The 56,639-nt window shown below is 70.6% G+C and carries 51 protein-coding genes and 1 tRNA gene (2 of these 52 running past the window's edge); 32 read left to right on the forward strand and 20 right to left on the reverse strand.

Annotated elements, in window-relative coordinates:
• The 4 genes from H9Y04_RS16950 to H9Y04_RS16965 form a co-directional block, all read right to left on the reverse strand.
• A protein-coding gene (locus H9Y04_RS16950) for an FtsW/RodA/SpoVE family cell cycle protein (RefSeq protein ID WP_187814713.1) crosses the window boundary here: on the reverse strand, positions 1–1,011 show its 5' portion. Its footprint begins 411 nt before the window's first position; only the first 1,011 of its 1,422 coding nucleotides appear in the window; its start codon is at positions 1,009–1,011; its stop codon lies beyond the left edge, outside the window.
• 24 nt (positions 1,012–1,035) lie between these two features.
• Positions 1,036–2,514 (reverse strand): PP2C family protein-serine/threonine phosphatase, encoded by a 1,479-nt coding sequence (locus tag H9Y04_RS16955; RefSeq protein ID WP_187814714.1) that lies wholly within the window; start codon positions 2,512–2,514, stop codon positions 1,036–1,038.
• Positions 2,515–2,640: 126 nt separating this feature from the next.
• Positions 2,641–3,156, reverse strand: a complete 516-nt coding sequence (locus tag H9Y04_RS16960) for an FHA domain-containing protein FhaB/FipA (RefSeq protein ID WP_165333757.1) — start codon at positions 3,154–3,156, stop codon at positions 2,641–2,643.
• 10 nt (positions 3,157–3,166) lie between these two features.
• Positions 3,167–4,018: an FHA domain-containing protein gene (locus tag H9Y04_RS16965; RefSeq protein ID WP_187814715.1), complete on the reverse strand. Its 852-nt coding sequence runs from the start codon at positions 4,016–4,018 to the stop codon at positions 3,167–3,169.
• A 453-nt stretch (positions 4,019–4,471) separates the two neighbouring features.
• Between H9Y04_RS16965 and H9Y04_RS16970 the strand changes: the two genes are divergently transcribed.
• The 5 genes from H9Y04_RS16970 to H9Y04_RS16990 all read left to right on the forward strand — a co-directional run bounded on the left by H9Y04_RS16970 (position 4,472) and on the right by H9Y04_RS16990 (position 9,679).
• Positions 4,472–4,555 (forward strand) — tRNA-Leu (locus H9Y04_RS16970).
• Between the two features lie 192 nt (positions 4,556–4,747).
• A complete protein-coding gene (gene aspT, locus H9Y04_RS16975) occupies positions 4,748–6,427 on the forward strand; it encodes an aspartate-alanine antiporter (protein ID WP_187814716.1) in 1,680 nt (559 codons plus the stop codon).
• A gap of 238 nt (positions 6,428–6,665) precedes the next feature.
• On the forward strand, positions 6,666–8,099 hold the full coding sequence (locus H9Y04_RS16980) for a DUF2252 domain-containing protein (RefSeq protein ID WP_308801025.1): 1,434 nt from the start codon (positions 6,666–6,668) through the stop codon (positions 8,097–8,099).
• A gap of 97 nt (positions 8,100–8,196) precedes the next feature.
• Positions 8,197–9,093, forward strand: a complete 897-nt coding sequence (locus H9Y04_RS16985; RefSeq protein WP_438818115.1) for a J domain-containing protein — start codon at positions 8,197–8,199, stop codon at positions 9,091–9,093.
• Positions 9,094–9,331: 238 nt separating this feature from the next.
• Positions 9,332–9,679 carry a rhodanese-like domain-containing protein gene (locus H9Y04_RS16990; protein WP_187814718.1) on the forward strand — a complete coding sequence of 116 codons (348 nt, stop codon included), beginning with the start codon at positions 9,332–9,334 and terminating at the stop codon, positions 9,677–9,679.
• A 172-nt stretch (positions 9,680–9,851) separates the two neighbouring features.
• Here the strand turns inward: H9Y04_RS16990 and H9Y04_RS16995 are convergent, their stop codons facing one another.
• The 6 genes from H9Y04_RS16995 to paaA form a co-directional block, all read right to left on the reverse strand.
• A complete protein-coding gene (locus H9Y04_RS16995) occupies positions 9,852–10,985 on the reverse strand; it encodes an acyl-CoA dehydrogenase family protein (RefSeq protein ID WP_187814719.1) in 1,134 nt (377 codons plus the stop codon).
• 194 nt (positions 10,986–11,179) lie between these two features.
• Positions 11,180–12,256, reverse strand: coding sequence for a 1,2-phenylacetyl-CoA epoxidase subunit PaaE (paaE, locus tag H9Y04_RS17000; RefSeq protein ID WP_187814720.1), 1,077 nt, complete (start codon positions 12,254–12,256; stop codon positions 11,180–11,182).
• The gene (gene paaD / locus H9Y04_RS17005) at positions 12,256–12,768 is read right to left on the reverse strand and encodes a 1,2-phenylacetyl-CoA epoxidase subunit PaaD (protein ID WP_308801005.1); all 513 of its coding nucleotides are present in this window, start codon (positions 12,766–12,768) and stop codon (positions 12,256–12,258) included. Before paaD ends, paaE begins: the two co-directional genes overlap by 1 nt.
• Positions 12,765–13,481 (reverse strand): 1,2-phenylacetyl-CoA epoxidase subunit PaaC, encoded by a 717-nt coding sequence (paaC, locus tag H9Y04_RS17010; RefSeq protein WP_187814721.1) that lies wholly within the window; start codon positions 13,479–13,481, stop codon positions 12,765–12,767. Before paaC ends, paaD begins: the two co-directional genes overlap by 4 nt.
• Positions 13,478–13,762, reverse strand: coding sequence for a 1,2-phenylacetyl-CoA epoxidase subunit PaaB (gene paaB / locus H9Y04_RS17015; protein ID WP_187814722.1), 285 nt, complete (start codon positions 13,760–13,762; stop codon positions 13,478–13,480). The genes paaC and paaB overlap by 4 nt, the downstream gene beginning before the upstream one ends.
• Positions 13,759–14,748, reverse strand: a complete 990-nt coding sequence (paaA, locus tag H9Y04_RS17020; protein ID WP_236070916.1) for a 1,2-phenylacetyl-CoA epoxidase subunit PaaA — start codon at positions 14,746–14,748, stop codon at positions 13,759–13,761. Before paaA ends, paaB begins: the two co-directional genes overlap by 4 nt.
• A 558-nt stretch (positions 14,749–15,306) precedes the next feature.
• Here paaA and H9Y04_RS17025 point away from each other — a divergent pair.
• The 3 genes from H9Y04_RS17025 (at position 15,307) to H9Y04_RS17035 (ending at position 18,027) form a co-directional block, all read left to right on the forward strand.
• Positions 15,307–15,837 carry a DUF5819 family protein gene (locus H9Y04_RS17025; RefSeq protein WP_187814723.1) on the forward strand — a complete coding sequence of 177 codons (531 nt, stop codon included), beginning with the start codon at positions 15,307–15,309 and terminating at the stop codon, positions 15,835–15,837.
• 125 nt (positions 15,838–15,962) lie between these two features.
• Positions 15,963–17,180 carry an HTTM domain-containing protein gene (locus H9Y04_RS17030; RefSeq protein WP_187815090.1) on the forward strand — a complete coding sequence of 406 codons (1,218 nt, stop codon included), beginning with the start codon at positions 15,963–15,965 and terminating at the stop codon, positions 17,178–17,180.
• Positions 17,181–17,253: 73 nt separating this feature from the next.
• Positions 17,254–18,027 (forward strand): TrmH family RNA methyltransferase, encoded by a 774-nt coding sequence (locus H9Y04_RS17035; RefSeq protein WP_187814724.1) that lies wholly within the window; start codon positions 17,254–17,256, stop codon positions 18,025–18,027.
• A 294-nt stretch (positions 18,028–18,321) separates the two neighbouring features.
• Here H9Y04_RS17035 and paaN read toward each other — a convergent pair whose 3' ends face one another.
• Complete coding sequence (gene paaN, locus H9Y04_RS17040) at positions 18,322–20,025, reverse strand: phenylacetic acid degradation protein PaaN (protein ID WP_187814725.1); 1,704 nt, start codon at positions 20,023–20,025, stop codon at positions 18,322–18,324.
• A gap of 224 nt (positions 20,026–20,249) precedes the next feature.
• Between paaN and H9Y04_RS17045 the strand changes: the two genes are divergently transcribed.
• From H9Y04_RS17045 to H9Y04_RS17065, 5 genes are all read left to right on the forward strand, one after another.
• On the forward strand, positions 20,250–21,851 hold the full coding sequence (locus tag H9Y04_RS17045) for a 3-hydroxyacyl-CoA dehydrogenase (RefSeq protein WP_187814726.1): 1,602 nt from the start codon (positions 20,250–20,252) through the stop codon (positions 21,849–21,851).
• Positions 21,848–22,438, forward strand: coding sequence for a TetR/AcrR family transcriptional regulator (locus H9Y04_RS17050; protein WP_187814727.1), 591 nt, complete (start codon positions 21,848–21,850; stop codon positions 22,436–22,438). Before H9Y04_RS17045 ends, H9Y04_RS17050 begins: the two co-directional genes overlap by 4 nt.
• 139 nt (positions 22,439–22,577) lie before the next feature.
• Positions 22,578–23,351, forward strand: coding sequence for an alpha/beta hydrolase family protein (locus H9Y04_RS17055; protein WP_187814728.1), 774 nt, complete (start codon positions 22,578–22,580; stop codon positions 23,349–23,351).
• Between the two features lie 43 nt (positions 23,352–23,394).
• Complete coding sequence (locus H9Y04_RS17060) at positions 23,395–23,880, forward strand: hypothetical protein (protein WP_187814729.1); 486 nt, start codon at positions 23,395–23,397, stop codon at positions 23,878–23,880.
• 326 nt (positions 23,881–24,206) lie between these two features.
• Positions 24,207–24,995, forward strand: coding sequence for a class I SAM-dependent methyltransferase (locus tag H9Y04_RS17065; RefSeq protein ID WP_187814730.1), 789 nt, complete (start codon positions 24,207–24,209; stop codon positions 24,993–24,995).
• Between the two features lie 6 nt (positions 24,996–25,001).
• On the opposite strand, the gene H9Y04_RS17070 is transcribed toward H9Y04_RS17065, so the two are convergent.
• Entirely contained in the window at positions 25,002–25,544 is a 543-nt protein-coding gene (locus H9Y04_RS17070; protein ID WP_214661297.1) for an Lrp/AsnC family transcriptional regulator, read from the reverse strand.
• 279 nt (positions 25,545–25,823) lie between these two features.
• Between H9Y04_RS17070 and pdhA (H9Y04_RS17075) the strand changes: the two genes are divergently transcribed.
• The 9 genes from pdhA (H9Y04_RS17075) to H9Y04_RS17110 all read left to right on the forward strand — a co-directional run bounded on the left by pdhA (H9Y04_RS17075) (position 25,824) and on the right by H9Y04_RS17110 (position 35,799).
• Positions 25,824–26,948: a pyruvate dehydrogenase (acetyl-transferring) E1 component subunit alpha gene (pdhA, locus tag H9Y04_RS17075; protein WP_187815092.1), complete on the forward strand. Its 1,125-nt coding sequence runs from the start codon at positions 25,824–25,826 to the stop codon at positions 26,946–26,948.
• The gene (locus H9Y04_RS17080) at positions 26,945–27,982 is read left to right on the forward strand and encodes an alpha-ketoacid dehydrogenase subunit beta (RefSeq protein WP_187814731.1); all 1,038 of its coding nucleotides are present in this window, start codon (positions 26,945–26,947) and stop codon (positions 27,980–27,982) included. The genes pdhA (H9Y04_RS17075) and H9Y04_RS17080 overlap by 4 nt, the downstream gene beginning before the upstream one ends.
• Positions 27,982–29,424 carry a dihydrolipoamide acetyltransferase family protein gene (locus H9Y04_RS17085; protein ID WP_187814732.1) on the forward strand — a complete coding sequence of 481 codons (1,443 nt, stop codon included), beginning with the start codon at positions 27,982–27,984 and terminating at the stop codon, positions 29,422–29,424. The genes H9Y04_RS17080 and H9Y04_RS17085 overlap by 1 nt, the downstream gene beginning before the upstream one ends.
• Positions 29,425–29,586: 162 nt before the next feature.
• On the forward strand, positions 29,587–30,495 hold the full coding sequence (locus H9Y04_RS46760) for a DUF6457 domain-containing protein (protein WP_236070922.1): 909 nt from the start codon (positions 29,587–29,589) through the stop codon (positions 30,493–30,495).
• A gap of 131 nt (positions 30,496–30,626) precedes the next feature.
• Positions 30,627–32,000, forward strand: a complete 1,374-nt coding sequence (locus tag H9Y04_RS17090; protein ID WP_236071003.1) for a molybdopterin molybdotransferase MoeA — start codon at positions 30,627–30,629, stop codon at positions 31,998–32,000.
• 20 nt (positions 32,001–32,020) lie between these two features.
• On the forward strand, positions 32,021–33,094 hold the full coding sequence (locus H9Y04_RS17095; protein ID WP_187815093.1) for a potassium channel family protein: 1,074 nt from the start codon (positions 32,021–32,023) through the stop codon (positions 33,092–33,094).
• Between the two features lie 101 nt (positions 33,095–33,195).
• Positions 33,196–34,173, forward strand: a complete 978-nt coding sequence (locus H9Y04_RS17100) for an NAD(P)H-quinone oxidoreductase (protein WP_187814734.1) — start codon at positions 33,196–33,198, stop codon at positions 34,171–34,173.
• Between the two features lie 236 nt (positions 34,174–34,409).
• Positions 34,410–35,042 carry a hypothetical protein gene (locus H9Y04_RS17105; RefSeq protein ID WP_187814735.1) on the forward strand — a complete coding sequence of 211 codons (633 nt, stop codon included), beginning with the start codon at positions 34,410–34,412 and terminating at the stop codon, positions 35,040–35,042.
• Positions 35,043–35,256: 214 nt separating this feature from the next.
• Positions 35,257–35,799, forward strand: a complete 543-nt coding sequence (locus tag H9Y04_RS17110) for a bacterial proteasome activator family protein (RefSeq protein ID WP_187814736.1) — start codon at positions 35,257–35,259, stop codon at positions 35,797–35,799.
• 77 nt (positions 35,800–35,876) lie between these two features.
• Here H9Y04_RS17110 and H9Y04_RS17115 read toward each other — a convergent pair whose 3' ends face one another.
• Both H9Y04_RS17115 and H9Y04_RS17120 read right to left on the reverse strand, forming a co-directional pair.
• A complete protein-coding gene (locus H9Y04_RS17115) occupies positions 35,877–36,293 on the reverse strand; it encodes a hypothetical protein (protein WP_187814737.1) in 417 nt (138 codons plus the stop codon).
• Between the two features lie 107 nt (positions 36,294–36,400).
• On the reverse strand, positions 36,401–38,017 hold the full coding sequence (locus H9Y04_RS17120) for a protein kinase domain-containing protein (RefSeq protein WP_187814738.1): 1,617 nt from the start codon (positions 38,015–38,017) through the stop codon (positions 36,401–36,403).
• Positions 38,018–38,395: 378 nt separating this feature from the next.
• Here H9Y04_RS17120 and H9Y04_RS17125 point away from each other — a divergent pair, with 378 nt between their 5' ends.
• Positions 38,396–39,925: a protein kinase domain-containing protein gene (locus tag H9Y04_RS17125; RefSeq protein ID WP_187815094.1), complete on the forward strand. Its 1,530-nt coding sequence runs from the start codon at positions 38,396–38,398 to the stop codon at positions 39,923–39,925.
• A 70-nt stretch (positions 39,926–39,995) separates the two neighbouring features.
• On the opposite strand, the gene H9Y04_RS17130 is transcribed toward H9Y04_RS17125, so the two are convergent.
• Positions 39,996–40,412: a pyridoxamine 5'-phosphate oxidase family protein gene (locus H9Y04_RS17130; RefSeq protein WP_187814739.1), complete on the reverse strand. Its 417-nt coding sequence runs from the start codon at positions 40,410–40,412 to the stop codon at positions 39,996–39,998.
• A gap of 128 nt (positions 40,413–40,540) precedes the next feature.
• Complete coding sequence (locus tag H9Y04_RS17135; protein WP_308801006.1) at positions 40,541–41,200, reverse strand: response regulator; 660 nt, start codon at positions 41,198–41,200, stop codon at positions 40,541–40,543.
• A gap of 326 nt (positions 41,201–41,526) precedes the next feature.
• Between H9Y04_RS17135 and pdhA (H9Y04_RS17140) the strand changes: the two genes are divergently transcribed.
• The 5 genes from pdhA (H9Y04_RS17140) (at position 41,527) to H9Y04_RS17160 (ending at position 47,934) form a co-directional block, all read left to right on the forward strand.
• Positions 41,527–42,708, forward strand: a complete 1,182-nt coding sequence (gene pdhA / locus H9Y04_RS17140) for a pyruvate dehydrogenase (acetyl-transferring) E1 component subunit alpha (protein ID WP_187814741.1) — start codon at positions 41,527–41,529, stop codon at positions 42,706–42,708.
• A gap of 2 nt (positions 42,709–42,710) precedes the next feature.
• Positions 42,711–43,691 carry an alpha-ketoacid dehydrogenase subunit beta gene (locus H9Y04_RS17145; protein ID WP_187814742.1) on the forward strand — a complete coding sequence of 327 codons (981 nt, stop codon included), beginning with the start codon at positions 42,711–42,713 and terminating at the stop codon, positions 43,689–43,691.
• A gap of 10 nt (positions 43,692–43,701) precedes the next feature.
• Positions 43,702–45,186 (forward strand): dihydrolipoamide acetyltransferase family protein, encoded by a 1,485-nt coding sequence (locus H9Y04_RS17150; protein WP_187814743.1) that lies wholly within the window; start codon positions 43,702–43,704, stop codon positions 45,184–45,186.
• Between the two features lie 299 nt (positions 45,187–45,485).
• Positions 45,486–46,481, forward strand: a complete 996-nt coding sequence (locus H9Y04_RS17155) for a DMT family transporter (protein WP_187814744.1) — start codon at positions 45,486–45,488, stop codon at positions 46,479–46,481.
• A gap of 7 nt (positions 46,482–46,488) precedes the next feature.
• On the forward strand, positions 46,489–47,934 hold the full coding sequence (locus tag H9Y04_RS17160) for a M1 family metallopeptidase (protein WP_187814745.1): 1,446 nt from the start codon (positions 46,489–46,491) through the stop codon (positions 47,932–47,934).
• Positions 47,935–48,030: 96 nt separating this feature from the next.
• Here H9Y04_RS17160 and H9Y04_RS17165 read toward each other — a convergent pair whose 3' ends face one another.
• Positions 48,031–48,861, reverse strand: coding sequence for a D-alanyl-D-alanine carboxypeptidase family protein (locus H9Y04_RS17165; protein ID WP_187815095.1), 831 nt, complete (start codon positions 48,859–48,861; stop codon positions 48,031–48,033).
• 254 nt (positions 48,862–49,115) lie between these two features.
• Here H9Y04_RS17165 and H9Y04_RS17170 point away from each other — a divergent pair, with 254 nt between their 5' ends.
• Both H9Y04_RS17170 and H9Y04_RS17175 read left to right on the forward strand, forming a co-directional pair.
• Positions 49,116–49,787 (forward strand): GntR family transcriptional regulator, encoded by a 672-nt coding sequence (locus tag H9Y04_RS17170; RefSeq protein ID WP_187814746.1) that lies wholly within the window; start codon positions 49,116–49,118, stop codon positions 49,785–49,787.
• On the forward strand, positions 49,784–51,091 hold the full coding sequence (locus H9Y04_RS17175) for an MFS transporter (RefSeq protein ID WP_187814747.1): 1,308 nt from the start codon (positions 49,784–49,786) through the stop codon (positions 51,089–51,091). The genes H9Y04_RS17170 and H9Y04_RS17175 overlap by 4 nt, the downstream gene beginning before the upstream one ends.
• Before the next feature lie 35 nt (positions 51,092–51,126).
• On the opposite strand, the gene H9Y04_RS17180 is transcribed toward H9Y04_RS17175, so the two are convergent.
• A complete protein-coding gene (locus H9Y04_RS17180; protein WP_187814748.1) occupies positions 51,127–51,951 on the reverse strand; it encodes a maleylpyruvate isomerase family mycothiol-dependent enzyme in 825 nt (274 codons plus the stop codon).
• Between the two features lie 173 nt (positions 51,952–52,124).
• On the opposite strand from H9Y04_RS17180, the gene H9Y04_RS17185 reads away from it, so the two are divergent.
• Together H9Y04_RS17185 and H9Y04_RS17190 are read left to right on the forward strand one after the other, a co-directional pair.
• Positions 52,125–52,925, forward strand: coding sequence for a carbon-nitrogen family hydrolase (locus tag H9Y04_RS17185; protein WP_187814749.1), 801 nt, complete (start codon positions 52,125–52,127; stop codon positions 52,923–52,925).
• A gap of 215 nt (positions 52,926–53,140) precedes the next feature.
• Complete coding sequence (locus H9Y04_RS17190) at positions 53,141–55,318, forward strand: L-type lectin family protein (protein ID WP_187814750.1); 2,178 nt, start codon at positions 53,141–53,143, stop codon at positions 55,316–55,318.
• Positions 55,319–55,423: 105 nt separating this feature from the next.
• On the opposite strand, the gene H9Y04_RS17195 is transcribed toward H9Y04_RS17190, so the two are convergent.
• The gene (locus tag H9Y04_RS17195) at positions 55,424–56,371 is read right to left on the reverse strand and encodes an FKBP-type peptidyl-prolyl cis-trans isomerase (RefSeq protein WP_187814751.1); all 948 of its coding nucleotides are present in this window, start codon (positions 56,369–56,371) and stop codon (positions 55,424–55,426) included.
• A 181-nt stretch (positions 56,372–56,552) separates the two neighbouring features.
• Positions 56,553–56,639, reverse strand: the end of a protein-coding gene (locus tag H9Y04_RS17200) for a hypothetical protein (RefSeq protein ID WP_187814752.1). The gene runs 930 nt beyond the window's last position; only the last 87 of its 1,017 coding nucleotides appear in the window; the start codon falls outside the window, past its right edge; the stop codon is at positions 56,553–56,555.

The raw sequence follows: 56,639 nt of genomic DNA on the forward strand, positions 1-56,639 counted from the left end.
GCCGAGGCCCGTGCCGAGCACGCCGCCGGAGCCGAAGGCCATGATCGACTGGCCGATCTGCTCACAGGCGCCGGAGGTCGCGTAGCAGCCGAAGGGGTCGAGCCAGGCGTCCACACGGGCCTTCACATGGCCCGCGGTCGAGGCCACACCGACCGCGCCCGCCGCCGACATCAGCAGACCGATCACGATCCAGCTGGTGCGCTCCGTGGCCACGTACAGCATCACGACGAACATGCCGAAGAACAGCAGCGATGTACCGAGGTCGTTCTCGAAGACCAGGATGAGCAGGGAGACCGCCCAGATCACCAGGATCGGGCCGAGGTCGCGGCCACGCGGCAGGTACAGGCCCATGAAGCGGCGGCTGGCGAGCGCGAGGGCGTCGCGCTTGACCATCAGATAGCCGGCGAAGAAGACGGCGATGACGATCTTCGCGAACTCACCGGGCTGGATGGAGAATCCGCCGAGCCGGATCCAGATCTTCGCGCCGAACACGTCGGTGCCGAGGCCGGGGACCAGGGGGAGCAGCAGCAGGATCATCGCCGCGACCATGGAGATGTACGTGAAGCGCTGCAGGATCCTGTGGTCCTTGAGCAGCAGCAGCACACCGACGAACAGCGCGATGCCGACCGCCGAGTACATCAGCTGGTTGGGGGCCGCCGGGTTGAAGGCGCCGAAGCTGCGCTCCTGCAGCTGTTGCAGGCGCTCCGACTGGTCCAGGCGCCAGATGAGGACCAGGCCCAGGCCGTTGAGCAGCGTGGCGAGCGGCAGCAGCAGCGGGTCGGCGTACGGCGCGAACTTGCGCACCACGAGGTGCCCGACGGCGGCGAGCAGACCGAGGCCGAGGCCGTAGCCGATCATCCCCGTGGGCATCGTGCCGTCGATCGCGAGACCGACATTGGCGTACGCGAAGATCGGGATGAGCACGGCGAAGACGAGCAGGCCCAACTCGGTGTTGCGCCTGCTCGGAGCGCCGATCGCGCCGATGGTCGAAGTGTGTGTCGTACTGCTCATGAGTAGGCGGGGCCCCCAGTGCCCCTAGTTCTTGTCGCAGTTGCCGACCAGCTGCTGCTCCTCCTCGGAGAGGCTGGGGCCGGGCGTGGGTGAGGGCGCCTTGTTCGCGCTCTGCTTGGTGGCGCCGCCGTCGGTACCGCCGGCTTCGCCCTCGCCGGTGCGCGCGTTGTTCTCGTCCTCGGCCTTGCGCTGCGCTGCCTGCTTCTCGCAGGCGGACGCCTGGGTGCCGAGATCCTTGATCTTCTCGTTGGCCTCGGTCAGACCGCCCGCGGCGATCGTCGCCTCGACCTGCTTGCGCTGGTACGGCGGCAGGTACTTGAGCTCGATGTCCGGGTGGTCCTTCTCGACCTTGGACAGGCTGACCCAGGCCAGGTCCTGGCTGATACCGCGGTACAGCGCGACATGACCGTCGTTGGCCCCGACGTAGTACTGCGTCTGGGTCCAGCGGTAGCCCGCGTACAGACCGCCGCCGATGACGGCGAGCGCGAGCGTCAGGTAGAGCGATCTCTTGATCCACTTGCCGCGGCCGCCCCGCTTGACGAAGTCCTCGTCGCTGTACGCGCCGAAGCCGTCCTCGGGGGCGTACGCGTCCGGCTCACCGGATCCGGGCGGTCCGAAGCCGCCGCCCGAAGGCTGGGGCGGAACGGGGCGGCCCAGGCCCGCGGCGCGGCCGGCCGGGGTCTGCATGGCCCCGTTGTCCTGCATCTGCTGCTGGTTCTCGGCCACGGCGCCCACGACGACCGGGGTGTCCGTGATGTGACCGGCAAGGGTGTCGTTGCCGTCGATGTCGAGGACGTCGGCCACGATGCACGTGATGTTGTCCGGGCCGCCGCCGCGCAGCGCGAGCTGGATCAGCTCCTGCACGGTGGCCTGCGGGCCTTGGTAGCTCGCGAGGGTCTCCTCCATGGTCTGGTGCGAGACCACACCGGAGAGACCGTCGGAGCAGATCAAGTAGCGGTCGCCGGCGCGCACTTCACGGATCGACAGGTCGGGCTCGACGTGGTCGCCGCTGCCGAGCGCGCGCATCAACAGCGAGCGCTGCGGGTGCGTGGTCGCCTCGTCCTCGGTGATCCGGCCCTCGTCGACCAGGCGCTGCACCCAGGTGTGGTCCTGCGTGATCTGCGTCAGGACGCCGTCGCGAAGCAGGTACGCGCGGGAGTCGCCGACGTGCACGAGGCCGAGGCGCTGACCGGTCCACAGCAGGGCGGTGAGCGTGGTGCCCATGCCCTCTAGCTGCGGGTCCTCCTCGACCATCACGCGCAGCTGGTCATTGGCCCGCTGCACGGCGTCGCCGAGGGACGTCAGGATGTCGGAGCCGGGGATGTCGTCGTCGAGCGCGACGATGGTGGAGATGACCTCGGAGGAGGCCACCTCGCCGGCGGCCTGGCCGCCCATGCCGTCGGCGATGGCGAGAAGGCGGGGACCGGCGTAGCCCGAGTCCTCGTTGCCCTCGCGGATCATGCCTTTATGCGATCCGGCGGCGAAGCGCAGTGACAGACTCATGCGCACCTGCCCCGTCGACTCAGACTCCGGGTACATCCGCACAGCGCCCACCCTCCGGTCGGGAGCGCGCACAGGCCCTGCCTCAAGGCCGCGTCGGCTCGCTCGCTCCGCTCGCTCATTCTCGTACTACTTCCGCAGCTCGATGACGGTCTTGCCGATGCGGATCGGCGCGCCAAGCGGGATCGGTGTCGGGGTGGTCAGGCGGGTCCGGTCGAGATACGTGCCGTTGGTGGACCCGAGATCCTCCACGATCCACTGGCCGCCCTGGTCCGGGTAGATCCTGGCATGCCTGCTCGACGCATAGTCGTCGTCGAGCACGATCGTCGAATCGTGCGCACGGCCCAGCGTGATCGTCTGGCCCTGGAGCGCGACGGTGGTGCCGGAAAGGGTGCCCTCGGAGACGACCAGCTTGGACGGTGCGCCACGGCGCTGGCGGCCGCCGCCGCTCTGCTGCCGCGGCGGCGTGGGTGCGGCCTGCTGCCGGCCCTGCGCAGGGCGCGCGTCGGCCCCCCGCCGCGCACCGCGCTGCGTGACTCGCGTACCGAACAGGTCGCTGCGGATGACCTGGATGGCCACGAACACGAACAGCCACAGGACGGCCAGGAAACACAGCCTCATGACCGTCAGGGTCAGCTCTGACATTGCCCCCGCTTCACCCTTCGGCTTGTCGGTAAATGATCGTCGTACTGCCCACGACGATCCGCGAGCCGTCGCGGAGCGTAGCGCGGGTGGTGTGCTGCCCGTCTACCACGATGCCGTTGGTAGACCCGAGATCCTGGATCGTCGAGGGCGTTCCGGTCCGGATCTCACAGTGCCGGCGGGAGACGCCGGGGTCGTCAATCCGTACATCCGCCTCGGTGCTCCGGCCGAGGACCAGAGTGGGGCGGGAGATCTGATGGCGCTGGCCATTGATCTCGATCCAGCGCCGCGTCTGGGCGCCGGGAAGCGGGCCCGCACCGCCCTGCGGGCGTGCGGGCGCGGATCCGCGACCGCCGCCGGGGGGCGGCGCCGCGGGCATCGGAGGGGCGGCGGCCGGCGGGTAGCCGTAGCCACCCTGGCCGCCCTGGGGCCTGGCCGGCGCGGGGCCCGCGGGTGCGGGGCCTGCCGGTCCGGGGCCGGCCTGCGAGGTGCTGGAGGCGAGCGTGCGGCTGCGCACCCGGTACAGACCTGTGTCCAGGTCGTCCGCCTTCTCCAGGTGCACCTTGATCGGGCCCATGAAGGTGTAGCGCTGCTGCTTCGCGTAATCGCGCACCATGCCGGACAGCTCGTCGCCGAGCTGGCCCGAGTAGGGGCTCAGGCGCTCGAAGTCGGGCGGGCTGAGCTCCACGATGAAGTCATTGGGGACGACGGTCCGCTCGCGGTTCCAGATCGTCGCGTTGTTGTCGCACTCGCGCTGCAGGGCGCCTGCGATCTCGACCGGCTGGACCTCGGACTTGAACACCTTGGCGAAGGTGCCGTTGACCAGACCTTCGAGTCGCTGCTCGAACTTCTTCAGGACTCCCATGGGCACCTCCTCAGTCGTTGTCGTCCTGGTACTGCTTACTGATCGTATCCACGCGCCGGGAAATCGGCTGGTTCCCCTTCTCTGCCCTGCGCAGGGGTGTCGCCTCTCACAACGGCCGGGGCCGTCGGTTCGTGCCACGTCTGCGCGACTGCGTATCGACTGCCTCTCGACCGTCTTTCTCTTCTGTCCTGTGCCCCCGCCGCGGGGTGCTCCCGTAGTGGTTCGGTGCCCGCGTCTCCACGGATCGTAGAGGGGGGTCCTGGACAGTGTCCCGCACTCGCGCCGCTGCCCTCCTGGGTGGAGGGGCGAGGCGGTGCGGGGGCGGGGTGTGCGTGGTGTCCCAGAAGGCAGGTGCCCGCACAAAGGGATGTGAACCCACCCTGTCCGGCGTGCTAATCTTCAGATGTCGCCAGGCGCTCCCCAGGGAGCGAGAAGCCAGACGACAACACCCATGCGCGGGTGGCGGAATAGGCAGACGCGCTGGATTCAGGTTCCAGTGCCCGCAAGGGCGTGGGGGTTCAACTCCCCCCTCGCGCACATCACCGGGAAGCCCGGCATCGTGATCACGATGCCGGGCTTCTTGCTGTGCTTGCCCTGGGGCAGTTGCTGTGTGTGCGGGGGAACGCTTTCGGGTGCTGACCAGGTGTGGGGCTTGTCACGCGCCCCTATCTTTCGCATATGGGACATAACTCACTTCGTGCCGCTGTCGCGGACAGGCACTGAGCCGCCATGGGTGTCATCAAGGACCACCCCGAGTTCGCGCTCTTCATCTCTCTCGCCCTCGGCTATCTCCTGGGCAAGCTCCGCATCGGTCCGCTCACGCTGGGCGGCATCTGCGGCACGCTGATCGTGTCCCTGCTGCTCGGGGCGTGGACGAAGGCGGAGGTCGCGAACGATGTGAAGACGGTGTTCTTCGCGCTGTTCATCTTCGCGCTCGGCTACATGGCGGGCCCGCAGTTCTTCGCGAACCTCAACCGCAAGAGCCTGCGCTACTTCGCGCTGTGCGCCATCGAGGTCGTCTGCGTGCTCGGCATCGCCCTCGGTCTGGCCAAGGCCTTCGACCTGGACGTGGGCACGGCATCGGGGATCCTGGCCGGCGCCGCCACCGAGTCGGCCGTGGTCGGTACGGCCACCGAAGCGATCGGGAAGCTGGATGGGCTGACCCCGGACCAGATCACCCAGTACCAGGGGCACGTGGCCACCGCGTACACCGTCTGCTACCTCTTCGGCCTGGTCACGATCGTGCTCTACACCAGCCAGATCATGCCCCGGCTGCTGCGCACCGATCTGCGGGCGGCCTCGCGGGAGCTGTGGGACCGGATGCGCGGCAGCTCCGCCGCTCTCGAGCAGGACGAGCGGCCCGCGCTGCCGGGTCTGGTCGGGCGCACCTACCTGGTGACCACGGCGGACGGCCGCAGGATCGGAGACCTGGAGCAGGCGCTCGCAGGCCGGGTCACCGTCGAGCAGATCAAGCGGGGCAGCAAGGTGCTGACCCCGTCGCCGGAGCTCGAACTGACGCTGTCCGACCTGGTCCTGGTCGTGGGGCGGCGGGCCAATGTGATCGAGGCGGGGCGGGAGATCGGCGTGGAGACGCCCGGCGTGCCCGGTCTGGACTCGCCGTTGACCACCGCCCAGGTGGCCCTGACCGACAAGAAGTCCGAGGGGCAGAGCCTGGATCAACTCATCGCCACGCACCCGGAGTTCGTGAAGGACGGTGTGTACGTCACGGAGGTGGTGCGCGGCGACCAGGTCCTGCCCGCCAACGGGGACACCGTGGTGCACCGCGGTGACGTGCTGACCCTGACCGGTGCACGTTCCGGGCTGTCCCGGCTGACGGAGAAGATCGGCGCGCTTGTCAAGAACGACGCGACCGACTTCATCTATCTGGGGCTCGGCATCGCGGCCGGTTCGCTGATCGGGCAGCTCGTCGTGCACTTCGGCGATGTGCCGATGTCGCTCGGCACCGGTGGCGGCTGTCTGGTGTCGGGGCTGCTCTTCGGCTGGTTCCGCTCGCGCAAGCAGACCTTCGGAGCGTTTCCGCCGCAGGCCGCGACCACCCTGAAGGACATGGGTCTCGCGGTGTTCATCGCCTGTACGGGACTGGTCTCGGGGCCGCAGGCCTGGCCGCTGCTCAAGGAGTACGGGGCGCTGCTGCCGTTCGCCGGGATCGCGATGGTGCTGATCCCCGCGACGCTCTCGCTGATCGTCGGGCGCAAGCTCCTGAAGATCGAGACGCCGCTCCTGATCGGTGCGATCGCGGGCCAGCAGTGCTCCACGCCCGCGATCACCGCGGTCACGCAGACCGCACAGAGCTCGGTGCCGCTGCTCGGGTACACGATCACGTACGCCCTCTCGAACTTTCTGCTGCCACTTACTGGGCCGGTGTTGGTGGGGATTTTGGGGGCTTAGGGAGGGTGGGAGCTTGGCGTGGGTGGGTGCTTGGCGTGGTGGCCGGTGAGGGCTTTGTGTCGGTGACGGGTGAGAGCTTTGTGCGGTGGCGGGTGGGCTTCGCGAGGGGGTCCGGCGGAGTTATCCACAGGCTCTGACGCGTTCGGGCGCGGCAGCGTACGGTCTGGGGCAGTCGGTGTCCGTGCAGCGCGGACCTGGGAGAACGGGGAGGCGGTCCGTCGTGGCCGAGACCGAGGCGATCACGCAGCAGCGGCAGGCGAGGGTGCCGGCGCAGGAGGGGGCCCAGGGCGTGCGGATTCCGAGGGTGCAGGGCTTCGCGCAGTGGCCGGCCGAGGAGTCGCCCAAGCGCCAGGGCAAGGCGCTGCGGGAGCGCGTGGCGCGGTCCGCGCACGCCGAGTTCACCGCGGACTCGGGGCGGCCGGACGCGGTCACGGCGGTCGAGGAGTCCAGCGCGGGCCGGATCCCCGGGCTCACCCCGCTGCGCGTGGGCAGGATGTCCGCCAACCCCTTCGCGTTCCTGCGCGGTTCGGCCGGCCTCATGGCGTATGACCTGGCGCGCACCCCGGTGACGGGCGTCGGCGCGCAGATCTGCGGCGATGCGCACGCGGGGAACTTCGGGCTCTACGGGGACGCGCGCGGCGGACTCGTCATCGACCTCAATGACTTCGACGAGACGGTGGTCGGCCCCTGGGAGTGGGACCTGAAGCGGCTGGTCACCTCGCTCGTGGTGGCCGGGCGTGTGGCCGGGACGTCCGAGGACACCTGCCGTGAGGCCGCGGTGGACGCGGCCGGGGCGTATCGGCGCACGATGCGTCTGATGGCGAAGCTGCCGGCCCTGGAGGCCTGGCATGCGATAGCCGACGAAGAGCTCGTCTCGCACTCCGATGCTCATGATCTGCTCGGCACGCTGGAGCGCGTCGCCGAGAAGGCGCGGCGCAACACCAGCGGGCGCTTCGCGGCGAAGTCCACCGAGACGCTGGAGGACGGCAGCCTGCGCTTCGTCGATGCGCCGCCGGTGCTGCGGCGGGTGCCGGACGCGGAGGCCGCGGCGGTCGCCGCCTCGCTCGAGGAGTACGTGACGACGCTGAGCGAGGACCGGCTGCCGCTGCTCGCGCGGCATGCGATCCAGGACGTGGCCTTCCGCGTGGTGGGCACAGGATCGGTCGGGACGCGCTCGTATGTGGTGCTGCTGCAGGACCACCGCGGTGAGCCCTTCGTGCTGCAGGTGAAGGAGGCCCGTCCTTCGGCCCTTGCCCCGCATCTGCCGGTGGCCGGGTTCAAGGTGCCCGAGACGGTGCACGAGGGGCGCCGTGTGGTGCTCGGTCAGAAGCGGATGCAGGTGGTCAGCGACATCCTGCTCGGCTGGACCACGGTCGAGGGACGCCCTTTCCAGGTACGGCAGTTCAGGAACCGCAAGGGCAGTGTCGACCCGGCGGAGCTCGCCGGCGGCCAGCTGGACGACTACGGGCGCATGACCGGCGCTCTGCTCGCCCGCGCCCATGCGCATGGCGCGGACCCGCGCCTGATCTCGGGCTACTGCGGCAAGACGGAGGAGCTGGACGAGGCCATGGCCCAGTTCGCGGTGGCGTACGCAGACCGGACCGAGGCGGACCATGCCGTACTGGAGGCTGCGGTGCGGGAGGGGCGGATCGAGGCTGAGGTGGGGGTGTGAGCTCAGGTCGGATGTGAGTGGAGGCGTGCCGGGTCGGGGGCGGGGGAGGTGTGGGTTTCCGGGCGGGAGTGTGCGGGGGGTGGCCTAGGCTGGACGGGTGACGACCCCGGATGCTGCCGAACCCGCCCCGCCGCCGCAGGAGGCCTCGCAGGAGCGGGCCGAGGTGCGGCCTGAGGCCGGGCGGCCCGAGACCGCGCCACCCGCGTCGGAGCGGCCCGAGGCTCGGCTCGAGCGGGCTGTTCGGGCTGCCGAGCAGGCCTTGATCGAGTACGAGATCGCCGTCGAGACCTTCCGGGTCGAGGTGGAGAACTTCTCGCGGCTGCACCACCAGAAGCTCGGTCCCATGTACGCCCGGCTCGAAGAGCTCGACGCGGCGATCGCCGAGGCGAAGGCCGCACGCACCGGGGACCCGGAGGATCTGCGCCTCGCGCAGGAGCTGCGGGGCCGGGTGCTGCCGATGCCGGACGTGTCCGAGCTCTTCAACGAGTGGGTCGACTCCGACGGGCTCTCCCCCGAGGCCGCCGCGATGCTCAACGAGCAGCCCGTGCGCGCGCCCGAGAGGGTGCGGCCCAGCGACGAGGCCCGCAAGCTCTACCGCGATCTCGTACGGCAGGCCCATCCGGACCTGGCGCAGGACGACAAGGAGCGGGCCCGGCGCGACGAGTTCATCGTCCGGGTCAATGCCGCCTATGCCCGCGGGGACGAGGCGCTGCTGCGCGAGCTCTCCGAGGAGTGGGCGGCCGGTCCGGTGCCGCCTGAGCAGCAGCCGAGCGAGAGCGAGGAGCTGTACGCCCGCCTCGAGTGGCTCGCGCGCCGCAAGGAGCTGCTCTCCGTGGTCGCGCGCGATCTGGAGGAGGGGCCGATCGGCTCCATGCTGCGGATGGCGCCCGATGACCCGGACCGTCTGCTCGAGCAGATCGCCGAGCAACTGCTCGCGCAGGTCGGCGAGCGGGAGGCGGAGCTGGTGCGGGTGACGCAGGGGCAGGGTTCCTGAGTCGGTGCGGGAGCAGGGTTCCTGGGCTGGCGCGGGTGGCGTGGGAGCAGGGTTCCTGAGCTGGTGCGGGAGCAGTGTTCCTGGGCTGGCGCAGGTGGTGCGGGAGCAGTGTTCCTGAGCTGGCGCGGGTGGTGCGGGAGTAGCGTTCCTGGGCGGAGGGCCCTTGTCGGCGGGAGGGGGCCAGGGGGCCGGGCAGGTGGCGCGCGGGAGACGGCGTCGGGTCGGGTAGCGTCGGGGCATGGTTTTCGGTTCTGGTGTGCCCACGGTCGGCGTCGATGCGCTGTCGGACAGCGACTTTCTTGTGGACGTCCGTGAGGACGACGAATGGCAAGCGGGTCATGCCGCAAATGCGCTGCACATCCCCATGAGCGAATTCGTCGCGCGGTACGGCGAGTTGACCGAGGCGGCGCCGCAGGACGGCAGGGTGAACGTCATCTGCCGCTCCGGCGGGCGCTCCGCCCAGGTCACGATGTACCTGGTCCAGCAGGGCATCGAAGCGGTGAACGTTGCCGGCGGCATGGAGGCCTGGCACGAGGCCGGCCGCCCCGTCGTGGACGACAAGGGGCAGCCGGGCTTCGTCGTCTGAGACCCACTGGTCGACCGGCCCACTGGTCGACCGGCCCACTGGTCGACCGGCACGTTCGTATCGACGATCCGAGCCGGGCGCCCGCTCGCGGACGCCCGGCTTCGGTGTGCTCAGGCCAAAGTGTTGCAGCCAGGGTGTGTTCAGGCCCAGCTGTGGTCAGGCCAGGGTGTGTTCAGGCCAGGGTGTGCGTGGCGAGGAGTTCGCCGAGGGCTTCCTCGTGGGCCGCTGCCGGGCCGAGCGAGAGCTCGAGCTGCTTGGCCCAGGCGTGGTACCGGTGCAGCGAGTAGTCGGTGTCCGCGCCGAAGCCGCCGTGCAGATGCTGAGCGGTCTGTACGACCCTGCGTACGCCTTCCGAGGCCCAGATCTTCGCCACCGCGATATCGCCGGCCGCCGGCAGCGCCCCGCCCGCGCCCGTGGAGATGCGCCAGGCCGCCTGCCAGAGCGTGACCTCCATGGCGCGCAGATCGATGTAGCGGTCGGCGGCCTGCATGGCCACGGCCTGGAAGGTGGCGACGGGGTGCCCGAACTGTTCGCGCTTGCTGGTGTATTCACTGGTCATCCCGAGCACACCCTCGCCGAGCCCGAGCGCGAGGGCGCAGGTGCCCGTGGCGAGCAGCTGGTGCAGTGACTCCCAGGCGCCGTCGGCGTCGATGACGTCGATGGCGGCGATGCGTACGGATTCCAAGCGGAGTTCGGCGAAACGCTCGCCCGACGTGGAGAACTGCTCGGCGAGCGTGAGCCCGTCCTGGACCCGGGGCACGAGCGCGAGCACGGAGCGGCCGTCGGCGGTGTGCGCGGGCACGACGGTGTAGTCCGCGGTGTGTGCCCACGGCACGCCGGTCTGTACGCCGTCGAGCACCCAGTCGGCGCCGTCGGGGCGTGCGGTGACGGCGAGTTCGGCGGAGTCGTGGCCCGTACGGCCGTTGGCGGCGACGGTCAGGACCGTGGTGCCCCGGGCCACGCCCGGCAGGATCCGGGTCTTGGCCTCGGAACTCCCGTATGTCTCCAGGGTCTTGGCGGCGGCGGTGGACTCCAGGAGCGGTACGCGGGCGAGCACCTTCGCCGACTCGCGCAGGACGAGGCAGAGGGCGATGGCGTCGAGGCCCGCCCCGTCGTAGGTGTCCGAGAGCAGCAGGCTGAGCACGTCGGCCTCGGCGAGCTTGGCCCACAGCGCACGGTCGAAGTCATCGGCCACGGCACCGGGGGTCAGGGCCGGACTCGGCACCGCGTCCGGGTCCACGCCGGCGAAGACCGCCTTGGCCGCCTCGACGGCCGCCTGCTGTTCTTCGGTGAAGTCGAAGTCCACGCCTGTCCTCCCGTGCGCCGGCTGGGGTCGACGGTGTCCGGCGTGCGGGCACCGCCAACTGACGGAGCGTCAAGATAGAACAGGTTCTAGCGGATTGGAATGCCGTCGCCCGGGTGCGTTGCCGGTTTCAGGTCCGAGACCTGGCATCCGAACTTCGTTCGGATCTCCTCAATCGCCGGAGGGGCTGAATTGCCTCAGCGGTCGAAGTCCAACTCCACCTGTTCCGTGGCCGGATGGGACTGGCAGGCCAGGACATAGCCCGCTTCGGTCTCCTCCGGCTCCAGCGCATAGTTGCGGTCCATCCGCACCTCGCCCGTGACCAGGAACGCCCGGCAGGTGCCGCACACCCCGCCCTTGCAGGCGTACGGAGCGTCCGGACGGTTGCGCAGCACCGTCTCCAGAAGGGACTCGCCGTCCTGGACCGGCCAGCTGCCCGAGCGTCCATCGAGCTGGGCGGTCACGGTGCTGTGCGCCAGGGCGGGCGCCGTCGAAGTCGCCGGAGCTGTACCGGAGTCGACGTGGAAGATCTCCTCGTGGATCCGTGCCCGCCGCACCCCGAGTCCGCGCAGTGCGCGCTCGGCGCCCTGCACCAGACCCAGCGGCCCGCACAGGAACCAGCCGTCGATCTGCTCCACCGGCAGCAGCGCGGGCAGCAGCCCGGTCAGCCGCTCCTCGTCCAACCGGCCCGACGGCAGCCCCGCCTGCTGTTCCTCCCGGGACAACGCGGTGACCAGCTGAAACCGCTGTGGATAACGGTCCTTGAGGTCGGCCACCTCCTCGAGGAACATCGTCGAGGCCGCGCTGCGATCACTCCGTATCAGACAGAAGCGGGCCTCGGGCTCGCGGGCCAGGAGCGTGGCGACGATGGAGAGCACCGGGGTGATGCCGCTGCCGCCGACGATCGCCGCGAAGTGTCCAGGGCGCGGCTCCAGCGTGAACCGGCCCGCGGGGGTCATCACTTCGAGCTCGTCGCCGGCCGCGATCTCCTTGTGCGCATACGTGGAGAACTCGCCGCCCTCGACCAGGCGTACGCCCACGCGCACCTCGGTGGGGCCGTCCTCGCCGACGGCGGGTGAGCACACCGAGTACGTACGGCGGATCTCGGCGCCGCCGTCCGCGAAGCGCCGTATCGCCAGATGCTGGCCCGGCGCATAGCGGTACTCCGCGCGGAGCTCCGGCGGCACGGCGAAGGTCAGCGCCACGGAGTCGTCGGTGAGCCGGTCGACCGCGGCCACCCGGAGCCGGTGGAAACGGGACGTGGCGGCCGCCATCACAGCTCCTTGAAGTGGTCGAAGGGTTCGCGGCAGCTCACACACCGCCGCAGCGCCTTGCACGCGGTGGACGAGAAGCGGCTGAGCAGCTCCGTCTCGAGGGAGCCGCAGTGCGGGCAGCGCACGGCGAGCGTGAGCGGTATCGGACCGTCGGCCGGCTGCGGCCGGGGCGGGGCGATACCGGACTCGGCGAGCTTGCGGCGGCCTTCGGCGGTGATGTCGTCCGTGGACCAGGCCGGTGCGAGCACGGTCCGAACGGTCACGTCGGGCAGTCCCTCGGCGTGCAGCACGTCCTCGATGTCCGAGGACATGGCCTCGACGGCGGGGCAGCCCGTGTACGTCGGGGTGATCTCGACGCGGACCTCGCCGGGGCCGAACATCCGCAGATCGCGCAGTATCCCCAGGTCGCCCAGGGTGACCATGGGCAGCTCGGGGTCGGGCACCGCGCCCGCCAGCTCCCAGAGCCGCTGCTCGACGGGGGTGCGCTCGTGGCGCGTGCGCTCGGCGGTCACCACGACGCCCCCGGGTGGCTGCGGTGCAGGTGCTGCATCTCGGCGAGCATCCGTCCGAACGACTCGGTGTGCAGGCCTTCTCGACCCGCGCCCGCCGCCCAGGCCCCGGTACGAGGGCCCCCGGGGACGCGCAGGGTGGCGCGCTCGATCACCGCGGTGACGGAGGCGAGCCAACGCTCTTCCAGCTTCTGCCAGTTGAGGGCCAGGCCCTCGACGGGACGGAACATCTCCCCGGTGAATCGCCACAGCGCGTCGAGGCCGCGCTGCATGCGCCCCTGGCTCTCCTCGGTGCCGTCGCCGAGGCGCAGCGTCCACTGCTCGGCGTGGTCCTGGTGGTACGCCACCTCCTTGACCGCCTTGACGGCAAGGGGACCGAAGACGGGGTCGCCCGCCAACGCCTCGTACAGGAAGCGCTGGTAGGTGGAGAAGAGGAGCTGGCGGGCGATGGTGTGGGCGAAGTCGCCGTTCGGCTGCTCGACCAGCTGGAGGTTGCGGAAGGCGCGCTCCTCGCGGAGATACGCCAGCTCGTCCTCGTCGCCGGCCATGGAGAGCAGGATGCGGGCCTGGCCGAGCAGGTCGAGTGCGATGTTGGCCAGCGCCACCTCCTCCTCGAGCACCGGGGCGTGGCCGGCCCACTCGGCGAGGCGGTGCGAGAGCACCAGGGCGTCGTCGCCGAGCGCGAGGGCGGCTCCCGTATCCACAGTGGCGCTCACAGGTGCTTCACCCCGTCCGGGATCTCGTAGAACGTCGGGTGCCGGTACGGCTTGTCGGCGGCCGGTTCGAAGAAGGGGTCCTTCTCGTCCGGCGAGGAAGCGGTGATCGCGGTGGACGGGACCACCCAGATGGAGACGCCTTCGCTGCGCCGCGTGTACAGATCGCGGGCATTGCGCAGGGCAAGCTCCGCATCCGGTGCGTGCAGGCTGCCGGCGTGGGTGTGCGAGAGCCCGCGCCGCGAGCGCACGAACACCTCCCACAAGGGCCAGTCGCCGCTCATGCCGTTGCCTCCTGCTCATTGCGTGCTGTCTTCTTCGCGGCGTGGGCGGCCGCCGCCTCCCGCACCCAGGCGCCCTCGTCATGGGCCTTGCGGCGCTGGCTGATCCGCTGCTCATTGCAGGGGCCATTGCCCTTGAGTACATCCCAGAACTCGGTCCAGTCGATGGCGCCGAAGTCGTGCTGCCCCCGCTCCTCGTTCCACTTCAGGTCGGGGTCGGGCAGCGTGAGGCCGAGCGCTTCGGCCTGCGGGACGCAGATGTCGACGAAGCGCTGGCGCAGCTCGTCATTGGAGTGGCGCTTGATCTTCCAGGCCATGGACTGCGCGGAGTGCGAGGACTCGTCGTCCGGCGGGCCGAACATCATGAGCGAAGGCCACCACCAGCGGTCCACCGCGTCCTGCGCCATCGCGTGCTGCGCCTCGGTGCCGCGGCTCAGGGTGAGCAGCAGCTCGTAACCCTGGCGCTGATGGAAGGACTCCTCCTTGCAGATCCGCACCATCGCGCGGGCGTAGGGCCCGTACGAACAGCGGCACAGCGGCACCTGGTTGGTGATCGCCGCACCGTCCACGAGCCAGCCGATCGCGCCGACGTCGGCCCAGGTGAGGGTGGGGTAATTGAAGATCGAGGAGTACTTCTGGCGGCCTGCGTGCAGCTTGTCGAGGAGCTCTTCGCGGCTGGTGCCGAGGGTCTCGGCGGCGCTGTAGAGATAGAGCCCGTGCCCCGCCTCGTCCTGGACCTTGGCCATGAGGATGGCCTTGCGGCGCAGGGAGGGCGCGCGCGTGATCCAGTTGGCCTCCGGCTGCATGCCGATGATCTCGGAGTGCGCATGCTGGGCGATCTGGCGCACCAGCGTGGCCCGATACGCGTCCGGCATCCAGTCCCGCGGTTCGATCCGCTCGTCTGCGGCCACGGCTGCGTCGAACGCCGCCGTATGCGCCGCCTGGGCAGCGTCCACCGCCGCCTGACCAGCGTCTGTCACCGTCGCCATGCCCGGCCCCCTTGCCTCGGCACTCGATCCCTGAGCCGTCCGCGTCGCCGCGGTCGCCTTGATCAATCTACCGACCGATCGTTCGGTTCGTCTGGTTTCCATGGTGGGACCGGCGGCCGTAGGGTGTCAAGCCTGTGGATAACGTCACGAGAGCTGTGCGTGACGACCGCCGCTGAGTACCGTTCCGATCCGTAGCGGCAGCGGGTGGATGGGGAACGGGGCGGAATGGACGCGTACGACAAGGGGACGGGCGACGAGCCCGTACCCGAGACGGCAGCTCCAGGGGGTGCGGCGCCGGAAGGTGCGGCGGCTCCGGCGGACCCGGCCTCCGAGACAGCGCCTGCCACGTCCGGCGCGACGTCTGCGGACCCCGCGTTGTCAGTGGGTGCCGATAGCCTGGACGGGGCTCGGCCCCCGGGAGGGAGGGGTCTGTCCGGCTCACCAAGCGCAGCCGGTGGGCTCACCGCCCTCACCCTCCCCTACCAGCTCGCCGCCGCCCTGGTTCTCGCCCTTGTCGCTGTGGTCGGTGCCGTACACCTCGGGATGGTGTTCCTGCACGTGGCGCCGTCCAACACCGCTTCCAGGGAGTACGGCGAGGCGGTCGACGGCTGGATATACCCGGAGTTCGAGCAGAACTGGAAGCTGTTCGCCCCCAACCCGCTGCAGCAGAACGTCGCCGTGCACGCCCGCGCCAAGGTGCGCTCCGAGGACGGGGAGCTGCGCACGACCGGCTGGATCAACCTCTCCGCGCAGGACGGTGCCGCGATCGACGGCAATCTGCTGCCGAGCCACACCCAGCAGAACGAGCTGCGCCGCGCCTGGGACTTCTACAACGGCTCGCACACCAGCGAGAACGTCTCCAACGGTCTGCGCGGCGACCTCTCCGAGCGCTACCTCCGCCGGATCGCCCTGCTCCGCTTCGACCGCGAACCGCTCGGCGGCACCGTCGAGCGCATCCAGCTGCGCTCATCGACCACCCTGGTGCAGCCGCCCAAGTGGAGCGCCGAGAAGGTCGACTCGAAGGCCTCCCTGCGCGAGCTGCCCTGGTGGTCCATCACGCCCCGCGACCGTGAAGTGAGCGACCGATGAGCCGGCATGAGGCGCGTGAGGCGCATGAGGTGCATGAGACGAGCGCGACGAGCGAGGCCAGCGAGCGGACGAGCCATCAGCCCGGCCACCAGCCCCGCCCCCAAGCGGTCGGCTTCGACCGTGCCATGGCGGCCGTGGCCAAGGGCGTGCTGCGGGTCACGGGCGCCGCGCTCGGCCCGTATCAGAGCGCGGTCATCCGGATCGGTTTCTCGCTGACCTGGCTGCTCTTCCTGCTGCGTGAGTTCCCGCACCGTCATGAGCTCTACGGGCCCGAGGGCCCCTGGGGCTGGGACATGGCGCAGCAGCTGATCGCGGACAACCACGCCTTCACCGTGCTGATGTGGGACGACGGGCGCGGCTGGTTCGAGTTCGTCTATGCCGTCGCCGTGCTCGCCGCCGTGCTGCTCATGGTGGGGTGGCGGACCCGGACGATGTCCGTCCTGTTCATGGTCGGGGTGCTCTCGCTGCAGAACCGCAGCGTGTTCATGGGCGACGGCGGCGACAACGTCATCCATCTGATGGCGATCTACCTGGTCTTCACGCAGTGCGGCCGGGTCTGGTCCCTCGATGCCCGGCGGGCCGCCCGTAAGCCCGAAGCCGACGACGACCGTGTCGGGCCCGCGCTGTGGACGGCGCTCGGTGCGCTGCTGCTCTTCGGCACGTTCACCGGCAAGTTCGACTGGTACACCGAGCTTCCGTGGAACCTCCCTGTCGTCCCGTACCTGCTGTGGGCCGTCTGGCTCGGCACGGCGCTGAGCTGGTGCGTGCGCCGTTACGGGAGCGAGCAGCCGCGGATCCTCGCCAACGTCGTCCGCAATCTGCTGCACAACACGGCCCTGGTCGTGATCATGGCCGAGGCCTGTCTGATCTACGCGACGGCCGGCTGGTACAAGATCCAGGGCAGCCGCTGGCAGGACGGCACCGCGGTGCACTACCCGCTGCACCTCGACTACTTCTCGCCCTGGCCGGCGCTGTCCGAGCTGCTCTCGGCGTTCGCGCTGCCGCTGCTCCTGATCACGTACGGCACGGTCGCGGTGCAGGTCGCGTTCCCGTTCACGCTCTTCAACCGGCGCGTGAAGAACGTGTTGCTCGCGGCGATGATCACCGAGCATGCGGTGATCGCGGTGATCCTCGGGCTGCCGTTCTTCTCGCTGGCGATGATCGCCGCGGACGCGGTCTTCCTGCCGACCACCTTCCTGCGGCGGCTCGAACGGCTCGCTCTTCGCGTACGGGGCCGTCTGCTGCCCAAGCGCGGCGGCGCCGCGGAGCTGCCCGCGCAGCGCACCGGTGGGGAGGGCCCGCGCGAGCGCGAGCCGGAGAGCGTCGAGCACGCCCGCGCGTAGGGCTCACGCGCACGTCCGTTCGTAGGGCCCGCGCGTAGGCCCGTTCGTAGGGCCCGCGCGTAGGCTGCACGCCATGAGCGCTGGTCAGGACGGTACGGAGAGCACGGATGTCGTACGACGGTGGCGCGGCCACGCCGATGACTGTGTGCTGCTCGACGGCTTCCACGCCCTGAAGCACGCGCTGCGCTTCGGGGCCTCGATTCCGGTCGTGCTCACCTCGGACCGGCGCGGGGTGCTCGAACTCGCCGCGGATCTCGCCCCGGATGTGGCGGAGGCGCTGGCCGCGCAGGCTGTCGAGGTGCCGGATGACGTGCTGCGCACGCTCGTGCCCCGGCTGCATCCGACGCGGATCGCGGCGCTGGCGGTGCGGCCCTCCCGCAGCGCCCAGCTCGCCGCCCTGTCGGCCGGGTCACGCAGCGCGCCGGTGATCGTGCTCGACAACCCGCGCAACCTCGGCAACGCGGGTGCGGTGATCCGGCTCGCCGCGGGGTTCGGGGCGACCGGGGTGGTCACCACGGGGACGCTCGATCCGTGGCATCCCACGGTCGTACGGGGAGCGGCGGGGCTGCACTACGCGACGGCCGTCGAGCAGCTGGCCGTCGGGGAGCTCCCCGACGGGCCGCTCTTCGCACTCGATCCCGAGGGCGAGGACATCCGCTCGTACGCGCTGCCCGATGACGCGCTGCTCGCCTTCGGCTCGGAGCGCAGCGGGATCTCGCCCGAACTGCGTGCCCGGGCCGATCACTTGGTGTCCCTGCCGATGCGGGCCCAGGTGTCCAGCTACAACCTGGCGACCAGTGTGGGGATGGCTCTCTTTCACTGGTCGGCCGGGCACGAGTTCGGGTGAGGTGTGGTGCGGTGCGTTGTCGGGTTCGGGTGGGTGGGTGGGGGTGCGGGTGGGGCGCCTGCGGCGGGCTGAATTTCCCTACCCGCCCCTTCCCGAAACCGGGGCTGCGCCCTGGGCTCCTGTTGACGGAGTCCCCGGGGTGGGTGGGCCAAGCGGGGGCTTCGCCCACCTGCACCCCCCTGATGGGGCTTCGCCCCTTGCCCCCACTGGGGGCTGCGCCCCCAGACCCCGCCTGCTCAAACACCGCAGGGGCTGAAAGATCTCCTCAAACGCCGCAGGGGCTGAAAGATCAGCTCACGCCTCCCGGCGAACCTCCACCACCCTGAACCGGTTGGACACGAACGCCCCGTCGCACAGCGCCGCGTTGGCCGCCGGGTTGCCGCCCGAGCCGTGGAAGTCGGAGAAGGCCGCGGTCTGATTGACGTAGACGCCGCCCGTCAGGTTCAACGAGAGCTGGGCGCACTCCTCCAGGCAGGCCTCCTCGACCGCGCGCTCCACCTCGTCCGACGTGGTGTAGGCGCCGACCGTCATGGCGCCCTTGTCGCGGACCGTGCGGCGCAGCAGCTCCACCGCGTCGGCGGAGGAGTCGACCGCCACCGCGAAGGAGACCGGGCCGAAGCACTCGCTGAGGTAGGCAGCTTCGGCGTCGGGCTTGGTGCCGTCCAGCTTGACGATGACGGGGGTGCGGACGACCGCGTCCGGGAACTCCGGGTTCTCCACTTCCCTGGTGGCCAGGGCGACTTCGCCCAGACCCGGCGCCGCGTCGAGGCGGGCCTTCACATCGGGGTTGACCAGCGCGCCGAGCAGCGCGTTCGCCCGGGCGTCGTCGCCGAGGAGGCCGGAGACCGCGCCGGCGATGTCCGTCACGACCTCGTCGTACGACTTGGGGCCCGCGTCCGTGGTGATGCCGTCGCGGGGGATCAGGAGGTTCTGCGGGGTGGTGCACATCTGGCCGCTGTAGAGCGAGAGCGAGAAGGCCAGGTTGGACAGCATGCCCTTGTAGTTGTCGGTCGAGTCGATGACGACCGTGTTGACGCCGGCCTTCTCCGTGTAGACCTGCGCCTGGCGGGCGTTGGTCTCCAGCCAGTCGCCGAAGGCGGTGGAGCCGGTGTAGTCGATGATCCGGATCTCCGGGCGCACGGCCAGGGTCTTGGCGATGCCCTCGCCCGGGCGCTCTGCCGCCAGGCAGACGAGGTCGGGGTCGAAGCCCGCCTCGGTCAGGACCTCGCGGGCCACCTGCACGGTGAGGGCGAGCGGCAGGACCGCGCGCGGGTGCGGCTTGACCAGGACCGGATTGCCGGTGGCGAGGGAGGCGAAGAGGCCCGGATAACCGTTCCACGTCGGGAAGGTGTTGCAGCCGATCATCAGCGCGATGCCGCGCGGCACGGCCGTGAACTGCTTGTTCAGATGGAGCGGGTCCCGCTTGCCCTGCGGCTTGCTCCACTCCGCGGCGCCCGGGGTGCGGACCTGCTCGGCATAGGCGTACGCGACCGCCTCCATGCCGCGGTCCTGCGCGTGGGGCCCGCCGGCCTGGAACGCCATCATGAAGGCCTGGCCGCTGGTGTGCATGACCGCGTGCGCGAACTCGTGCGTCCGCGCGCTGATCCGCGCCAGGATCTCCAGGCAGACGGCGGCGCGCACCTCGGGCCCGGCGGCGCGCCAGGCCGGGATCGCCGCGCGCATGGCGGGCAGCAGGACGTCGGGGTCCACGAGCGGGTACTCGACGCCCAACTCGATCCCGTACGGCGAGACCTCGCCGCTCGTCCAGCCGGTCGTGCCCGGCTGGCCCAGGTCGATCCGGCTGCCGAGCAGCGCGTCGAAGGCGGCCTTGCCCTCGGCGGCGCCCAGGCTGCCGTCGAAGCCGGAGCCCTCTCCGTATGCCTTCGGGTGCTCGGGGTGCGGGGACCAGTACGCGCGCGTGGCGATGGCGTCCAGCGCCTTGAAGAGCGTGGGGTTGTGCTTCTCGGTCAGCTGGTGCGCGGTGAGCTGGGCGGCCATGGAGACCAACTCCTCCTCGGGCCGGTTCGGCATTGAACCGGTGAGCTGGGCAGGGACGTGCGACGAGAGCTAGAGTAACCGAACGATCGGTCGGGACAAGGGGGCCGGGGAAACCTGTGGAAAACCGGCCGGTTGGGGAAAACTCGACCACCCACAGGGGATGCCGCGGCCCCGCGGGGCACCCCCGCCTCGTCGGTGGCCAGGCATGCGGGAGGATCGCGCACATGACAGCTGAGGACGGGGTCGCCCCCGTAGCCGCCGACGGGGTCGCCGCCGTGGCCGCGGACCGGATCGCCCCGGGAGCCGCGGACCGCGTCGCCCCGGGAGCCCTGGACCGCACCACGCCCGTGGCCGTCGTCGGCACCGGCACGATGGGCCGCGGCATCGCCCAGGTCGCGCTGGCGGCGGGCCACCAGGTGTGGCTGTACGACGCGGCCGAGGGCCGGGCGAAGACGGCGGCCGACGCGATCGCCGTACGGATCGACCGCATGGTGGAGAAGGGCAAGCTGCCCGCCGGCGACTACGCCGCGCGCCTGCTCCCCGCCGCTTCTCTGTCCGAACTCGCCGACTGCGGTCTGGTGATCGAGGCCATCGCGGAGCAACTGCACGTCAAGCAGGGCCTGTTCGCCGAGCTCGAGAACATCGTCTCCGTCGACTGTCTGCTCGCGACCAACACCTCCTCCCTGTCGGTGACCGAGATCGCGGGCAGCCTGAGCCGTCCCGGCCGCTTCGTCGGCCTGCACTTCTTCAACCCCGCGCCCCTGCTGCCCCTCGTCGAGGTCGTCTCCGGCTTCGCCACGGACGAGGCCGCGGCCGCCTGCGCGTACGAGACGGCGAAGGCCTGGGGCAAGACCCCGGTCCGCTCCGCCGACACCCCCGGCTTCATCGTCAACCGCATCGCGCGCCCCTTCTATGCGGAAGCGTTCCGCCTGTACGAGGAGCGCGTGGCCGACCCCGCCACCATCGACGCGGTCCTGCGCGAGTGCGGCGGTTTCAAGATGGGGCCCTTCGAACTCACCGACCTGATCGGCCAGGACGTGAACGAGGCGGTCACGCGGTCCGTCTGGCAGGCCTTCTTCCAGGACCCCAAGTTCACGCCGTCCCTCGCTCAGCAGCGGCTCGTGCAGTCGGGGCGGCTCGGGCAGAAGTCGGGGCAGGGCTGGTTCTCGTACGGGGAAGGGGCGCAGCGCCCCGAGCCGGCCACCGAGCCGCCCGCCGACGCCCCGGACCGCATCACCGTGCACGGCGACCTCGGTCCGGCCAAGGCCCTGGTGAAGCTCGCGCAGGAGGCCGGGATCGAGGTCGGGTTCGAGGACGACGCCGAGCCGTACATCGAACTGCGCGGCGGTGGGCAGCTGTTCCCGACGGACGGCCTGCCGGCCGGGGCGTACGAGGGCGAGGACTTCCTCGTCTTCGACTGGTCCTTCGACTATGCGGCGGCCACCCGGATCGCCCTCGCCGCCGGGCCGCGCACCGGGCAGAAGGCCAGGGCGGAGGCGGCAGGCCTGTTCCAGGCGATGGGCAAGAAGGTCACGTACATCCCGGATGTGCCCGGCATGATCGTGGCGCGCACCATAGCGATGCTCGTGGACCTCGCGGCGGACGCCGTCGCCCGTGAGGTCGCGAGCCAGGAGGACGCCGACACCGCGATGCGCCTCGGGGTCAACTACCCGGTGCGGCTGCTCGACTGGGCCGCCGAGGCCGGCGAGCTCACCGTCGCGTGCGTCCTGCGCAACCTGCACGAGTACCACCCCACCGGCCGCTACGGACCCACCCCGGGCCTGCTCGGCCGCATTGATCCACTGGAGTACCGGGACCTGCGATGACCACCGCCAAACGCGACACCTACACGCCGGAGACCCTGCTCGCCGTGGCCGTCCAGGTCTTCAACGAGCGCGGCTACGACGGCACTTCCATGGAGCACCTCTCCAAGGCGGCCGGGATCTCCAAGTCCTCGATCTACCACCATGTCGCCGGCAAGGAGGAGCTTCTGCGCCGCGCCGTGAGCCGCGCGATCGACGGGCTCTTCGGCATCCTCGACGAGCCCGGCGCGCGCGAGGGCCGCGCGGTGGACCGGCTCGAACACGTCACGCGCCGCATGGTCGGCGTCCTGACGAGTGAACTCCCGTACGTGACACTGCTTCTGCGTGTACGGGGCAACACGGAGACCGAACGCTGGGCGATGGAGCGCCGCCGCGACTTCGACCACCGGGTCGCCGACCTCCTCAAGTCCGCGATCGCCGAGGGCGACCTGCGCGGCGACGTCGAGGCCCGCCTCGCGACGCGGCTTCTGTTCGGCATGATCAACTCGCTGGTGGAGTGGTTCCGGCCGGAGGCGCGCGGTGCGGACGGCGCGGAAATCGCGGACGCCGTGGTCCAGTTGGCGTTTCGAGGGCTGAGGGTCGAGGACTGAGGGGCGGGGACCGAGGGTCGAGGACTGAGGGGCGCGTTCCCCGGACCTCGCCCCGCGCCGGTGTGGTTTTGTCCGGTGTACGAGCGGAATGCGCACGTCTCGTTGACGGGGCCGGGCGCGCGCCTCACCATCCGGCTTCATGACTGTCTCCCGGCGTACCGCCTCGCTGTGCACCGCACTGCTGCTCGCCACCGGCCTGCTGGCGGGCTGCGGTGGGGACGACGAGCCCTCGGCGAAGGCGACGGGCCCGGCGCCGGAGTCCTCGCCCGCGCCCCGGCCCACGGACTTCGGCTGTCTCACCGAAGGCGGTGACCCCGTCGAGACGAAGCAGGGATCCGTCGCCTTCAAGAACGCCGAAGGCGGCGTGACCTACGGGTACTCGGCCGGCACGGGCACCACGGGTGTGGTCCTCGCCCACCAGCGCGGCGGTGACGTGTGCGAGTGGAAGCCGTATGCCGACCGGCTGGTCGAGGCGGGCCACCAGGTGCTCGCCGTGAACTCCCAGGACAAGGACGTCGCCGAGATCCACGGCGCGGTCGAACTGCTCAGGAGCAAGGGCGCGCGGAAGCTGGTCCTCATGGGCGCCTCCAAGGGCGGCACGGCGGTGCTCACCGCCGCGGCCGAACTCGATCCGCAGCCCGACGTGGTGGTCGCGCTGTCGGCGCCCGAGAGCTACGGCACGATGGACGCGTCGGCCGCGGTGCCGCAGCTGACCTCGGCGGCGCTGTTCATGGCGGGCGTGGACGACTTCTCGTTCGCCCAGGCCGCGGAGTATCTGCACAAGGGCGCGGTCAAGGCGAAGGAGAAGCACCTCGTGGTCGACCCGGGCGGGGCGTACCACGGGGTCTCCCTCTTCGACCACGAGAAGAACTGGACCACGGTGCAGAAGTTCATTGCCGAGCACGCGAAATAGGGGCGGACGGTCCGGTGCGGTTCGACTGCTGCGGGGGCACAGGGTGCTGGACGTACTGCTGACGGCGGCGGCGGGCGCCCTGTCCGCGACCGTGGGTGTGGTGGTCGGCAGCGTGCTGACCCGGCGCGCGCAGGAGCGCCAGTGGCTGCGGGAGCGCCAACTGGGCGCGTACGAGGACCTGTTCACCCACTACGCGCGGTTCACGATGGAACTGCGCCGCGCACATGCCGACCGGCGGGGGTGGGACTACGACTGGGGTGCGTGGAGCGCGGCGCTGATGCGGGTGAGCCTGGTCGCTCCTCCGGAGGTGTCCGCGGAGCTGGAAGCGTTCGGCCGCGCGGTGGACGGCTTCCTCGACCGCACGGCCCGTGGCAGGGACCCGTTGCGGCCTCGACCCGTGACTCAGCGCCGGTCTGCGCATTCGGCCCGCAGTTCAGTGCCGGTCCGGTCCTCCGGGCCCGGCGGGCAGTTCAGTGCGTGTTCCGTTCCGCCGCGGCGTGCCACCACCCGGGCGGTGACGGGCCGTTGACGACTGAGGCGGGCTGCTGCGAGTGGAGTCCGAGCCGCATCAGGGCGGCGCCGTCGACGTATACGGAGATGTGGCCCCGCCAGTGGCCGTCCGGGCCGATGCCGCAGACGTGATCGCAGCGGATCTCCTCCGGGCGCAGGGGCATCCAGTCGATGCCGCGCTCGCGCAGTCAAGCGCGGAGGGCCGACTTGGGGGTCGGGCGTCCGGACGCGTTCTCGTACGTCGTGACGGTGATCCACTCGGTGCCGGCTGAGTCCATGGCTCCATGATGCCCACCGGCAGACAAGTCCCTCGAGGGAAAGCCGGCACGCCGATAGCATCCGGGCATGACCGAGACCGACCCCGTCGCGCACAACCGCCAGGCCTGGGACCGCGAGGTGGAGAGCGGCAACGAATGGTCGCGGCCCGTCTCGCCCGAGGTGGTCGCCAAGGCGCGGGCCGGTGAGTGGTCGATCGTGCTCATCGGGTACGAGCCGGTCGATCCGGCCTGGTTTCCGCCGGACATCGCCGCCTGCGATGTGCTCTGCCTGGCCTCGGGCGGCGGGCAGCAGGGCCCGGTGCTCGCCGCGGCCGGTGCGCGGGTGACCGTCTTCGACAACTCGCCCCGCCAGCTCGCCCAGGACGAGATGGTCGCCGAGCGCGAAGGGCTCGGCCTGCGCACGGTGCTGGGCGACGCCCGCGATCTCTCCGCGTTCCCGGACGCCTCGTTCGACCTGGTGGTGCACCCGGTCTCCAACCTCTTCATCCCCGAACTGGCGCCGGTGTGGCGCGAGTGCCACCGCGTCCTTCGTCCCGGCGGCACCCTGCTGTCCGGCTTCGTCAACCCGGACACTTACCTCTTCGACGCGGACGCGCTGGACACCCGAGGCGAGTTCGTCGTGCGCCACCGTCTGCCGTACAGCGATCTCACGCACCTGGAGCCCGGCGAGCGGGAGCGGCTGTGGGGCGCCGAGGCGCCGCTGGAGTACAGCCACACGCTCACCGAACAGATCGGCGGCCAGACCGCGGCCGGTTTCGCCCTCACCGGCTTCGCCGAGGCGCCCCACCAGTCGTCCCCGACGGCGGGCTGGCTGCCCGGCTACTTCGCCACGAAGGCGGTCAAGCCCGTCCAGTAGGACCCTCTACGCCTCCGGATCCAGATCCGTCTCCTCGAACACCAGGAGCGTCCGCGTGCTCAGGATCTCCGGCATGGACTGCAGGCGCGTCAGGACCAGTTCGCGCAGCGTGCGGTTGTCCGGGGTGTGGACCAGGAGCAGGACGTCGAAGTCGCCGCTGACCAGGGCGATATGGGCCGCTCCCGGCAGCGCGCGCAGCTGTTCGCGGACCGTACGCCACGAGTTCTGGACGATCTTGAGCGTGATGTAGGCGGACGCGCCCTGCCCCGCGCGTTCGTGGTTGACGCGGGCGCCGAACCCACGGATCACACCGTCCTCGATGAGGCGGTTGATACGGGCGTACGCATTGGCACGCGAGACATGGACATGCTCGGCCACGGAGCGTATCGAGGCGCGACCGTCCGTCTGCAGCATCCGCAGGATCGACCGGTCGATCGAGTCCAGCGGGCGCGGTGGGGGATCCGAGGCCTCCGAGACCTCGGGGAGAGCGATGCCGCCGGACTCCGGGATCCGCCCGGATCCGTCCTCGGCCATTCGTTCAGATGCCATGTCCCCCCGCCTCCCTACCATGGACGTAATGCATCTATCCCAGGCTGTGGAGAACCGTTTGTCCACAGCCTGGAGGGGCCTGTAGCCAAAATGTGCCGACGACCGAACAATCGGTTGGTGAGGCGCATCACATCCGCGCCGCCGAAGGCCGCTCCCCGGAGCAGCCGCCGAAGCCGCTCCCCGAGCGGTCGACGAGGCCGCTCCCACAAGGAGCAGCCGAGCCGCTCCCACAAGGAGGTGCAAGAGGTGTCTACGCGCACAGGACGCAGCACACCGGTGATGGAGCAGCGGGGGGTCCACCGGCCCACGCCGCCGCCCGCCTGGAAGCCCCGCACGGACCCCGCCCCGCTGCTGCCGGACCCGGAGCCGTACCGGGTCCTCGGCACGAGCGCGGTCGCCGAGGCCGACTCCGCCCTGCTCCTGAAGCTGTACGGGGAGCTTGTGCGCGGCCGCAGGTACAACGCGCAGGCGACCGCCCTCACCAAGCAGGGCCGCCTCGCCGTGTATCCGTCGACCACCGGCCAGGAGGCCGCCGAGGTCGCCGCCGCCCTGGTCCTGGAGGACCGGGACTGGCTCTTCCCCAGCTACCGGGACACCCTTGCCGCCGTCGCCCGCGGCCTCGACCCCGTCCAGGCCCTCGGCCTGCTCCGCGGCGACTGGCACACCGGCTACGACCCGTACGAGCACCGCATAGCCCCCCTGAGCACCCCGCTCGCCACCCAGCTCCCGCACGCCGTGGGCCTCGCGCACGCCGCGCGGCTCAAGGGCGACGACGTCGTGGCGCTCGCCATGGTCGGCGACGGCGGCACGAGCGAGGGCGACTTCCACGAGGCGCTGAATTTCGCGGCCGTCTGGAAGGCCCCGGTCGTCTTCCTCGTCCAGAACAACGGCTTCGCGATCTCCGTACCGCTCGCCAAGCAGACCGCCGCCCCGTCGCTCGCCCACAAGGCCGTCGGTTACGGGATGCCGGGCCGCCTGGTCGACGGCAATGACGCGGCCGCGGTGCACGAGGTCCTGAGCGAGGCCGTCCGCAGGGCGCGCGCCGGCCAGGGCCCCACGCTCGTCGAGGCCGTCACGTATCGCATGGACGCGCACACCAACGCCGACGACGCCACCCGCTACCGCAGCGACGCCGAGGTCGAGGCCTGGCGCGCGCACGACCCGATCGCCCTGATGGAGCGGGAGCTGACCGGGCGCGGGCTGCTCGACGAGGAGCGGATCCAGGCCGTACGGGACGACGCGGAGGAGTTCGCGGCGGCCCTGCGCGCCGGGATGAACGCGGATCCGGTGCTCGACCCCATGGATCTGTTCACGCATGTCTACGCCGAGCAGACCAGCCAACTGCGCGATCAGGCCGAGCAGTTGCGTGCCGAGCTCGCGGCCGAGCAGGAGCAGGAGCGATGAGCACCGCAGTCGAGTCGAGCCGTCCCGGCGGCCGTACGAAGCCGGCCACCATGGCACAGGCCCTGCAGCGCGCGCTGCGGGACGCACTCGCCGAGGACCCGGCCGTCCATGTGATGGGCGAGGACGTCGGCGCGCTCGGCGGGGTCTTCCGGATCACCGACGGTCTCGCCAAGGAGTTCGGCGAGGACCGCGTCACCGACACCCCGCTCGCCGAGGCGGGCATCCTCGGCACCGCGGTCGGCATGGCCATGTACGGGCTCAGGCCGGTCGTGGAGATGCAGTTCGACGCCTTCGCGTACCCGGCGTTCGAGCAGCTGATCTCGCACGTGGCCAAGATGCGCAACCGCACCAAGGGCGCGATGTCCCTGCCGCTGACGATCCGCGTGCCCTACGGCGGCGGCATCGGCGGCGTCGAGCACCACAGCGACTCCTCCGAGGCGTACTACATCGCGACCCCGGGCCTGCATGTCGTCGCACCGGCCACGGTCGAGGACGCGTACGGACTGCTGCGCGCGGCGATCGCCTCCGACGACCCGGTGATCTTCCTGGAGCCCAAGCGGCTCTACTGGTCCAAGGACAGCTGGAACCCCGAGGCCCCCACGTCCGTTGAGCCGATAGGCAGGGCCGTGGTGCGCCGAAGGGGGCGCAGCGCGACTCTGCTCACGTACGGGCCTTCGGTCCCGGTCTGCATGGAGGCGGCCGAGGCCGCGCAGGCCGAGGGCTGGGACCTCGAAGTCGTCGATCTGCGCTCGCTCGTGCCGTTCGACGACGAGACGGTCTGCGCGTCCGTGCGGCGCACGGGGCGGGCGGTTGTCGTGCACGAGTCGAGCGGCTTCGGCGGTCCCGGCGGCGAGATCGCCGCGCGGGTCACCGAGCGGTGCTTCCACCACCTGGAGGCGCCGGTGCTGCGCGTCGCCGGGTTCGACATCCCTTATCCGCCGCCCATGTTGGAGCGCCACCATCTGCCCGGGGTCGACCGGATCCTGGACGCGGTGGCACGGCTGCAGTGGGAATCCGATGGGGGAATGAACTGATGGCACAGGTCCTCGAGTTCAAGCTGCCCGACCTCGGCGAGGGCCTCACGGAGGCGGAGATCGTCCGCTGGCTGGTGTCCGTGGGCGATGTGGTCGCGATCGACCAGCCGGTGGTCGAGGTCGAGACGGCCAAGGCGATGGTCGAGGTGCCCTGCCCCTATGCGGGGGTGGTGACGGCCCGCTTCGGCGAGGAGGGCTCGGAACTGCCGGTCGGCGCGCCGCTGTTGACGGTGGCGGTGGGCGCTTCGGACCCGGCCGCCGCGGATACGGCTGCCGTGCCCGTGGGCGCCGACACCAAGTCCGGCGAAGCCGAGGGGTCGGGGAACGTCCTGGTCGGATACGGGACGGGCGCGGCGCCCGCCCGTCGGCGACGGGTGCGGCCGGCTGCGGGCGGTGGTGCGCCGCGGTCGACTGCGGGTGCGGGGTCCGGTGCGGCTTCTGGTGCCGGTGCGCCGCGCTCTGCCGCCTCCCGTGCGGATGCTCCGCCTTCTTCCCCCGTACGGGAGTCAGCCCGGGCGACTCCTCTGGACGCGGTCCCGGGGCAGCCGCCCCGCGTGGAGCCCGCGTCGGACGGACCCGTCCCCGTGATCTCGCCCCTCGTGCGCAGGCTGGCTCGTGAACACGGCCTCGATCTGCGCGAGTTGACCGGCTCGGGCCCCGATGGTCTGATCCTGCGCGCCGATGTCGAGTACGCCGTACGGGCCGCCGAGCAGCGGCCACCCGCCGCTCCCGCCGAGCCCGTGCGCGCGCAGGGCGAGACGCGGATCCCGCTGCGCGGGGTGCGGGGCGCCATCGCGGACAAGCTGTCCCGCAGCCGCCGCGAGATACCCGAGGTCACCATCTGGGTGGACGCCGACGCCACCGAGCTCATGAATGCGCGCGCGGCCATGAACGCGGCGGGCGGCCTCAAGATCTCGCTGCTCGCGCTCTTCGGCCGGATCTGCACGGCCGCGCTCGACCGCCACCCGGAGCTCAATTCCATGGTGGACACGGCCGCGCGCGAGATCGTCCAGTACGACCGGGTGCATCTGGGCTTCGCGGCCCAGACCGACCGCGGGCTCGTCGTCCCGGTGGTCAAGGACGCGCAGGCGCTCGGTGCCGAGGCGCTGACCGCCGAGCTCGGGAAACTGACCGAGGCCGCCAGGGAAGGGCGCCTCACCCCGGCCGACCTGACGGGCGGCACGTTCACGCTCAACAACTACGGGGTGTTCGGCGTCGACGGCTCCACCCCGATCATCAACCACCCCGAGGCCGCGATGCTCGGCATCGGGCGGATCGTGGCCAAGCCCTGGGTGCACCAGGGGGAGTTGGCGGTACGCCAGGTGGTGCAGCTCTCGCTCACCTTCGACCACCGGGTCTGCGACGGGGGCACGGCGGGCGGATTCCTGCGGTACGTGGCGGACTGCGTCGAACAGCCGGCGGTGCTGCTGCGCACGCTGTGAGCGGTGGTGGCGCGCACGCCGTGAGCTGCTCGGGCGGGGGTGCGACACGTGTCCCCGCCCGCTCCGCGTAAGGCCCCTGTGCGGACCGCGTGACGGAAGTCCCACCGCACCCAGGTCGTTCGAAGGGGTGGCAATGATCCACCGCGCGCCCATACTCGGGGGATGACCTCGTATGACGCCGTAGTGCTCGCCGGCGGTGCGGCCAAGCGCCTCGGGGGAGTGGACAAGCCCGCCGTGCAGGTGGGCGGGCGTGCACTGCTCGACCGGGTGCTCACGGCCTGCGCCGCGGCGGGCACCACGGTCGTGGTCGCGCCGCCGCGGCCCACCGTACGACCCGTCGTATGGGCCCGGGAGGAACCGGCCGGCGGCGGACCACTGGCCGCACTGGCGGCGGGGGTTGAGGCCCTGGGCCCCCGGACCGCAGAGTCCTCGGCACTCGTCCTGGTCCTCTCCGCCGACCTCCCCTTTCTCGCCGAGCAGACCGTCGACCTGCTCCTCGGCGCGCTCCACGCGGCCGAGAAGGCGGCCGAAACGCCCCTCGACGGCGCCCTCTTCACCGATCCCGGCGGCCGCGACCAGCCCCTCGTCGCCGTCTACCGCCGCAGCGCCCTGCGTCACGGTCTGGACCGCCTGCGCGCCGAACACGGCGGATGCGGCGGATTGACGGGGCTGCCCCTCAGACTGCTCACCACCGGACTCGCGCTCACCCGGGTGAGCGAGCCCGAAGGCTCCCGTGCCGCGTTCGACTGCGACACCTGGGAGGACATCGCCGCAGCCCGGGCACGGATCAGGGAGCATGAACGCGTGCTGGATGAATGGATCACCGCAGTCAAGGACGAACTGGGTCTCGACCTGGACGTCGACACCGCCCTGCTCCTCGACCTCGCGCGCGACGCCGCCCACGGGGTGGCCAGGCCCGCGGCTCCGCTGACGACCTTCCTGGTCGGCTATGCGGCGGCGCGTGCGGGCGGCGGCCCCGAAGCCGTCGCCGAGGCGACCCGCAAGGCCGTCGCGCTCGCGGCCCGCTGGGCCGACGAGGACCGGCCCGACAGCAAGCCGGACGCGGAGTGACCGGGCACGCCGCGCCCGGGCCGGGCCGCCGGGCGCCGGAAGCCGGGCCGCCCCGGCGCTTCTCCGCACAGACGGGATACGCCCCGGCGGGCGCCGACGACGGCGACCCGGAGCTCGACGAGGCCCTCGCCCTGGTCAACGAGGCCTCCGCGAGGGCGGGTTCGGGCCCGGATCCGTCCCCGGGCGGCCGTGTCCCCGATCCCGCGCACCAGCCGTCGCCCGCCACGGACACCGGACGCGCCCAGGCCGGCCCCACACAGCCCGGGCAAGGACCCCACGCGAAGAAGCACCACCACCCCCACGCCGTCACCTGGCCCGAAGCCCGCACCCGCGCCGCCCGGGCCGGACGCCGGACTCCCCGCCGCGAGACCGGCAAGGTCGCCCTGGACGCGGCACTCGGCCAGATCCTCGCCACCCCCCTCACGGCCCTCACGGATCTCCCCTCCTTCGACACCTCCGCCATGGACGGCTGGGCGGTCGCGGGCCCCGGCCCCTGGGACGTGCGCGCGGAAGCGATCCTCGCCGGCCACGCCCGCCCCCGCCCGCTCGCGGACGGCGAGGCGGTACGGATCGCCACCGGTGCCCGCGTACCGCAGGAGGCCACCGCCGTTCTGCGCAGCGAGCACGGCACCACGGACGACAAGGGCGGACTGCATCCGCAGCGCGAGGTCGTGCACGGCCAGGACATCAGGCCGCGCGGCCAGGAGTGCCGCAGCGGCGACCAGTTGCTGCCCGCCGGATCCCTGGTCACGCCGGCCGTACTCGGCCTGGCCGCGGCCGCGGGATACGACGAGCTCGAGGTCCTCGTCCGGCCGCGGGCCGAAGTCCTGATCCTGGGCGATGAGTTGCTCACGGAGGGCCTGCCCCAGGAGGGCCTGATCCGGGACGCGCTCGGCCCGATGCTCCCGCCCTGGCTGCGCAGCCTCGGCGCCGAGGTCATCGCCGCCCGCAGGCTCGGTGACGATGCGAAAGCCCTGCTCAAGGCCGTCAAGGAGTCCCCCGCCGACCTCGTGGTGACCACCGGCGGCACCGCTTCGGGCCCGGTCGACCATGTCCACCCGACGCTGCGGGCCCTGGGCGCCGAGCTCCTCGTGGACGGCGTGCAGGTGCGCCCCGGCCACCCGATGCTCCTGGCCCGGCTGCCCGGCGACCGCCACCTCGTGGGTCTGCCGGGCAACCCGCTCGCCGCCGTCTCCGGACTCCTGACGCTCGCCGAACCCCTCCTTCGCAGGCTCTCCGGACACCCTGCGGTCGAGCCGTATCACGCGGCCACCAGGGACGAGATCCACGGCCACCCGCACGACACCCGGCTCGTGCCCGTCGTGCTGCGTGGCGACGAGGCGGTGCCGCTGCACTACAACGGGCCCGCGATGCTGCGCGGGATCGCCGCATCGGACGGACTCGCGGTGGTGCCGCCGGGCGGCGCCAAGCCCGGCCAGGAGCTGGAGATCCTCGACCTCCCCTGGGCGCTGTCACCGCTCACCCCCGAAGGGTGTTTCACGTGAAACAGCACCGCAGCGATGTGATGGCGCGCAATGCCGACGAGCGCCTCACCAACGGCCGGATCCATCTGCCCAAACGGGTCGTCGAACGCCCGATGCGCCAGGTCGGCAAGCGCCTCGCGATGGCGATGACCGTCCTGGTCGCCACCGCGCTGATCGTCTGGTTCGACCGCGACGGCTACAACGACAACACCGACAGCGGCGTCGATCTGCTCGACGCCTTCTACTACGCGACCGTCACCCTCTCCACCACCGGTTACGGCGACATCGTCCCGGCCAGTGACAGCGCGCGCCTCGTCAACATCCTTGTCATCACACCCCTGCGGGTGCTCTTCCTGATCATCCTGGTCGGCACCACTCTCGAGGTCCTCACGGAGCGCACCCGGGAGGAGTGGCGGCTGAACCGCTGGAGGTCTGCCTTGCGTGACCACACCGTCGTCGTCGGCTTCGGCACCAAGGGCCGTTCGGCGATCCAGACCCTGTGCGCCACGGGTCTGAAGAAGATGCAGATCGTGGTCGTCGACCCCAGCAACAAGGTGATCGAGGCCGCCACCGCCGAGGGCTTCGTCGGCGTCGCGGGAGACGCCACCCGCAGCGACGTCCTGCTCCGCGCCGAACTGCAGAAGGCCCGCCAGGTCGTCATCGCCACCCAGCGCGACGACACGGCGGTCCTGGTGGCGCTCACCGCCCGGCAGCTGAACCGTACGGCGAAGATCGTCGCGGCGGTCCGCGAGGAGGAGAACGCCCCGCTCCTGCGCCAGTCCGGCGCCGACGCCGTCATCACCAGCGCCAGCGCGGCCGGCCGTCTGCTCGGCCTCTCGGTGCTCAGCCCCAGCGCGGGCACGGTCATGGAGGACCTCATCCAGCAGGGCTCCGGGCTCGATCTGGTGGAACGTCCGGTGATAAAGGCCGAGGTGGGCAAGACGGTACGGGAGACCGAGGATCTCGTGGTCAGTGTGCTGCGCGGCCACCGGCTTCTCGCGTACGACGATCCGGCGGCCTCCCCGCTGCAGCTCACGGACCGTCTGATCACCATCGTCCGGGCGACGCCGTCCACCCCGCAGCCCCCGGACACGCGCCCGCTGCCGCAGCAGTAGCGGGCCGGGCGGCACCCGACCGGGACCCGCGGCGGGCTCAACCGACCGGGACCCGCGGCGGCCTCAACCGCCATACGGACGAGGCGAGTAGCCTCGCCCGCATGTATGCGATCACGATCCCCGAACCCGGTGGACCCGAGGCGCTCCAGTGGGCCGAGGTCCCCGATGCCGTGCCCGGTGAGGGCGAAGTCCTCGTCGAGGTGGCCGCGAGCGCGGTCAACCGGGCCGACCTGCTGCAACGCCAGGGCTTCTACAACCCGCCGCCCGGGGCGTCCCCGTATCCGGGCCTCGAATGCTCCGGGCGGATCAGCGCGCTCGGCCCCGGAGTGAGCGGCTGGTCCGTCGGCGACGAGGTGTGTGCGCTGCTCGCGGGCGGCGGATACGCCGAGCAAGTGGCCGTACCGGCCGGGCAGTTGCTGCCGGTGCCCGAGGGCGTCGGGCTGGTCGAGGCGGCCGCGCTGCCCGAGGTCGTGTGCACGGTCTGGTCGAACGTGTTCATGGTCGCCCATCTGCGCCCGGGCGAGACGCTGCTCGTGCACGGCGGCGCGAGCGGTATCGGGACCATGGCGATCCAGCTGGCCAAGGCCGTGGGCGCCAGGGTCGCGGTGACCGCGGGCGGCAAGGAGAAGCTGGAGCGCTGCGCCGAACTCGGCGCCGACATCCTGATCGACTACCGCGAGCAGGACTTCGTCGAGGAGCTGCGGGCGGCCACGGACGGCGCGGGTGCGGACGTCATCCTCGACATCATGGGCGCGAAGTACCTGGACCGGAACATCAAGGCCCTTGCCGTGAACGGGCGGCTCGCCATCATCGGACTCCAGGGCGGCGTCAAGGGCGAGATCGACCTCAACGCGCTGCTCCGCAAGCGCGCCGCGGTCACCGCGACCTCGCTGCGGGCCCGTCCGCTCGGCGAGAAGGCGGCGATCGTCGCTGCCGTACGGGAGCACGTCTGGCCGCTGGTCGCGGCGGGGCGGGTCAGGCCGGTGGTGGACCGGCAGCTGCCGATGAGCTCGGCGGCGCAGGGGCACCGGGTCCTCGAGGAGAGCGGGCACGTGGGGAAGGTGCTGCTCACCGTCTAGGCGGCGGGGCCTCTGCGTGCAGGCGGCGAGGCCTTTGCCTGTAGGGGCGGCGGGCCTTTGCCCGTACGTGCGGCGGGGCCTCGGCCTGCGCAGGACGGCGAGGCCTCCGCCTGTGGGCGGACTGCGACCCACCCGTTCCGGGTAGCCAGGAAGCAGCCGGGATGCCGGTTTTGTGCCGACATGTGACGCTGGCGTCACCGGCTTCTTGGCGACTCGGACGGGGAGGGGTCGACCTCATGGCTCCACGGCTCGGAGCATTGGCGCTCATCGCGCTGCTGACCTGGATGCCGGTCTCCCCGGCGTACGCCCGGGAGCCGGCGCCCCAGGAACAGTCCGCCACACCCGACCCGTCCCGCGCGGGCAGCCAGGCGGGTGAGGGGCGCGAGCGGCCGGGGCGCCCGGAACCGGAGCCCACGCCCAGCGCCCCGGACCTGCCGAATCCGTCCCTCTCGCCGTCGCAGGAGCCCGGCGACCCCACCGCCGACAGCTCGGCGGACCCGTCCGGCTCCCCCGCCGCGACGCCGGCGGACTCCCCCACGGCCGGTGATTCCGCGAGCCCCATGCCGTCCGAGGCGGCGGCGTCCCGGCCGCCCTCTCCCACCGCCGAGCCGACGACCGCGACCACCCCGGCATCGGCCCCCGTGCCCGCGGTCCCGCGTACCGCCGAAGAGCCCCAGCAGCACTCGGCCGGCCACCCGCCCCGCGACGCCGCGGCCCGTGATGTGGTCGCGGACACCGACGCTCCGGTGCGGCAGGCCGCGCCCGGCAGCCGGCCCGACCCGGCGCTGCACGTCCTTCCGCTCGGCACCGGCCTCGTCCTCATCGGCCTCGGCCTCGCCTTCCTCGCCCTGCGCCTGCGCCGCGGCTGACCGAGCGGCCCCTGCGCCGCGGCTGAGCGGGCCGCCCCTGCGCCGCGGCTGAGCGGGCCGCCCCTGCGCCGCGGCTGACCGGCAGGCCCACTCGGCCCGTCCGCACGCCCGCTGAGCAGGCACCTCGACACGCACACCCCCCTCGTACACGGTGGATCTCCGTAGAACGGGGGCACCACCGTGTTGTGAGTCGTGTGTGCGAGAGAATGGCGGCATGGAGATGCCGAGGAACGACAGGTCACCGGAGAACCCCCAGATCCTGGTCGTGGGCCAGGACGGAATGGCTCTCGGCGGAGGCGATGGCGACGACGAGTCCCGGGAGGTCCCGGTGACGGAGATGGTCGAGCAGCCCGCCAAGGTCATGCGCATCGGCAGCATGATCAAGCAACTTCTCGAAGAAGTACGGGCGGCACCTCTGGACGAGGCGAGCCGCGCGCGCCTGAAGGAGATCCACACCAGCTCGGTCAAGGAGCTGGAGGACGGTCTCGCGCCCGAGCTGGTCGAGGAGCTGGAGCGGCTCTCGCTCCCGTTCACCGACGAGGCGACGCCGACGGACGCCGAACTGCGGATCGCGCAGGCCCAGTTGGTGGGCTGGCTGGAGGGCCTCTTCCACGGCATCCAGACCACGCTGTTCGCCCAGCAGATGGCCGCCCGCGCCCAGCTGGAACAGATGCGCCGCGCACTTCCCCCGGGAGTCGGCGGCCACGACGACGAGGAGGGCCCGGCGGCGGGCCGCTCCGGGGGGCCGTACCTCTAGCAACTGCTGCGGGCTCGGCCGCTTTCCGGCCGAGCCCGCACAACTACGGAGGTGGTGAGCTCAGTTGGGTCGGATCATCAGTTCGGGTTGTCGACGTAGCCGCCACCGCACAGGTTGAGCAGCTGGCTGCCCTCGAACCTGGCTACTTCGATGAGGGCCTTCGTGATGCCCCCCGTGTCGTAGGCGTAGGTGAACCAGACGCTGGTGATCTCGGCTCCCTTGTAGTTGCGGTGCCAGTCCCAGTACTTGCTGCTTCCGTCGGACCGGAGGGTTACAAGGCGAATGGCTACGTGATGTCCATCCGCCAGGGTGTCCTTGACCCGCAGTTCAAGGTTGTTCATCCGGTACTTGCCGGACCAGTCGAAGGTCATGCTGCCCGACGCGCCGGTCGTGCCGCAGCTCCCGCGTGCGGCGGCGGCCGGCGTTGCGACTGCAGGAATGATGAAGGCAGCCGCGATTGCGGCCAGCGCGATAGTGGCCCGCCGAGTACGCATTATTTCCTCCCCTGGTTGCGCACCTGAAGCGACGCATACTAAAGGGAGGAGTCATGACCACGTCAATGTCATTCTCGAAGCGTGGTCCACGTTGGCCATCTGCTTTGCTACTGCGGCGGGTTGCCTGTCGAGACCTCAAGCGTGAGGTTCAGCTCATCCTCGCGGACCTCGGCACCCGGCTCTGGATACTGTTCCATCACCGTGTCCTTGCCGTAGGTGTTCTCGTCGCGATCCCTCTTGCTGTAGTGCCAGCCGGCGTCCTGCAGGCACTGCTTCACCGAGTCGAGGTTCTTGTACCGGAAGTTCGGGACCCTGATCTTCTCCGGGTCCTGACCCTCGTCGGGCTCGGTGCACTCCACCGGGTCGATCTTCTTGGTCAGGTCAGGACCCTTGTGCCCGGCGACCGCCGACTCCGAGGGCTTGCCGCCAGGCTCCTTGTCGCCGCCGTTCAGCGAAACGGCCGCGATCAGGCCGCCGATCGCGAGCAGGGCCACCACGATCGCGCCGATGATGACCGGCTTGTTCTTGTTGCCGCCACCGCCGCCGTTCGAGCCCGCGGAGAGCGTCGAGTTCTGCGGGGTGAGGTTGTACGGAGGGGGCGTCGACGAGGCCTGCTGCGGGCTGTACGCCGCCGGGGCCGGGGTCTGGTAGCCGGCCTGCTGCGGATAGCCGTACGCGGGGGCCGGGGTCGGCTGGCCGTACGGGTTCGGCGTGTAGGGGTGCTGGACGCTGCCCGGACCGGGCGCCGGGGTGCCCGTGCCGACCGGCGGGAAGACGGCCGAGCCGACGCCCGAGCCGGCGGCGGTCTGCGCGCCGGGGACGATCGAAGGGGCCGCGGCCTGGAAGGACTGGGCCACGCGCAGACACTCGTCGCGCATCGCCTCGGCGGTCGGGAAGCGCTCGTTCGGGTTCTTCTTCAGCGCGCGGGCGACCAGCGCGTCCACCGCCGGCGGCAGCGAGCGGTTGATCGAGGACGGAGCGACCGGCTCCTCCTGGACATGCGCATACGCTATGGCGAGCGGCGAGTCCGCCTCGAACGGCAGCCGGCCGGTGACCAGCTGGAACAGCATGATGCCGACCGAGTAGAGGTCGCTTCGGGCGTCCACACCGCGGCCGAGCGCCTGCTCCGGCGAGAGGTACTGGGGCGTACCGACGACCATGCCGGTCTGCGTCATGGACGTGACACCGGACTGCATGGCCCGCGCGATGCCGAAGTCCATGACCTTGACCACATTGCGCTTGGTCATCATCACGTTGCCCGGCTTGATGTCGCGGTGGACCAGGCCCATCTCATGGCTGATCTCGAGCGCCGCGAGCACATCGGCGGTGATCTTCAGCGCCTTGTCCGTGGGCATCGCGCCGAGCCGCGCGACATCCTCGTCGAGCACCGAGCCGAGCGGCCGGCCCTCGATGTACTCCATGACGATGTACGGCATCGCCGAGCCGTCGAGCACGTCCTCGCCCGTGTCGAAGACGGAGACGATGTTGGTGTGGGTGAGCTTGGCCACGGCCTGCGCCTCGCGCCGGAAGCGCTCGCGGAAGGACTGCTCACGGCCCAGCTCGGTGTGCAGGGTCTTGACGGCCACCTGCCGGTCGAGGGTCGCGTCGTATGCCAGGTGCACGGAGGCCATGCCGCCCTCGCCGAGGAGGTCCCGCAGCTGGTAGCGGCCGCCCGCGAGGGACCGTCCCGTGTACCGGCCGCCGTGTGCGCCGTCCTGGCTCATGTCCGTACGTCCCCCATCGGCGCCCGAGGCGCCCAAGTGCGCGAAGATCCCTTGTATTTCCGGGCCAAGTCTGCCGTAGGGCACTGACACGTCAAGCCGGGTGCCCGTTCCGTGACCGTACGCGCAAGAACCGTCTTGTAAGCGTTACGGACCGCTCACAGGATTTGCTCAGCGGCCCTCGCTGAGGGTTTGATGTCCGGTCCATCTCAACCGACGTGCTGCGCAAAGGCTGTAGCGTGGCTCGACGGAGACCGTAGGCACGACCCCGTCGCAATTTGTTCACCGTGGCGGATCAATGCGGCTGAGCGCAGCCCCAAGTGGCTGACTGCGGCGGAATACGGCCAAGGCGAGCAGGACGACAGGAAACGACGGCGAGGACTGATGGACCAGCAGCGCGCTCAGGGCCCGTCCGACCCCGAGGCGACTGGCGGCGGCGGAATGTCGGATACGCCTGAGTTCTGGGGTAACGGAGGGTTGGTCGGCGACGGTCGTTACCGTCTCACCCACAGACTCGGCCGTGGCGGTATGGCCGAAGTCTTCGGTGCCGAGGACGTACGTCTGGGGCGCACCGTCGCGGTGAAGCTGCTCCGGTCCGATCTCGCCGAGGACCCGGTGTCCAAGGCCCGCTTCACGCGCGAGGCGCAGTCGGTGGCCGGGCTCAACCACCATGCGGTGGTGGCGGTCTACGACTCCGGCGAGGAGTTCTTCGGCGGCAACACCATTCCGTACATCGTGATGGAGCTCGTCGAGGGCCGCACGATCCGCGATCTGCTGCTGAATGCCGAAGCCCCGGGCCCCGACCAGGCGTTGATCATCGTCGCCGGTGTACTCGAGGCGCTCGCGTACAGCCACCAGCACGGCATCGTGCACCGCGACATCAAGCCCGCGAACGTGATCATCACCAACACCGGTGCGGTGAAGGTGATGGACTTCGGCATCGCGCGCGCCCTGCACGGCGCGTCCAACACCATGACGCAGACCGGCATGGTCATGGGCACGCCCCAGTACCTCTCCCCGGAGCAGGCGCTCGGCAAGGCCGTCGACCACCGCTCCGACCTGTACGCGACGGGCTGTCTGCTCTACGAACTCCTGTCGCTGCGGCCCCCGTTCATGGGGGAGACCCCGCTCTCGGTGGTCTACCAGCACGTCCAGGACATGCCGATCCCGCCGTCCGAGATGTCGGACGCGGTGCCGCCGGAGCTCGACGGTCTGGTGATGCGTTCGCTGGCCAAGGAGCCGGACGACCGCTTCCAGAGCGCCGAGGAGATGCGCGGACTCGTCCAGTACGCGCTGCAGATGCTCCAGGAGCAGGGCGGCCACACCGGTACGTGGAACACCGGCCCCGTGCTGCTGCACGAGACCGGCGCCACCCCGGCCATGGGTTCGGCCGGGATGGCGCACCCCGACAGCGGCACGTCCCAGATCCCGGCGATGCTTCCGCACGGCATCGGCAACGACGGCTACGACGACGGCGGTTTCGAAGGGCACGGCAACCGGGGCGGCGGCCGCGGCAAGGTCTGGCTGCTCGTGGCGCTCGCGGTGGTCGCCGTGATCGCGGGTGTCGCGTACGCGCTGAGCCAGGCCGACAAGGGCAAGGAACCGAAGAATCCCGGGAGTTCGCCGTCCACGAGCCAGTCCGAGGAGCAGTCCAAGGACCCGTCGGAGGACGCGACGACCGAGGAGGAGACGGAGCCGGGCGGCACGGGCGGCAACCAGACCACGGACGGCGAGACCTCCGCACCGCCCACCACCGAGCCGCCGACCACGGACCCGGCGACCTCCGAACCGCCCACCAAGGACCCGACGACGGAGCCCGAGGACCCGACCACGGAGCCCGAGGACCCGCCGACGACTCCGGAGGACCCGCCGACCACGGACGCGGGCACGGAACCGCCGGCCGAGGGCTGAGCGAGGTCTGAGCGCATACGAGAAGGGGCCGACCACACACCGGGGTCGGCCCCTTCTCGTATGCCGTATGTCAGAGCACCTGCTGCAGCTGCCGCGTGTACGCCCCGTTCATGCTGTGCACCGTCACCACCTGCGGCTGGATGCGCATGTACACCGGCTCGAACAGCGCACCGTCCACGAAGTGCGGTGCGGGTCCGAAGAGTTCGAGCTCCTCGACGCTCGGCTCGATGGCCTCGCACAGGCCGACGAGCTGGACGGACCACAGACCGTCCGCGCCGGAGTTGAGGTTGTCGGCGCCATAGGCGACGACGCTGCCGATGCAGGCCTGGTGGTAGCCGAAGCCTTTGTGCATACGGAGCAGCAGCGTGCCGTCCACGACGATGTGCCGGGCGAGGGCGAGGAAAGGCAGCGCTCGCATGCTGGTGGCCACACGCCCGTGCGGGACGTGGGACAGCAGGTCGAGGGCGCGGTTCTCATCGGTGGACATGACTCCACTGTCCAGTACGGACAAGGTGTCGGGAAAGGGGCACCCGCCCCTCGTCATCGGGGCCGTAAGTCCCGAATAAAGTCCGCGTCAGTGCCCGCGCCCGTGCTTTTCGGCCCGCATCGGCGCTATCAGTGCTTTTCCGCCTGCATACGGGCGACATAGGCGGCGGCCTGGGAACGGCGTTCCATGCCCAGCTTGGAAAGCAGGCTGGAGACGTAGTTCTTGATGGTCTTCTCGGCCAGGTGCAGACGCTCGCCGATCGCGCGGTTGGTCAGACCCTCGCCGATCAGATCGAGGATCTTGCGCTCCTGCTCGGTGAGGTTGGAGAGCCGGTCGTCGCCCTTGGCGTTGTTGCCGTCGCGCAGGCGCTCCAGGACACGGGCGGTGGCGACCGGGTCGAGCAGCGACTTTCCGGCGGCCACGTCCCGTACGGCCGTCAGGAGCTCATTGCCCCGGATGGCCTTGAGGACATAGCCGGACGCACCGGCCATGATCGCGTCGAAAAGGGCCTCGTCGTCGGCGAACGAGGTGAGCATCAAGCATTTGATGTCCTCGTTCTGCGAGCGGATCTCGCGGCACACCTCGACACCGCTGCCGTCGGGCAGCCGTACGTCGAGCACGGCCACGTCGGGCCGGGTCGCGGGGATCCTGACCAGGGCGTCCGCTGCGGTACCCGCTTCGCCGACGACCTCGATGTCCGCTTCGACGGACAACAGCTCATGGACACCTCGTCGGACCACTTCGTGGTCATCGAGGAGGAAAACTGTGATTTTGCCTTCTTCGCGCACGATGTCAGTGTCACACATTGGCTCTTCCGCTGCTCCGGGGGCCCGGGATAACGTGCCGGTGTTCCGGCCCCTCCAAGGCGCTGACCAGTGGTTGTTCCCGCATTCCTCGATTTACTTGGAAATCCAAGCAAAATCGCAGGTCAAATGGGGTTTCGCAGATATGCGAGGCACTGGGTAACGTGCTTTGTACAGGGCGCTCGCCGGGGCACCTGTCACGCCTGTTCCCGACTTTCCCGATCGCACCCACCCCGTGCGCGGGTACGGATACAGGTGAGCCGCACTGGTTCCCGGCCGATCCCGGGGGCCGGACCGACGGAGGAGTACACGTGACCGTGGAAAGCACCGCCGCGCGCACACCGCGCCGCACCAGCGGTGGCAAGCGCGCCGGCGGAAAGACCGCCACCAAGGCCGCGAAGACCGCGCAGGCCCAGGCCGCCGAGCCCGAGCTCGTTCAGCTGCTGACCCCCGAGGGCCAGCGCGTCGAGCACCCCGACTACGCCATCGACCTGAGCGCCGACGAGCTCCGAGGCCTGTACAAGGACATGGTCCTGACCAGGCAGTTCGATGCCGAGGCCATTGCCCTGCAGCGCCAGGGCGAGCTGGGTCTGTGGCCCTCGCTGCTCGGCCAGGAGGCCGCCCAGATCGGCTCCGGACGCGCCACGAAGGACGACGACTACGTCTTTCCCACGTATCGCGAGCACGGCGTCGCCTGGTGCCGCGGCGTGCAGCCGAAGAACCTCCTCGGCATGTTCCGCGGTGTGAACAACGGCGGCTGGGACCCCAACAGCAACAACTTCCACCTGTACACGATCGTCATCGGCTCCCAGGCGCTGCACGCCACGGGCTATGCGATGGGCATCACCAAGGACGGCGCCGACTCGGCCGTCGTCGCGTACTTCGGTGACGGCGCCTCCAGCCAGGGCGACGTGATGGAGGGCTTCAACTTCGCCGCGGTCTACAACGCGCCGGTGGTCTTCTTCTGCCAGAACAACCAGTGGGCGATCTCCGAGAGCAACGAGAAGCAGTTCCGGGTGCCGCTCTACCAGCGCGCCCAGGGCTTCGGCTTCCCCGGTGTCCGCGTCGACGGCAATGACGTACTCGCCGTCCTGGCCGTCACGCGCGCCGCGCTCGACCGTGCCCGGCGCGGCGAGGGCCCGATGCTGATCGAGGCCTTCACGTACCGCATGGGTGCCCACACCACCTCCGACGACCCGACGAAGTACCGCAGGGACGAGGAGCGCGAGGCCTGGGAGGCCAAGGACCCGATCCTGCGCCTGCGCACCTACCTCCTCGCGGAGGGCCTGGCCGACGAGGCCTTCTTCGCCGATCTGGAGAAGGAGTCCGAGGCCTTCGGCAAGCAGGTCCGCGAGGCCGTCCGGTCCATGGAGGACCCGGACATGATGGCGATCTTCGAGAATGTCTACGCGGACGGGAGCGCCCTCGTCGACGAGGAGCGCGCGCAGTTCGCGGCTTACCAGGCGTCCTTCGCGGATGGGGAGGGCAAGTAACCATGGCCGTACAGAAGCTCCCCCTCGCCAAGGCGATCAACGAATCGCTGCGCACCGCCCTGGAGAACGACCCGAAGGTCGTGCTCATGGGCGAGGACATCGGCAAGCTCGGCGGTGTCTTCCGTGTCACCGACGGTCTGCAGAAGGACTTCGGCGAGTCCCGTGTCATCGACACCCCGCTCGCGGAGTCCGGCATCGTCGGCACCGCGATCGGTCTCGCGCTCCGTGGCTACCGCCCGGTCGTGGAGATCCAGTTCGACGGGTTCGTCTTCCCCGCGTACGACCAGATCGTCACGCAGCTCGCCAAGATGCACGCCCGCTCGCTCGGCAAGGTCAAGCTGCCGGTCGTCATCCGCATTCCGTACGGCGGCGGCATCGGCGCGGTCGAGCACCACTCCGAGTCGCCCGAGGCCCTGTTCGCGCATGTCGCGGGCCTCAAGGTGGTCTCCCCGTCGAACTCGCAGGACGCCTACTGGATGCTCCAGCAGGCGATCCAGAGCGACGACCCGGTGATCTACTTCGAGCCCAAGCGCCGCTACTGGGACAAGAGCGACGTCGACACGGAGGCCATCCCGGCCCCGCTGCACGCCGCCCGTACGGTCCGCGAGGGCACCGATCTGACCCTGGTGGGCTACGGCCCGATGGTGAAGGTCTGCCTCGAGGCCGCCGCGGCGGCCCAGGAGGAGGGCAAGTCCGTCGAGGTGCTCGACCTGCGGTCGATGTCCCCGATCGACTTCGACTCGATCCAGGCCTCCGTCGAGAAGACCGGCCGTCTTGTGGTGGTCCACGAGGCGCCCGTCTTCTACGGTTCGGGTGCGGAGATCGCCGCGCGGATCACCGAGCGGTGCTTCTACCACCTCGAGTCCCCTGTGCTCCGGGTCGGCGGTTTCCACGCGCCGTATCCGCCGGCGCGGCTCGAGGAGGAGTACCTGCCGGGACTCGACCGGGTGCTCGACGCCGTCGACCGCTCGCTGGCGTACTGAGGAGAGGGTCGTGACGACGATGACTGACACCCGCTTCCGCGAGTTCAAGATGCCGGACGTCGGCGAAGGACTCACCGAGGCCGAAATCCTCAAGTGGTACGTCAAGGCGGGCGACACCGTCTCCGACGGGCAGGTCGTCTGCGAGGTCGAGACCGCCAAGGCCGCGGTCGAGCTGCCCATTCCGTACGACGGTGTGGTGCACGAGCTGCGCTTCCCCGAGGGCACCACGGTCGATGTCGGCCAGGTGATCATCTCAGTGGACATCGCGCCGGGATCCGCGCCTGCCGAGGCCCCCGCCGCCGAGGCCGCCGCTCCGGTGGCCGAGCCCGCCGCCGATGCCGCTCAGCCCGAGGGGCGCCAGCCGGTGCTCGTCGGATACGGGGTGGCCGCCAGCTCGACGAAGCGGCGGGCCCGCAAGGGTGCCGAGGCTCCGTCGGCTTCGGCTGCTGCGGGCGCTCCGGCTGCTCCGGCCGCTCCGGCTGTTCCGGCGCAGGAGTCGGCCGCGCCCGCGGGCACGTACTACGGCTCGCCCGCCGCGGCCGCCGTGCAGGCTGAGATGAACGGGTACTCCGCGCCCGCCGCCGGTACGAAGCCGCTGGCCAAGCCGCCGGTGCGCAAGCTGGCCAAGGACCTGGGCGTGGACCTCGCCACGGTCACGCCGAGCGGGCCCGACGGGATCATCACGCGTGAGGACGTGCACGCCGCGGTGGCTCCGGCCCCCGAGGCGGCCCCCGTTTCACGTGAAACAACTCCCGCTGCTCCGGCGCCGGTTCAGGCCGCGCCGGTCGCGGGGGCCCGTGAGACCCGTATCCCCGTGAAGGGTGTCCGCAAGGCCACCGCCGCGGCGATGGTCGGCTCGGCGTTCACCGCGCCGCATGTCACCGAGTTCGTGACGGTGGACGTGACGCGCACGATGAAGCTGGTCGAGGAGCTGAAGTCCGACAAGGACATGCAGGGCCTCAGGGTCAATCCGCTGCTCCTGATCGCGAAGGCGCTGCTCGTCGCGATCAAGCGGAACCCCGAGGTCAACGCCGCCTGGGACGAGGCCGCCCAGGAGATCGTGCTCAAGCACTACGTAAACCTGGGCATCGCGGCGGCCACGCCGCGCGGTCTGATCGTGCCGAACATCAAGGACGCGCACGACAAGACCCTGCCCGAGCTGGCGTCCGCGCTCGGCGAGCTGGTGTCCACGGCCCGTGAGGGCAAGACGACGCCGGCGGCGATGCAGGGCGGCACCGTGACGATCACCAACGTGGGCGTCTTCGGTGTCGACACCGGTACGCCGATCCTCAACCCCGGTGAGTCGGCGATCCTCGCGGTGGGTGCGATCAAGCTCCAGCCGTGGGTCCACAAGGGCAAGGTCAAGCCGCGTCAGGTCATGACGCTGGCCCTGTCCTTCGACCACCGCCTGGTCGACGGCGAACTCGGCTCCAAGGTCCTCGCCGATGTGGCGGCGGTCCTCGAGCAGCCGAAGCGGCTGATCACCTGGGCGTAGTGCCCTGGCTGGGCCCGGGCTGCGGGTTTGCCACGGGTGCGGCGGGGTGGGCGGGTTTTTTCTTCCCCCACCCCGCCCCTTCCCGAAACCAGGGGCTCCGCCCCCAGACCCCCTGGGCAGGGGTGGGCGGGGGCGGCTGGGGCGGATGGCAGAGTGGGAGGGGTCTGTTCTTTGTGGGCTTCGCCCGCAAGGTCCCGGCGGGGCTCCGCCCCCTGCACCCCAGCGGGGGCTCCGCCCCCTGCACCCCCGGCAGCACCCGGGGCTCGCCCCTGCACCCCCGTAAGCACAAGGATCCGACGATGCGTCTCAGCACCGCCCCCTGGGTGGTTCTCGCCACCTTCTCCGGGACCCTCATAGCCCTGCAGTCCCGGATCAACGGGGAGCTGGCCGCCGGGCTCGGCAAGGACGGGTTCGCCGCGGCGGTGATCTCGTTCGGGTCCGGGTTCGTCGTGCTCGCCCTCGGACTCCTCGCGTGGCGCGAACCCCGCGACGGTGTGCGCAAAGTGGCGCGGGCCGTACGCGGGCACCGGCTCAAGTGGTGGCAGGTGCTCGGCGGCTTCGGCGGCGCCACCTTCGTCCTCGCCCAGGGCCTGACCGTCACGGCCCTCGGCGTCGCGCTCTTCACCGTGGCCATCGTGGCCGGACAGGTCGGCGGCGGTCTGCTCTTCGACCGGGTGGGGCTCGGGCCCGCCGGTCCGCAGAAGCCCACCCGGCGCCGGGTCGTCGGCGCGGCCCTCGTGCTCGTCGCCGTCGGGATCTCCATGGCCGACAAGGTGGGCGGCGGATTCCCGTACGCGCTGCTGCTTCTCCCCCTCGTCGCCGGTGTCTGCGTCAGCTGGCAGCAGGCCGTCAACGGCCATGTGAAGAACACCGCGGAATCCGCCTACACCGGCACCTTCTTCAACTTCGCCACCGGCGCCGCCGCGCTCCTGGCCGCCTTCCTCGTGCACGCCGCGTTCGCCGGTGTCCCGGACGGGCTGCCCTCCGAGCCGTATCTCTACGTCGGCGGCCTGGTCGGCATCGTGTTCATCACCATCGCGGTCGCCACCGTCCAGAAGCTGGGCGTCCTGGTCCTCGGTCTGTGCACCATCACGGGCCAGCTGATCGGCTCCCTCGCCCTCGACCTCCTGCTGCCGCACGGCGATACGCAGATCACCGCCGGCACTTTCGCGGGCGCCGGACTCGCCCTGGCCGCCGTGGTGTTCGCCGCCCTGGGAGGAGGGAGCGGGAGTCGCGTGGTCGCCGGATCACGATCCGGCAGCGACCATGGTCAGCCGGTTCGCCCTGGTGTCTGATGCCTGCATGCGAAGACCTTTCCTCTCCCTGGTCCTGGCCGCGGGACTCGCTGCCGCGGGTTGCAGCGCCGGGTCGCCGGACGGGCCGTCCGGCCGGCAGCAGGATGCCAAGAACACCGAGAAGCCCAAGCCGAAGCCGACGGGCACTCCCGGTGCGGCCGGCACCGACGACTCCGTCTTCCCGCAGGCGGGCAACGGCGGATACGACGCCCTGCACTACGCCCTCGATCTGACCGTCCGCCCCAAGACGGCCACCGTGCTCACCGGGACGGCGACCGTGCGGGCGAAGGCCACGCAGGATCTCTCCCGCTTCAATCTGGACCTGTCGGGGCTGAAGGTCGGCGCCGTCACGGTGGACGGAGAGAAGGCCGCGTACAGCCATCAGGGCACCGAGCTCACGATCACTCCCGCCCAACCCCTCGCCGACGACGCGGAGTTCACCGTCGAGGTGAGGTACTCGGGGAACCCGAAGGCGCTCGGCAGGGGCGGCCACAAGGACGGCTGGCTGCCCACCGACGACGGCGCCTTCGTGATGGGCGAGCCGCTCGGCGCGATGACCTGGTACCCGGTCAACAACACGACCCATGACCCGGCCACGTACGACACGAGGATCACCGTCCCCGCCGCTCTGACGGGTGTCTCCAACGGACGTTACGAGGGCGTCGAGCCGGCCACCGACAAGGGCATGCGCACCTTCAGCTGGCGCAACACGACCCCCACCGTGCCGTATCTGACCACCCTGGCCGTAGGGAAGTTCACGCTCGCGCACGAGGGCGAGCGCGTGCCCGTGACGACCGCCGTGGACCCGCGGCAGGCCGCCGACGCCCGGCAGATCCTCGGCCGGATCCCGGAGTTCGTGCAGTGGGGCGAGAAGCACTTCGGCCCCTACCCCGTCGACTTCGCCGGCGCGATCGTCGACCACGACCCGGGCAACGGCGTCGCCCTGGAGACCATGGGCCGGCCCGTCTACGGCACGGCGCCCGAGGACACGGTGATGGCCCATGAGTACGCCCACCAGTGGTTCGGGAACTCCGTCCGGCTCGCGGACTGGTCGCAGATCTGGCTGAACGAGGGCTTCGCCACGTACGCGATGTGGATGTGGGACGAGGAGCACGGGCTCGGCACGGCCCAGGAGTGGTTCGACACGGTCTACCGGGCGCCCGCGGGCGACGACGTGTGGAAGGTGATCCCCGGAAAGCCGGCCGGGCCCGACGATCTCTTCAGCCCGGCGGTCTACTACCGGGGCGCGATGGTGCTGCACAAGGTCCGGCTGGCCGTCGGTGACGGGAAGTTCCGGCAGATCCTGAAGACCTGGGCCGCCGAGTACGGGGGCAAGGCGGCCACGATCGAGGACTTCACGGCGCTGGCCCAGCGGGAAGCGGGCGCGGACAAGCCGCTGAAGAAGATCTTCGACGTCTGGCTGTACGGCAAGGGCAAGCCGCGCACGCCGTAGAGCATGCGCAAGCCGCCCACCCCCTCAAGCAAGGGCGGGCCGGCCCGCCGCCTCCTGAGAGGCGACGGCCCGGCCCGCCGGTGCTTACGCGCAGGGCTACTTCTTGAACCCGTAGTCCATCAGCTTCTTCGCGTCGGAAGCGCGCGCGTTCACCGACGTCGACTTCAGGACCGTGCCGATGACCGTCTTGCCGTTGCGCGTCGCCGCGAACACCAGGCAGTAGCCGGCCTCCGGACCCGAGCCCGTCTTGACGCCGATGGCTCCGTTGTAGCTGCCGAGCAGGGTGTTCGTGTTGGACCACGACATGTAGCGGTAGCCGCCGGACTTCGTCGTGACCTTCTGCTTGGTCGACTTGGTCTTCACGATCGCGCGGAAGGTCGAGCTCTTCATCGCGGACGAGGCGATCTTCGTGAGGTCGCGGGGCGTCGAGTAGTTCGCGCCGTTGCCGATGCCGTCGAAGGAGTCGAAGTGGGTGTTCCTCAGACCCATGTCCTTGGCGGTCTTGTTCATCTTGCCGATGAAGGACTTCACCCGGGCGGCACGCGTGGTGCCCGTGCCGAACTTGTCCGCGAGCGCGTACGCGGCATCGCACCCGGACGGGAGCATCAGCCCGTACAGGAGCTGGCGGACGGTCACCTTGTCGCCCACGATGAGGCGGGCCGACGAGGCGCCGTTCCTGACGATGTAGTCGCTGTACGCCTTCTGGACCGTGACCTTGGAGTCCAGGTTCAGGTTCTTCGTGGCCAGGACCACCTTGGCCGTCATGATCTTGGTGGTGGACCCGGTGGACCGGCGGGTGTCCGCGCCCTTGGCGTACAGGCTCTTGCCGGTCCCGTTGTTCATCACATAGCCGCCCTTGGCGGCGATCGACGGGGTGGGCAGGGTGGCGGCCTGCGCGGAGGTGGTCACGACTCCGCTGGTGAGCATGGTTCCCGCGATGAGAACAGCAGTGCCCGCTATGCGAATCTTCAAGTTGAATGCTCCAAATGCCCCTAAGGCGCCGCCCCTTGAGCGGGTGCGCACTGATGAGACACCTGAAACGGCCGGGAGGTTGCACCGGATGGGCACAGGTTTCACCGGAGGTGCACAGGAGAGTGGCGAAGGGCCCGACGGTCTCGTGCCGTGTCCCGCATCGTGGACCCGGCCTCGGCTTGCGTACGTGTTGTATCTAAGCTGTGCGCATGCCCGCAGCGCCCGCCCCCGCCCCCGTCCCCCTCAAGCAGCCACCCGCCGCCGAGCGCGTCTACCAGCACGTCAAGCAGGCGGTCCTGGAACGGCGTTACGAGGGCGGCACCCTGCTCACCGAAGGAGAGCTCGCCGCCGACGTCGGCGTCTCGCGCACCCCCGTACGAGAGGCGCTGCTCAAGCTGGAGGTCGAGGGACTGCTCAAGCTGTACCCGAAGAAGGGCGCCCTGGTCCTTCCCGTGTCGGCGCAGGAGATCGCCGATGTGGTGGAGACGCGGCTGCTCGTCGAGGAGCACGCGGTGCGCAAGGCCGTGCCCGCGTCGCCGCGTCTGCTCGCGCGTCTGGAGGAGCTGCTCGGGGAGCAGCGGGAGCAGGCCGCGGCCGGGGACTACACGGCCGCCGCGCACTCCGACCGCTGCTTCCACGCCGAGATCGTGCGCAGCGGGGGCAACGCGATCCTCTCCCGGCTCTACGACCAGCTGCGCGACCGGCAGTTGAGGATGGGCATCGCCGTGATGCACTCCCATCCCGACCGCACCGCCAAGACGCTCGGCGAGCATGGCGAGATCCTCGACGCGCTGCGCGCCGGGGACGCGGACCGTGCGGTCGCCGTGATCCACCGGCACATCGGCTGGTTCCACACGCTCGCTCGCGGAGAAGCACGATGAGCGCTGCCGCCGTCCGGCTGCCAGGCGATCCGCCCGGCGGCAGGAAGGCCGTCCTGGTCTGGTCGATCGGCGTCGCCGTCTACTTCGTCGCCGTCATCTTCCGCACCTCGCTCGGTGTCGCGGGCCTCGATGCCGCCGAGCGCTTCGACGTGGGCGCGAGCGCCCTGTCGACCTTCTCGATCCTGCAGCTCCTGGTGTACGCGGGCATGCAGATACCCGTCGGCCTGCTCGTCGACCGCCTCGGCACCAAGAAGGTCCTGACGATCGGCGCCGTCCTTTTCACGCTGGGCCAGTTGTCCTTCGCCCTCGCGCCCTCGTACGGGATGGCGCTCGCGGCCCGCGCCCTGCTCGGCTGCGGTGACGCGATGACCTTCATCAGCGTGCTGCGCCTGGGCACCCGCTGGTTCCCCGCCCGCCGCGGCCCCCTGGTCGCCCAGCTCGCCGGACTGATCGGCATGGGCGGCAACCTCGTCTCCACCCTGCTGCTCGCCCGGCTCCTGCACGGCGTCGGCTGGACCGCCGCGTTCGTCGGCAGCTCCCTTGCCGGTGTGGTCGTGCTCGTCCTGATGACGCTCTTCCTCAAGGACCACCCCGAGGGCCACGCCCCGGAGCCGGTGAAGCCTTCGGGTCCCCAGGGATTCGCCTTCGTACGCGGCCAGATCGCCGCCTCGTGGCGGGAACCCGGCACGCGGCTCGGCCTGTGGGTGCACTTCACCACGCAGTTCCCGATGATGGTCTTCACGCTCCTTTGGGGCATGCCCTTCCTGGTCGAAGGACAGGGCCTGAGCCGGACCACCGCCGGTGAACTGCTCACCGTCACCGTGCTTTCGAGCATGACCATCGGGCTCGTCTACGGCCAGATCATCGGCCGTCATCACACGGCGCGGGCACCGCTCGCCCTGAGCAGCATCGGTGCGACCGCGCTGGTGTGGACTGCCGTCGTCCTCCACCCCGGCGCGGCCCCGATGTGGCTGCTCGTGCTGCTGTGCGCTGTGCTCGGCACCTGCGGACCCGCCTCGATGATCGGCTTCGACTTCTCCCGCCCGGCCAACCCGCCCGAACGCCAGGGCACCGCCGCGGGGGTGACCAACATGGGAGGCTTCGTCGCCTCGATCGTCACCCTGCTCGCGGTCGGCGTGCTGCTCGACGCGACCGGCGACAACTACCGGATCGCGTTCTGCTCGATCTTCGTCCTGGAAGCCCTGGGCGTCTCCCAGATCCTGCGCCTGCGCCGGCACGCCGCCCGCCGCGAGCGGGAGCGGCTCGTGGCCAGCCGCGTGGAGGCCGTGCACGTACCGGCGTGAGACCTCCCGCAGTGCCTGCGGGAGGAGATGAAGGCTTACGGAGTCACGGCGAAGTTGTCGAGGATCGCCTGGGCCAGGGCGTGATCGCCCTCGACCTTGATGCGGTCGGCGACCGCGGCGGGCTTCACGCGTCCGCAGGCCAGCTTGAAGAAGGTCTCCCAGTCCAGCGCGAGCGTCACCGCGGGACCGAGCGAGGGCGCGCCGTCGACGGTGCCGTGGCCGTCGGCGTCGATCCGTACCGTACGAAGGAAGTCGACGGGGCCGTGCACGTCGAAGACGACGGCCGAACTGGCAGGCGCACCGGCCTCCTTGGCGACCACCCTGGGCAGTTCGGAGAGCAGCCGGTCCCGGGCGACGAGCGCGCCGGGGGAGTCGAGGTTGCCGGGCTTGCGCAGCGCGGTCCGCAGGTCCTGCTCGTGCACCCAGATGTCGAACGCGCGCCGCCGCATGGCCTCTTCGAGCGTCTCCTCGGTGCCGCGCGGACCGCGCACCTTGGTGCCGGGGTCCCGCGTCTCGTTCCGCAGCTGCCGCGAGCGGCGGATGATCGTGTACTCCAGCTCGGCGGTCATCTCGGGCGCCGTGTGGTGCCGGCGCACATCGACCTGCATCTCCGTGTACCGCTGCGACTCCGTCTGTACGTGGTACAGGTCGCGCGGCAGCGTGTGGATGGGCCGGGGGTCGCCGAGCATCTCGCAGTCGACGCCTATGACATGGGAGACGACATCGCGCACGGACCAGCCGGGGCACGGGGTCGCCCAGTTCCACTCGCCCTCCGCGAGGGGCTGCACCAGCTCGGATATCGCTTCCACGGAGTGGGTCCAGGCGTCGGCGTAGGACTGAAGGCTGGGATGGAGACTCACAGGACGGGACCCCTCGGGCGGTTCGGGTGCGCGGGCTCGGCGACGGCGTACGGGGGAGGCTCTCGCGCCCTTAAGTTACGCTGCCACGAGGGCCCCTTGCAGTGCTTTCGAGTGACGATCGTAGGTCCTGATTGACCCGGGCCCACCGGTTCGAATGCCAGGACGGTGGTAGTGTGCGCGCCTCGCTCATCCAGATCGCTGTAAACCCGGATGAATCGGTCAATTCCCGCCGGGAACGCGTGAGTTCGCTGGTTCGTGCGGAAGCGGGCGCCGATCTGGTCGTGCTGCCCGAGCTGTGGCCGACCGGGGCCTTCGCGTACGAACTCTTCGCGCAGGAGGCCGAGTCGCTCGACGGGCCGACGTGCGAGGCGATGGCGAAGGTGGCCGCGGACGCGGCGGTCTGGCTGCACGCGGGTTCGGTCGTGGAGCACACGGCGGACGGCACGCTCTACAACACGGCCCTCGTCTTCTCGCCCGAGGGCGAGCTCGCGGCCACGTACCGCAAGATCCACCGTTTCGGCTTCGACAAGGGCGAGGCCGTGCTGATGGGCGCGGGCGAACAGCCCGTGACCGTCGCGCATCCGCAGTCCACGCTCGGCGTGACCACCTGCTACGACCTCCGCTTCCCCGAGCTGTACCGGACCCTCGTCGACCGGGGCGCGGAAACCTTGATCGTCTCGGCCGGGTGGCCCGAGCGCCGCCGTGCCCACTGGACGCTGCTCGCGCAGGCGCGGGCCGTGGAGAACCAGTGCTTCGTGCTCGCTGTCGGCACGGCCGGCACCCATGCGGGCGTCCCGCAGGCCGGGCACTCGATCGCCGTGGACCCGTGGGGCGAGGTGCTCGCCGAAGCGGGTGCCGACGAGGAGGTGCTGCGCGTGGAGTTCGATCCCTCCCGCGTGGCGGCCACGCGGGAGCAGTTCCCGGCGCTCAAGGACCGGATGCTCGGTCTCGAGGCTCCCTCCGCGCGACGCTGAGACCCCGCCGCCCCGTATCCCTCACGCTCCGTAGCCGCCACAAGGCCCGCAGGTCGGCGCGCAAAACCCCGTCACCCGCATGGGCTTCGCCGATCGCGGCGCCTCGCGGCCGGTGTTCTGATGATCGAAAATCGGTCACTGTGTGCAATCAACTGCATACAGGACGTCATCATCAGGTCCCGTGCAGGGCGTGGTGCGCCCGAGGAGGCACCCTTATGACGGAAATCGGACACAGTCGCGGTCGGAAGGCGGGTCCGCTGCGGACCCGCCTGACGGCCCCGCTCGGACTGGCCACCGCGGTGGCCCTCGGGCTCTCCCTTGCGGCGCCGCTCTCGGCGTCGGCGGAGGAGATCGCCGGCGAAGCGTTCACCGGCGCCTCGGTCGACGAGACGAAGTGGTACGGCGGTCCGTACACGGAGGGTGACCCGACCGGGTTCGCCTGCCTCACGGCGGCCACCGGCGCGGAGGGCCCGCTCAGGAAGTGCCAGAAGCCCGTCGGCGATCCCGTCGGGCAGGGTGCGCTCCGCCTGACCACGAACGCGACGAATCAGAACGGCTATGTGATCTCGCGGCGGGCGATCCCGGCCCGCGCGGGCATGAAGTTCAGCGTCGACTTCGGCATCTACAGCCCGAGCCGGCCGAACAGCCCCGCCGACGGCATCTCCCTGATGCTGCTCGACGGCAAGGCCGAGATGCCGCTCAAGTCGGGCAAGAACGGTGCCGGCCTGGGCTACGTGGGCATCACGGGTGGTTACCTCGGCATCGGCCTCGATGTCTACGGCAACTTCACCTCCAACAAGTTCGACGCGGCGGGCGGCACCGACGGCCGTACGCCGAACTCGATCACCGTCCGCGGTGCGGTGGGTGTGAAGAACCCGCTGGTGGCCACGTACAAGTCCAGCCGTCTGCTGGCCCCCTCGGGCGCCACGAACCGCGCCGACGCACGGCGCACGGCCATCATCGAGCTCTCCCACGAGGGCGTCATGAAGGTCTCCATCGACTTCCACGACGGGCGTCCCGTCCGCGAGGTCATCGAGCCGGTCGACCTCGACGAGATCAAGGGCCAGCCCCCGGTGCCGGACTCGCTGCGCATCGGCATTGCGGCCAGCACCGGTGCCTCGACGGCCATCCACGAGGTGTGGAACGGCAAGATCGAGACCCTGGCCCCGAACCTGTCGACCGACGTCAAGCCCAAGGGCCCGGTCAACGCGGGTGAGCCCGTCGAGTTCGAGATGATCACCAGCAACGACAAGCTGGCCGGTCCCACCACCGGTGAGGTCGTCACCACCCAGATCTTCCCCGAGGGCGTCAAGCCCGTCGCGGCCTCCGGTGACGGCTGGAAGTGCACGATCTCCGGTCAGACGGTCACCTGCAAGCGTCCCGGCACCGGAGCCGACGCGCTGGAGCCCGACCACTCCTACCCGCCGGTCAAGGTGAAGACCGAGGTCGCGGCCGACGCCAAGGGTGACAAGACGATCACCTCGCAGGCCACGACGCCCGGTTCGACCCCGCGGGTGCCCGACACCAGCAGCTTCACCGTGACCCCGGCCAAGGACCCGGCACTCGTCGTCGTGACCAAGCCGGTCGGCGAGGTCGTCGGCGGCTCCCCGGCCGTCTACCAGATCGACGTGTCCAACAAGCCCGACGCGGGTGCGACCAACGGCGAGGTCAAGGTCGTCCGTACCTTCCCGGCGGGCATCAAGCCGATCAACGCGGTCGGTGAGGGCTGGACCTGCAAGATCGACGGTCAGACCGTCACCTGCACCCGTCCCGGTGTCGGTGCCGACGTCCTGAACCCGGGCAACGCCTACCCGCCCATCTCGATCGGCACCCAGGTCGACGACGGCGCCAAGGGCCCGCTCGAGGGCACCACCGAGGCGACCTCCGGCGGCAAGGGCACGGGTCCGGTCAAGGACACCACCGACGTCAAGCCGGCTCCCGCCAAGGACCCGCAGCTGAGCGTCGTCGTCAAGCCCAAGGGCGATGTGATCGCGGGCAAGCCCGCCCAGTTCACCGTCGACGTGTCCAACGCCGCCGAGGCGGGTCCGACCACCGGTCGCACGACGGTGTCGCGCACCTTCCCCGAGGGCGTCACCCCGGTCAAGGCCGCGGGCGACGGCTGGCAGTGCGCCATCGTCGGCCGCACCGTGACCTGCCAGCGTGACGCCGTGATCGAGCCGGGCAAGCAGGCCCCGACGATCACGATCGACACCAAGGTCGACGCGAACGCGAGCGGTCAGCTGGAGGGTTGGACGGACCTGTCCACCCCCGGCGACCCGAACAGCGGCAACCGCGTCTTCGACACCTTCGTGGTGAAGGAGAACGCGGACCAGCTGATCGACTGCGGTGGCTGGCTGGCCGGCACCACGCGTGCCGCCCAGTGCGAGGTGTGATCCACCCGCAGGAGCAGTGAACACCCGCGGCCCGGAGGCGAGTTGCCTCCGGGCCGCGGTGCTGCGTTCTGTGTCCACAGCCTGTGGACGCGTTCGCCGTGAAGGTCAGCGCGGGCGCGTGTCCACCACGTCGAGCACATAGGCCGCCGACTTGTCCTTCGGCATACCGAGCGCTCCCTTGGTGTGCGTGAACCCGGGCCGCTCGTTCCCCGGCACCGTCACGAGGAGACGGCTGCCGACGCGCTTGCCCTCGAGTGCCTCGAACCACCCGGGCAGCATCGCCGCGTCCTTCATCACGAACCCGTTGGGACCGTTGCGCAGATACGTGGAGTTGAACGGCGACTTCGTCCCCCACACCACACCCGTGTACTGCATCACGACGCTGGACCCGGCCTTGACCACGGGACCCTTGCCCTCGTTCAGGACGCGCACCCCCACGTCCCTCGGCTCCGCGCCGAAGTCCCCCATGACCGGCTCGGCGCCCGGCGCCTTCACCTCCACCGAGGGAAAGCCCCCGCTCGCGGGCCACTTGCCCGGCCCCGCCGCCTGCGCCTTGGGGTCGTAACCGCCGATCACGTCGAAGACCAGGACCATGTGGTCGGTCGGCGTGACCTGCGCGGGCGCCATGCCGTGCGGCCCGAACCCGTGCGTCGCGGGCGAGACGAGCAGCACCCGGCTGCCCGCCTTGCGGCCGATCAGGGCCTGGTCCCAAGTACGCGAGACGTGCTGGCCGTCGAGCACCGCGGTCGTGGGCTGCTCCAGGCGGTACGTGTCCATCAGGGCGCGGCCGCTCTCCCAGATCCGGATGTCCACATCGGTGACGATCACCTGGCCCTTGCGCGTCACCGGCCCGTCCCCCTCGGCGAGCACCTTCATCCGCGCCTCCTTCGGCGGCGGATACGTGGGCATCGCGACCTCGGGACGGCTGCCGAACTCTCCCTTCACCACGGGGATGTTCTGCGCCTTCTCGCCGCAGCCGAGTGCGGGCAGGATCAGCGCAGCGAGGGCGGCGAGTGCGGCGGTGCGCCGTGCGCGGTGGGGTGGTGCGGCCACGGGTTCTCCTTCGGGCGGTGGTACGGGTGGCCCGGCGAGGCCAGCCGTCAGGGCTGGCCTCAGCCTTGCCCCGGCCCCGCGCCCACCGGCGTACCGCACGCGAAAAGCCGCCTGCCGTACGCTCGTTCGGCGTACGGCAGACGGCTTCACTGACCGCCGGTCAGGTCTCGGAACCGATGGACTACCAGCAGGAGGACATGTCCTGCATGCCGCCGGCCGCCGCACGCGGCGGGGCGAACGGGGCGCAGGCCTTCGAGGCCGGGCGGGC

The organism is Streptomyces polyasparticus (assembly GCF_014493765.1).
Lineage (GTDB): Bacteria > Actinomycetota > Actinomycetes > Streptomycetales > Streptomycetaceae > Streptomyces > Streptomyces polyasparticus.

Excerpts from the sequence above, each read along its gene's own strand:
- H9Y04_RS16955 (WP_187814714.1), bottom strand. The coding sequence starts at position 2,514 with ATGAGTCTGTCACTGCGCTTCGCCGCCGGATCGCATAAAGGCATGATC.
- H9Y04_RS16960 (WP_165333757.1), bottom strand. The coding sequence starts at position 3,156 with ATGTCAGAGCTGACCCTGACGGTCATGAGGCTGTGTTTCCTGGCCGTC.
- H9Y04_RS16965 (WP_187814715.1), bottom strand. The coding sequence starts at position 4,018 with ATGGGAGTCCTGAAGAAGTTCGAGCAGCGACTCGAAGGTCTGGTCAAC.
- aspT (WP_187814716.1), top strand. The coding sequence starts at position 4,748 with ATGGGTGTCATCAAGGACCACCCCGAGTTCGCGCTCTTCATCTCTCTC.
- H9Y04_RS16990 (WP_187814718.1), top strand. The coding sequence starts at position 9,332 with ATGGTTTTCGGTTCTGGTGTGCCCACGGTCGGCGTCGATGCGCTGTCG.
- paaE (WP_187814720.1), bottom strand. The coding sequence starts at position 12,256 with ATGGCGGCCGCCACGTCCCGTTTCCACCGGCTCCGGGTGGCCGCGGTC.
- paaB (WP_187814722.1), bottom strand. The coding sequence starts at position 13,762 with ATGAGCGGCGACTGGCCCTTGTGGGAGGTGTTCGTGCGCTCGCGGCGC.
- paaA (WP_236070916.1), bottom strand. The coding sequence starts at position 14,748 with ATGGCGACGGTGACAGACGCTGGTCAGGCGGCGGTGGACGCTGCCCAG.
- H9Y04_RS17030 (WP_187815090.1), top strand. The coding sequence starts at position 15,963 with ATGGCGGCCGTGGCCAAGGGCGTGCTGCGGGTCACGGGCGCCGCGCTC.
- H9Y04_RS17035 (WP_187814724.1), top strand. The coding sequence starts at position 17,254 with ATGAGCGCTGGTCAGGACGGTACGGAGAGCACGGATGTCGTACGACGG.
- paaN (WP_187814725.1), bottom strand. The coding sequence starts at position 20,025 with ATGGCCGCCCAGCTCACCGCGCACCAGCTGACCGAGAAGCACAACCCC.
- H9Y04_RS17045 (WP_187814726.1), top strand. The coding sequence starts at position 20,250 with ATGACAGCTGAGGACGGGGTCGCCCCCGTAGCCGCCGACGGGGTCGCC.
- H9Y04_RS17050 (WP_187814727.1), top strand. The coding sequence starts at position 21,848 with ATGACCACCGCCAAACGCGACACCTACACGCCGGAGACCCTGCTCGCC.
- H9Y04_RS17055 (WP_187814728.1), top strand. The coding sequence starts at position 22,578 with ATGACTGTCTCCCGGCGTACCGCCTCGCTGTGCACCGCACTGCTGCTC.
- H9Y04_RS17065 (WP_187814730.1), top strand. The coding sequence starts at position 24,207 with ATGACCGAGACCGACCCCGTCGCGCACAACCGCCAGGCCTGGGACCGC.
- H9Y04_RS17070 (WP_214661297.1), bottom strand. The coding sequence starts at position 25,544 with ATGGCATCTGAACGAATGGCCGAGGACGGATCCGGGCGGATCCCGGAG.
- pdhA (WP_187815092.1), top strand. The coding sequence starts at position 25,824 with ATGGAGCAGCGGGGGGTCCACCGGCCCACGCCGCCGCCCGCCTGGAAG.
- H9Y04_RS17080 (WP_187814731.1), top strand. The coding sequence starts at position 26,945 with ATGAGCACCGCAGTCGAGTCGAGCCGTCCCGGCGGCCGTACGAAGCCG.
- H9Y04_RS17085 (WP_187814732.1), top strand. The coding sequence starts at position 27,982 with ATGGCACAGGTCCTCGAGTTCAAGCTGCCCGACCTCGGCGAGGGCCTC.
- H9Y04_RS46760 (WP_236070922.1), top strand. The coding sequence starts at position 29,587 with ATGACCTCGTATGACGCCGTAGTGCTCGCCGGCGGTGCGGCCAAGCGC.
- H9Y04_RS17095 (WP_187815093.1), top strand. The coding sequence starts at position 32,021 with ATGGCGCGCAATGCCGACGAGCGCCTCACCAACGGCCGGATCCATCTG.
- H9Y04_RS17100 (WP_187814734.1), top strand. The coding sequence starts at position 33,196 with ATGTATGCGATCACGATCCCCGAACCCGGTGGACCCGAGGCGCTCCAG.
- H9Y04_RS17105 (WP_187814735.1), top strand. The coding sequence starts at position 34,410 with ATGGCTCCACGGCTCGGAGCATTGGCGCTCATCGCGCTGCTGACCTGG.
- H9Y04_RS17110 (WP_187814736.1), top strand. The coding sequence starts at position 35,257 with ATGGAGATGCCGAGGAACGACAGGTCACCGGAGAACCCCCAGATCCTG.
- H9Y04_RS17115 (WP_187814737.1), bottom strand. The coding sequence starts at position 36,293 with ATGCGTACTCGGCGGGCCACTATCGCGCTGGCCGCAATCGCGGCTGCC.
- H9Y04_RS17120 (WP_187814738.1), bottom strand. The coding sequence starts at position 38,017 with ATGAGCCAGGACGGCGCACACGGCGGCCGGTACACGGGACGGTCCCTC.
- H9Y04_RS17130 (WP_187814739.1), bottom strand. The coding sequence starts at position 40,412 with ATGTCCACCGATGAGAACCGCGCCCTCGACCTGCTGTCCCACGTCCCG.
- H9Y04_RS17145 (WP_187814742.1), top strand. The coding sequence starts at position 42,711 with ATGGCCGTACAGAAGCTCCCCCTCGCCAAGGCGATCAACGAATCGCTG.
- H9Y04_RS17155 (WP_187814744.1), top strand. The coding sequence starts at position 45,486 with ATGCGTCTCAGCACCGCCCCCTGGGTGGTTCTCGCCACCTTCTCCGGG.
- H9Y04_RS17160 (WP_187814745.1), top strand. The coding sequence starts at position 46,489 with ATGCGAAGACCTTTCCTCTCCCTGGTCCTGGCCGCGGGACTCGCTGCC.
- H9Y04_RS17165 (WP_187815095.1), bottom strand. The coding sequence starts at position 48,861 with ATGCTCACCAGCGGAGTCGTGACCACCTCCGCGCAGGCCGCCACCCTG.
- H9Y04_RS17170 (WP_187814746.1), top strand. The coding sequence starts at position 49,116 with ATGCCCGCAGCGCCCGCCCCCGCCCCCGTCCCCCTCAAGCAGCCACCC.
- H9Y04_RS17175 (WP_187814747.1), top strand. The coding sequence starts at position 49,784 with ATGAGCGCTGCCGCCGTCCGGCTGCCAGGCGATCCGCCCGGCGGCAGG.
- H9Y04_RS17190 (WP_187814750.1), top strand. The coding sequence starts at position 53,141 with ATGACGGAAATCGGACACAGTCGCGGTCGGAAGGCGGGTCCGCTGCGG.